The organism is Streptomyces sp. NPDC003456 (genome assembly GCF_042878735.1).
Classification (GTDB): domain Bacteria; phylum Actinomycetota; class Actinomycetes; order Streptomycetales; family Streptomycetaceae; genus Streptomyces.
On record NZ_JBIAOK010000001.1, the window covers coordinates 758,315 to 815,128 of the forward strand.

Here is a 56,814-nt window from a genome sequence, read left to right on the forward strand (position 1 = left end):
GCACGGGGACGGTCGATCCGGAGCGCGCCGGACTCTCCTGGGACATCGAGGAGACCGTCGACCGGGCCTCCCGCAGCGGCACCGACCCGGTCAGCGTGTTCCGGGGACTCTTCCGCTCGGGCGGCGACATCGAACCGGCCGTGCGCGTCGACGAGAGCCGGACCCGGGCCGCCCTCGGACAGCTGGCCGAGGGGCTCGACCAGAAGGTCCGTGAGGGTGCCGTCGGCTTCGACGGCGGCCGGGTCGCGCAGGTCGCACCGCGCACCGGGTACGCCCTCGACGTGGACGCCGCGGTCGGCGCCCTGCGCGCCTCCTTCCTGCGGGGCGACACCCGTACGCCCACCGCCCTGCCCGCCCGGGAGACCCGGCCCGAGGTCGGGGCGGACGAGGTACGCCGTGCGGTGCGCGCCTTCGCTGAGCCCGCCATGTCGGCGCCCGTCACACTCACCGCGGCCGGCGAGCGGTTCACGGTCCCCCAGAAGGTCCTGGGCGAGCACCTGGCCATGCGGCCGGACGACAGCGGCCGGCTCCAGCCCCGGCTCGACACGAAGGGCCTGCGCGAGGACCCCTCGGTGGCGCGCCCGCTGGACCGGATCACCACGACCGCCGCCGATGCCGAACTGCGCCCCGACGGCGACAAGGCGGTGATCGCCAAGGACGCCACGCTCGGTCGTGAGGTCACGGACAAGGCACTGGGCAAGGCGGTGCTGCCGCTGCTCACCGCGTCGGGCGAGGGCCGCGCGGGCACGGTGGAGGTCCGCACCTCCCGGCCCGAGCTGACCCGGGAGAACGCCGCGGAGCTGGGACTGACGCAGACGATGTCCTCCTTCACCGTCCACTTCGAGCCGGCCGAGTACCGCACGAAGAACATCGGCCGGGCCGTGGAACTGATCAACGGCTCGCTCGTCCGGCCCGGCGAGACCTGGAGCTTCAACCGGACGGTGGGGGAACGCACCGAGGCCAACGGTTTCGTCGACGGGGTCATCATCCTGAACGACAAGTACACCAAGGCGGCCGGCGGCGGTGTCTCGTCCGTGGCGACCACGGTCTACAACGCGCTGTTCTTCGCCGGCGTGAAGCCGGTGGAGCACGGCGCGCACTCGTTCTACATCGAGCGCTACCCGGAGGGCCGCGAGGCGACGGTGGCCTGGGGCAGCCTGGACCTGCGGTTCACCAACGACTCGGGCAAGGCCCTCTACATCCGGGCCGAGTCGACGGACACGTCCGTGACCGTCAGCTTCCTCGGCACCCGCAAGTACGACGAGGTCACCTCCGTCACGGGTCCGCGCACGGCGGTGAAGAAGCCGGGCAGGCACGTGAGCCACGACAAGGAGTGCGTGCCGCAGACCCCGCTGGAAGGGTTCGACGTCACGGTGGAGCGCGTCTTCCGCGACGACGGCCGGGAAGTGGGCCGCGAGCCGTACCGCACCCACTACGCACCGCGCGACGAGATCGTCTGCGAGTGACCCCCGCCTCCTGCTGAATTTTCCGTCCGGCACAGGGCGTTGACCCGTCTCCCCGCCGCCAGCACAATGGCGGCGACATTTTGAGAGCGCTCTCAAGGGGAGTTCCATGACTGGCAGACAAGGCCCGGCCCTCGGTCGGCGTTCGCTCATCGGCGCCGGACTCGGCCTCGGCGCCGCGGCCCTGACCGCCGCCGGCCAGGGGCAGGCCCTGGCGGCCGGTCCCCCCGGAACACGCAACGCGCCGGCCCCGGTCCGGGGACACGCCTTCCTCGCCGCCGCAATGGACGCCTACCCCGACCACGGCGCCGTGCGCCTCACCCAGAGCTACACCGACCAGGCCGGGCTGTTCAGCACGGCCTTCACCTACGACAACGCCCTGGCGGTCCTGGCCCACCTGGCCACCCGGACCCGGGACGGACTGACCCGCGCCCGGATCCTGGGCGACGCCCTGCTGTACGCCCAGCTGCACGACCCGGGGTACGACGACGGCAGGCTGCGGCAGGCGTACAACACCGGCCCGTACACCTTCTACGACGGCACGCCGCAGCCCGACGGGTTCGTCCGGGCCGACGGCACGGCCAACGTCGGCACCCAGTTCGGCTTCACGGGCACCGCCGTGGGCGACATGGCCTGGGCCGGCATCGCGCTCAGCGCCCTCGCCCGGCGCACCGGGGGCCGCCGCTACCTCACGGCGGCCGTGCGCATCGGCGAGTGGATCGAGCGGACCGGCCGCACCGACGAACCGCTGGGCGGCTACAAGTTCGGGGTGGACGGGGCGAACCAGAAGCTGCCCTTCACCTCCACCGAGCACAACACCGACCTGGTCTGCCTGTTCGGCCGGCTGGCCCGGCTCACCGGCGACCGGGTGTGGCGGGAGCGGCGGGGCCGGGCCGAGGCGTTCGTCCGGCGGATGTGGGAGCCGTCCGGGGGCTTCTTCTACACGGGCACCAACGACGGGGAGACGGTCAACAGGTCCCCGGTCCCGGAGGACACCCAGACCTGGACCCACCTGGCGCTCGGCTCCGGGCGCCACTCGCGCTCCCTGGACTGGGCGGGGGCGGAGCTGGCCGTCCTGGACCACTCCGGACGCACCAACAGCACGGTGCCCGCGGGGCAGTCGTACGAGGGCGTGACCTTCAGTTCGGCGAGCCTGCTGGCGAACGAGGACGCGCCCATCGCGTCCGGGCAGCCCCGGCCCGACCGCAACGGCGTGTGGTTCGAGGGGACCGCCCACCTGGCCCTGGCCCTGCGGGACCGCGGGGCACGCGGTGACGAGACGCGCGCCCGGCGGCTGATCACCTCGACCGAGAAGGCCCAGGACCTGCTGGGCGGGGGCCAGACGGTCGGCGGCAGGGCGCTGCCCGAGCGGTGCGGGGTGGTGTCGGCGAGCAGTCCGCTCGACACCGGATTCGGCTTCGGCTACTACCCGTACCGGCACACGGGCGCGACCGCCTGGTACCTGATGGCGTCGACGCGGTACAACCCGCTCCAGGTGTGACGGAAGCGGCCCGGTCCGCGCCCGGGCAGGGCCGGCCCGGTCCGTCGGCCCGTGGATCGAAGAGGCCCGGGCCGGTCGGGCGAGACCGGTGCGACGGGGGTGCCAGGTCAGGTCGGGTCAGGTCGGGTCAGGCGGTGGACGGCCTGGCTGCTCAGCTCGTAGCGGGCGCCGACGATCGCGAGACGTCCGGCGGCGGCCTCGGCGGCCAGTTCGGGCTCCGCGGCGAGCTGGGAGCGGACCAGCCGGACGTTGGCGTCCACGGTGGCGTCGATCCGCGCGTCCCCCTCCTCGCCGTGGTCGATGGCCGGGCTGATCCGGTCGACCAGGTACTGCATGTGGGCCGGCAGCCGGGTCCCGGACGCGTCGGCCTCGACGGCGGCGCGGACCGCGCCGCACGACTGGTGCCCGAGGACGACGACCAGGGGTATGCCGAGCTCCAGCACGCCGTAGGCGACGCTGCCGAGGACCGCCTCGTCCAGGACCTCGCCGGCGGTGCGCACGGTCATGAGGTCGCCGAGGCCCTGGTCGAAGACCAGCTCCGGGGGGACGCGGGAGTCGATGCAGCCGAGGACGACGGCGAAGGGGTGCTGGCCGGCGGTGAGGGTCCGGCGGGTCGCGGGGTCCTCGTGCGGGTGGCGCTCGCGGTAGGCGCGCCAGCGGCGGTTGCCCGCGGCCAGTTCCCGCCAGGCTTCGGCGGGGGTGGCGGGCCGCGGGCGTGCGCCCCGGCCGGGGGCGGCGACGGCCGGACCGGCGGCGAGGCCGGTGCCGAGGACGGCCGCGCCGGTGAGCGCGGTGCGCAGCAGGGTGCGGCGGCCGGTGCCTTCAGGGGAAGAGGAATGCGTGTTCACATCCCGAACGTATGCCCGGTACCGAACCGGGCTGCGTTCCTTGCCGTTTCATGGTCGGAGCCGGGTGATTTCCTTACCTGGCACGGCAGTTGACGGACACTCAGCCGCAGTTGCCGGACGGCGGAACGCCCCGGGCGACGAGCCCGGGGCGTTCCGTCGGACGGGTGGGATCAGACCAGGTCGAACCGGTCCAGGTTCATGACCTTGACCCAGGCGGCGACGAAGTCCTTGACGAACTTCTCCTTGGCGTCGTCGCTCGCGTAGACCTCGGCGAGCGCGCGCAGCTCGGAGTTGGAGCCGAAGACCAGGTCGGCGCGGGAGCCGGCCCACTTGACCTCGCCGGTGGCGGCGTCGCGCCCCTCGAACGTGGTCTGGTCCTCGGTCGTGGCCTTCCAGGTGATGCCCAGGTCCAGCAGGTTGACGAAGAAGTCGTTCGTCAGCGAACCGGGCGTCCTCGTGAGGGCGCCGAGCTGGGACTGCTGGTAGTTGGCGCCCAGCACGCGCAGGCCGCCGACCAGCACGGTCATCTCGGGGGCGCTCAGCGTGAGCAGGTTGGCGCGGTCCAGCAGCAGGTACTCGGCCGGCAGGCGGTTGCCCTTGCCGAGGTAGTTGCGGAACCCGTCGGCGGTCGGCTCCAGCGCCTGGAACGACTCGGCGTCGGTGTGCTCCTCGGTCGCGTCCACGCGGCCCGCGGCGAAGGGCACCTCCACCTGGAAGCCGGCTTCCTTGGCGGCCTTCTCTACGGCGGCGGAGCCACCGAGGACGATCAGGTCGGCCAGGGAGACCTTCTTCGCGCCGGCGCCGGAGTTGAACTCCTGCTGGATGCCCTCCAGGACGCGCAGGACCTGGGCCAGCTCGTCGGGCTCGTTGACCTCCCAGCCGCGCTGCGGCTCCAGGCGGATCCGGGCGCCGTTGGCACCGCCGCGCTTGTCGCTGCCGCGGAAGGTCGACGCCGACGCCCACGCCGTGGACACCAGCTGGGCGACGGACAGACCCGACTCCAGCAGCTTGGTCTTGAGGACGGCGATGTCATCGGCGTCGATGGTCTCGCCCTCGGCCTCGGGCAGCGGGTCCTGCCACAGCAGGGTCTCCTGCGGCACCTCCGGGCCGAGGTAGAGGGACTTGGGGCCCATGTCGCGGTGGGTCAGCTTGAACCAGGCGCGGGCGAAGGCGTCCGCGAACTCGGCCGGGTTCTCGTGGAACCGGCGGGAGATGGGCTCGTAGATCGGGTCGAAGCGCAGCGCGAGGTCGGTGGTGAGCATCTTCGGGCGGTGCTTCTTCGCGGGGTCGTGCGCGTCGGGCACCGTCTCCGGGGCGTCCTTGGCGACCCACTGGTGGGCGCCGGCCGGGCTCTGCTCCAGCTCGTACTCGAACTCGAAGAGGTTCTTGAAGAACCCGTTGCTCCACTGGGTGGGCGTGCTGGTCCAGGTGACCTCGAGGCCGGAGGTGATGGCGTCGCCGCCCTTGCCCGTGCCGTAGGTGCTGCGCCAGCCCAGGCCCTGCTCCTCCAGGGAGGCGGCCTCGGGGTCGGCGCCGACGTGGTCGGCGGGGCCTGCGCCGTGGGTCTTGCCGAAGGTGTGGCCGCCGGCGATCAGGGCGACGGTCTCCTCGTCGTTCATCGCCATGCGGCGGAACGTCTCACGGATGTCGCGGGCCGCGGCGAGCGGGTCCGGGTTGCCGTTCGGGCCCTCGGGGTTGACGTAGATGAGGCCCATCTGGACCGCGCCGAGCGGGTTCTCCAGGTCGCGTTCGCCCGAGTAGCGCTTGTCGTCGAGCCAGGTGGTCTCGGGGCCCCAGTAGACGTCCTCCTCCGGCTCCCAGACGTCCTCGCGGCCACCGGCGAAGCCGAAGGTCTCGAAGCCCATCTGCTCCAGGGCGACGTTGCCGGTGAGGATCATGAGGTCGGCCCAGGAGATGCTCTGGCCGTACTTCTTCTTCACGGGCCACAGCAGCCGGCGGGCCTTGTCCAGGTTGCCGTTGTCCGGCCAGCTGTTCAGCGGGGCGAAGCGCTGCTGTCCGGCGCCGGCGCCACCGCGGCCGTCGCTGATCCGGTAGGTGCCGGCGCTGTGCCAGGCCATGCGGATCATCAGCGGGCCGTAGTTGCCGAAGTCGGCCGGCCACCAGTCCTGCGAGGTCGTGAGCACCTCGGCGATGTCGCGCTTGACGGCGGCGAGGTCGAGCGCCTGGAAGGCCTGCGCGTAGTCGAAGTCCTCCCCGAGCGGGTTGGCCACCTCGGGGTTCTTGGCGAGGATCTTCAGGTTGAGCCGCTCGGGCCACCACTGGCGGTTGCCGCCGCCCTGCGTCGGGTGCGGGGCGCGGTCGTGCGCCACGGGGCAACCGCCTCCCCCCTCCGCCGACTTCGGGTCGGTGACGATCGCGTCGTGGTTCTCAGTCATGGAAATCCTTCCGGACGGGGTGGATCGCGGTGCTCGGGTGGATCACGGTGTTCGGTGGATCACGTGCTCAGGAACTGCGGGCGGTGGAGCAGGCGGGGCACAGGCCCCAGTAGATGACCTCGGCCTCGTCGACCGCGAAGCCCCGGTCGTCGGAGGCGGTCAGGCAGGGGGCGTGGCCGACCGCGCAGTCGACGTCGGCCACGGTCGCGCACGACCGGCACACCAGGTGGTGGTGGTTGTCGCCGACCCGCCCCTCGTAGAGGGCCGGGCTGTTGGGCGGGTCCAGGCGGCGCACGAGTCCGGCCGCGGTGAGGGCGTGGAGCCCCTCGTAGACGGCTTGGACCGAGATGTGGCCGACGCGGCCGCGCACCTCGGTGGCGATGGCTTCGGCGCCGAGGTGGTCGCCCTCCCGCACGGCCTCGAGCAGCGCGACACGGGCGGCCGTCACCCGCAGGCCGGCGCCACGCAGCTCCTCGGCGGTGGTCGGGGTCCCGGATGCGGTCATGTGCCACAACCTAGCCGCACAAACACGAACGGTTCAAGAAAACGAACGGTTCAATTCTGGTGTCGGGCGGGTGAGGCGGTGGGGGGACTGGGTCGTCGCGGGATGTGAGCCGGGTCACCTGCGCATGATCGCGGCGAGAGGCCCGCGGCACGCCGCGCAGCGCCGCGGACGCCCGCGTGGTTCACGCGTCCGGCGAGGTCAGGCGGGCGAGCCGGGCGGCCGCCGTCGCGGCCGTGCGGTCGGCTTCGCGGAGCCGGCGACCGGCCGTGCGGGCCTCCTCGCGGGCCGTCCGCTCGGCGAAGCGCGCCTGCTGGTGCTCGCTCCTCGCGCGCTCCAGTTCCCCGGTGAGCTCGTCGACGCGCCGCTGGAGCCGGTCGAGGCGCTCCTCGGCCTCCCGCGCGGCCCGGTCGGCGGCCTCCGCCTCCTCGCGCCGGGTCCGCAGCTCCCGCTCGGCGGCCTCGGCCGCCTCACGGGCCTCGGCGCGCTGCTGCCGCCGCCGCTGCTCGGCCTTCGGGTCCCGGCGGGCCGGCGCGGGCGCGGAGGCGGTTCGGGACGGGGGCGGGGCCGCCGGGCGCCGCGGAACGGCTCCCTCGGCGGCCGCGGGAAAGCCCACGGCGGCCGTCAGCGGCTTGTCCAGCAGGCCGGAGGCCCACTTCTCGGCGGCCTCCGGGTCGGCCAGGACGGCGTGCAGGGTGTTCTCGACCTCGCGCAGCACACCCTCGCCGACGGGATGGCCGGCCTCCTTGGCGAGCTGCCTGGCCTGGAGGGTCAGGGCGCGCACGAGGGCGTGCTGCCGGCGGCTCAGTTCGCGCAGCTGCTCCCCGTCGAGGTCCTGGTGGGCCCGGCGCAGCCCCTCGCCCAGCCTCAGCAGGGGCTCGACCTCGCCGGGGCTGCTGCGGACCAGGAGGTTGCTGACCCAGGCGGCGAGGCTGGGCTTGCGCAGGGCGCCGATCCGCCGCGCGAGGTCGCGGTCGCCGGCGGTGCGTGCGGAGGCCACGGCGGAGGCGCGGGCGGCGACGAAGTCCTCCGGCCGCCGGGCGTACAGCTCCTCGGCCACGGTGTCGAAGTCCATGCGCGTCTCCTTCGCGGGGAGGCCCGGTCCGATGGTCTCAGGACGGGTCGCCGAAGGCTCGTGGACATCTGCGAACGGGGGCCCGACGGGCTCCCGGGGCACCCCCTTCATGATCGGGAAATCGACGGTTTAACATATGAGCGCCGCCTAGCTCGAAAGATGGACTCGTGACTGTCAACGACGACTCGTTCACCAACTGGAAGATCCGCGAGGAGATCGCGGAGTCGATGATCCCGATCATCGGGAAGCTGCACCGGGAGCGGGACGTGACGGTCCTGCTGCACAGCCGCTCCCTGGTGAACAAGTCGGTGGTCAGCATCCTCAAGACCCACCGGTTCGCCCGGCAGATCGCGGGTGCGGAGCTCTCGGTCACCGAGACGCTGCCCTTCCTGAAGGCCCTCGCCGAGCTGGACCTCGGGCCCTCCCAGATCGACATCGGCATGCTCGCCGCGACCTACCGCGAGGACGACCGCGGACTGTCGGTCGCCGAGTTCACCGCCGAGGCCGTGGCCGGGGCCACCGGCGACAACAAGATCGAGCGCCGCGAGGGACGCGACGTCGTCCTCTACGGCTTCGGCCGCATCGGCCGGCTCGTGGCCCGGCTGCTGATCGAGAAGGCCGGCTCGGGCAACGGCCTGCGCCTGCGCGCCATCGTGGTGCGCGGCGGCGGGGAGCAGGACATCGTCAAGCGCGCCTCGCTGCTGCGCCGGGACTCGATCCACGGCCAGTTCCAGGGCACGATCACCGTCGACGAGGCGACCAGCACCATCGTCGCCAACGGCAACGCGATCAAGGTGATCTACGCCAACGACCCGTCCGAGGTCGACTACACGGCGTACGGCATCAAGAACGCCATTCTGATCGACAACACCGGCAAGTGGCGCGACCGCGCGGGCCTGTCGCAGCACCTGCGCCCGGGCATCGACAAGGTCGTCCTGACCGCGCCCGGCAAGGGCGACGTGCCGAACATCGTCCACGGCGTCAACCACGACACCATCAAGCCGGACGAGCAGATCCTGTCCTGCGCGTCCTGCACCACGAACGCGATCGTGCCGCCGCTGAAGGCGATGGACGACGAGTTCGGCGTCACGCGCGGCCACGTGGAGACCGTCCACTCGTTCACCAACGACCAGAACCTGCTGGACAATTACCACAAGGCCGACCGCCGCGGCCGGTCCGCGCCGCTCAACATGGTCATCACCGAGACCGGTGCCGCCTCCGCCGTCGCCAAGGCCCTGCCGGACCTCAAGGCGCCGATCACCGGCAGCTCGATCCGGGTGCCGGTCCCGGACGTCTCGATCGCGATCCTCAGCCTGCGGCTCGGCCGGGAGACCACCCGCGAGGAGGTCCTCGACCACCTCCGCGACGTCTCCCTGACCTCGCCGCTCAAGCGCCAGATCGACTTCACCACGGCCCCCGACGCGGTCTCCAGCGACTTCATCGGCTCGCGCCACGCCTCGATCGTCGACGCCGGCGCCACCAAGGTCGACGGGGACAACGCGATCCTCTACCTCTGGTACGATAACGAGTTCGGCTACTCGTGCCAGGTCATCCGCGTCGTGCAGCACGTCTCCGGCGTGGAGTACCCGACCTACCCGGCTCCGGCGGCCTGACCGCTCGTCCCGTCCGGATCCGGACCGCACACGACCGGGTGCCGTGCCCCTCGCGAGGGGCACGGCACCCGGTCGTACTGTCTGGGATCTCGGTGGTGCTCGGCGCTGTGCTGCTCGGTGCAGCTCAGTGCTTGAAGACGTCCTTCGTCTTCTCCTTGGCCTGCCGCGCGTCGCCCTTGGACTGCTCGGCACGCCCCTCGGCCGTCAGCCGCTCGTTGCCCACCGCGCGGCCGATCGTCTCCTTGGCCTTGCCCTTGGCCTGCTCGGCCTTCGCCTTGGCCTTCTGCTCTTCAGCCACGGTTCGTTCACTCCAAGTCGTGTCCGACTGCGGGGTCGCTAGTACGGGTGACCGGGAACGGGCAGCTCAAACGTCCCGCCCTGACCGGACCGCCGGACCGCGGAGGTCAGTGGCAGCATCCCTCGGCGGGTTCCGCGGGCTCCAGGCGGCAGAAGCAGGACGCCCGGACCGGCACGTCGGCCAGTGCCGTCGCCATCCTGAGCTGAGGGGCGACCAGGGCCGCCTCACCGGTCTTCCCGGTGCGCAGCAGGCACTCGTGGAACCCGTGCAACGCCCACACGTTGCCGGGATGTTGCAGGGGCCGGGGCAGGGTGTCGTCCAGGCCGAGATCGGCGCGGTAGACGGCCTCGGCCTCCTCCACGCGCCCCTGCTCCAGCAGCAGTGCCCCGTAGGCGTGGCGCGTGGGCTGCATCCAGCCCCACGGCTCGTCGTAGGGGAGGCTGTCGTCCAGTTCGACGGCGCGCTCCAGGGCGGCGAAGGCGAGGTCGTGGTCGCCCTTGCGGTACTCCAGTTCGCCGTCCAGCATCGCGGAGGCGATGGCGAGGATGTCGTGGCAAGTGTTGTTGAAGAGCATGCGCGTCTCGGGCACCCGGCCCACCGCCGCCCGGAACAGTTCCCGTTCCGCCTCGGCACCGTCCACCTCCCCGGTGGCGGACAGGGCGACGCCGCGCGCGTAGTGGCGCATCGCGGTGGTCACCGCGTAGAGCTCCGGATCGGTGGGGGCCGGCAGGTCGAGGACGTCCTTCCAGCGGCCGAAGCGGATCAGCACGTGGACGCGCATGGCCAGGAAGCCCTCCAGCCAGTCGGCCATGGGCGGACTCTGCACGCGGAGGAGCTCCTCGGGTACGGCGGCCTCCAGCTCGGCGGCCGAGTCCAGGGCGACGCGGGCCTGGCCGAGGAACATGGCACCGTAGATACGGAAGTGGTGGTTGTGCACCCGGTAGAGGGTGTAGAAGTTCATCGCCCCGGCGCGCCGGCGGTACTTCTCGTCGGCGGCGATCGCGTCGCTGTTCGCGGCGACGACCCGGCGGTAGTCGCCGCACAGGACGTCCAGGTGCGAGGGCATGTGCCGCAGGTGCCCCGCGTCGGGCACGAGGTCGCGCAGCCGGTCGGCGACGGTGAGGGCATGCTCCGGCGTCGGGGACATCTCCATCAGGTGGATGTACAGGTGCAGGATCCCGGGGTGGACGGCACCGGCGTCCGTGGCGAGGGCGGCGTCCAGCACCGCCTTGGCCTCCGTGGTCCGCGCTCCCTCGGCCGGCCGGCCGGTCCTGATGTCCCACAGCTGCCAGGGCGTGAGGTTCATCAGCGCGTCGGCGTGGAGGGTGGCGATGTCGAGGTCGCCGGGCGCCCGTTCGTACACCTCGCGCATCGCGTTCGCGTACGGCTCGTTCCACACCGAGCAGTCCTCGGCGGCCTGCGCCTGCGGATAGCGGGCCCGCAGCGCGCCGATCAGGGCCTGTTCGACGGGGGTGGCGCGGGCGGCCTTCGCGTGGGCCCGTTCCACCGCGGCGTGCGTGCGGTCCACGGTGCGCACGAGTTCGTCGTCGTCGAAGGCCTCCCAGGGCTTGTTGTAGTTGGGGCCGAGCGCGTAGGCGATCCCCCAGTACGCCATCGCGCAGTCCGGGTCGGCCTCGGCCGCCTTCTCGAAGCAGGCGACGGCCTCCTCGTGGTGGAAGCCGTACGTCCAGATCAGGCCGCGGTCGAACCAGAGTTGCGCCTCGGGGGACGTGGTGGTGACGGGACGGCTGTGGGTTCCGAGGTCGTAGTAGTCACCCATGGTCATCTCCTGGGCCGGCGGCCGGTCAGGGGGAACGGCGGGGCACGCACACCGGCGGTTCCCGGTCGGTTCCTCGCTCCTCCAGGTTAGCGGCCCGGCTGCCGGCGGGCCGTGGAACCGAGCCGGACCCGCTTCCGCCCGGTGGGTCACCGGGCGGTGGAGCCGGCCCGGGTCGGACGCTGGTCAGGAGCTGCCGGGACAGGGTCCTGATCATGGTGGTGGTCCAGCGGGTCCTCGGGGCCGGCGCCCGCGGTCCACGCGGTCCACGGGCCCCGGCCCCCGTGACACAGAGTGCACGAAATGTGACAAACCAGACGAACGGCCACCCCTGAACTCATCATCTCGTCGTTCGATCATGCGCACTTCCCCAGCGGGCTGGCACGCCCCAACTCCCGCTCCCTAGGATGTACTTCCTGTCCAGCCAGTCCGTTGGCGCGGCACCCTGCAGGGGGAACGACGATGCAATCCGAGAAGCAGCTGTCCACCGAGATCGACGCGAACGTGCCGACGGCAGCACGCATGTACGACCACTACCTGGGCGGCAAGGACAACTACGCGGCCGACCGCGCCGCCTGCGAAGAGCTCGACAAGGTCGTGCCGAGCACGCGCCGCCTGGCCCTGAACAACCGCCGTTTCCTGCAGCGGGTCGTGAAGACGCTCTCCGAGGAGTACGGCATCCGGCAGTACCTGGACCACGGGTCAGGCCTGCCCACCCAGGAGAACGTGCACCAGGTCGCCCAGCGCATCGACCCCAGCACCCACGTGGTCTACGTCGACAACGACCCGATGGTGCTGGTCCACGGCCGGGCCCTGCTGGAGCAGGACGAGCGCACGACCGTGATCCACGCGGACATGCGCGAGACCGACCTGATCTTCGGTCACGCCGACACCAAGCGGCTGATCGACTTCGACGAGCCGGTGTGCGTGCTGTTCAACTCGGTGTTCCACTGCATCCCGGACAGCGACACCGACGGCCCCCTCGCGGTCGCCCGCCGCGTCCGGGAGCGGCTCGCACCCGGCAGCTTCATGGTGATGTGCCAGCTGGTCAGCGAGGACCCGGAGGTCCGCGCGTTCGTCACGGACTTCATGGACAAGGCCACCCAGGGCAACTGGGGCCGGGTGCGCGAACCGAAGGACGTCGAGACGTACTTCGAGGGGCTGGAGATCCTGGAGCCGGGCCTGGTGGAGGTGTCCGGATGGCGCCCGGACACGGAGGTGGCGCCCCGTCAGCTCACGCACGAGTGGATCGAGTTCGGCGGCGTGGGACGCCTGCCGCTGGACGGCTGAGCCGGCCGCCCCTCCCCGCGGGCGGAGGGGCAGGCGAGGCCCTCCGCCGGCCGGAGGGAAGGGACAGGCGAACGCCCCCCGACGGGAGACGCTCTCGCGTCACCCCGCCGGGGGGCGTTTTTGCGTCAGGAGTAGCGCTGCTCCCTCGTCTGCCGCAGCAGATCGAGGGTCTCCCGGGGCTTGAGCGCCTCGTCGGCGAGACGGTCCAGCGCGATCCGGTACTCCTCCGTCTCGTCGCGGTCCTCGAGGAAGTTCGCGCTCTTGATGTGCTCCAGGTAGACCACGTCGGGCAGGTCGAGGCCGCCGAAGCGCAGATACGTGATCGGGATGGCGGGCGCCGAGGCGTTGGTGACGCTCAACGGCACCACCTGCAGCGTCACGTTGGAACGCTCGGCCATCTCGATGAGGTGGGCGAGCTGGTCACGCATCACCTCGGTCGAGCCGAGCACCCGCAGCAGCACGGACTCGTCGATGATCGCCCACAGTTGGGGCGCGTCGTCGCGCAGCAGCAACCGCGCCCGGTCCCGGCGCAGCTGGACCCGACGCTCGACCTCGCCGGCCGGGGCGTTCGGCAGCCCCCGCTCGACGACGGCCCGGGTGTAGGCGGGCGTCTGCAGCAGACCCGGGACGTACTGGATCTCGAAGGTGCGGATCGTGGCGGCGGCCTCCTGCAGCCCGACCAGGCGGTCGAACCACTCCGGCATCAGCCGCTTGTCGTAGCGCTGCCACCAACCGGGCTCGCCGGCCCGCTGCAGCAGCTTGAGCAGCACCGACGCCTCGTAGTCGTCGGTGCCGTACAGCTGCAGCAGCGCACGGACGTCGGTCTCCGTCGGAGGGCGGCGGCCCTTGCCCGACTCGATGCGGGACAGCTTCGCGGCACTGAAGCCGACGGCGCGCGCCGCCTGGTCCTGGGCGTATCCGGCGTCCTCGCGGAAGCCGGCGAGCTGCACACCGACCAGCATCTTGAGCAGAGTCGGCGCCGGCTCGGGCCTGTCCAGGTAAGGTTCCAGACGGGAGATGCGAGGCGACGCGGCGGACATCCTGACTCCCAGCGAGACCGGCACAAGGGCGACTTACACTATCGCACTTCACCGGCCCTTCACGCATCCGTCCGCAACAGCCCCTGAGAACTGGCGGGTTGGGCTCCGCTTCACCGGGCGGAGGCGTGCGCCGAAGAGGCCGCTCACACCAGGTGGTCGAACTCGCCGTCCTTGGCGCCGGCCAGGAAGGCGGCCACCTCCGCCGCCGTGTAGACCAGTGCGGGCCCGTCGGGGTCACGGGAGTTGCGGACCGCGATCCCCCCGCCCATGAGGGGGGCCACCTCGACGCAGTTGCCCTCGGCGTTGCTGTGCCGGCTCTTGATCCAGCAGGCGTCCAACGAGCTTGCCTGCACTCCGTTCTCGACTGGTGGCACCGCAGTCTCCTTGCTGTTCTCGTTCCCCGCCGCGCACGGTGTGCCCGGCCGTCGCACCGAGCCGGGTCTCGTCCCATCGGCCGGATCCGCCTCGGCTTCACGCCTCGGCTTGCGTACCCACCTCGGCTTGAATTTCACGCAATTTCTCGTGCAATTGCACGCGAGCGCCGTCAGCGTGGATAATAGCTGCGGCGTCAACCCCCGTGCTGGCGCCCCGTCCTGACGTCGCATCGGGGAGATGCCGTGTCATCACCTGCGCAGCACGTGCTCCGGCAACCCGGTGAGGCTGTGGCGCGCACCGGCGCACCCGGACCGCGCCCCACCCCGCCGCCGGCCCCGGACGGGACGACTCCGTACGGCGCACCGCCGTCGGTGCCGGGGACGCCGCCCCGGTACGCGGGTGCCCTGGCCGCCTCGGCCGCGCTGCGCGTGGAGTGCAGCCGCGAGGGTTTCGCCCGGGCCCGGTCCTTCACCCGGGACACCCTGCACACCTGGTCGCTCGACCACTGCTGCGACGACACCACGCTGATCGTCACCGAACTCGCCGCCAACGCCGCGACGCACGCGGCACCGGCGCCCTCGCGTGAAGGGGCCGCCGCGGAGATCCGGCTCGGCTTCGTCCTGGAACCGACGCACCTCCTCGTCACGGTCTCGGACTGCGACGACCGCCCGCCGTCGTGCACACCGGCCGGCGTCGCCCTGGAGGAGAGCGGCCGGGGGCTGTGCATCGTCGACGCCCTGTCGGACGCCTGGGGGTGGGCCCCCACTCCCCCGGCGGGCAAGACGGTCTGGGCCAAGCTGCCGACGCGCTCCACCCCGGCCCCGCCTCCCCCTTCCTGTCCGCCCACGACTCGACCGCCCATCTGACCCGACTGCCGCGGAAAGGCCTCTCGCCATGCGCAGCGCTTCGACGGAACACCCGAGCAGCGAGCGCCCCCAGCGCCCCGACGCCCCGACCGGGGTGGCCCGCACCACGCCTCTCACGGCACTGGACCGTGTGCCGTGGGGCGACATCCAGGACTCCACCGGCTCGGCGGCGGCCATTCCCGTCCTGCTCAACGGCATCGCCTGGGGCGACGCCGAGACGGCCCGGTCCGCCTTCGAGGACCTGAGGAAACGGATCTGCCAGTTCGGCTTCGTGGTGGAGCAGGCGACGGCGGTGACGGTCCCGTTCCTGTGGGAGCTGGCGAAGCTGCCCCAGGTGACCGTCCGCGCCCAGATCATCGAGCTCCTCAAGGCCATCGCCGACGCCCGGCAGTGGGAGAGCACCGCGGCCGTCTACCCGAAGCTGCTGAACCACCGGGAGAACCCCGTGGCGTGGGAGCGCGCGGCACGTCAGGCGGTGCGGGCCCGGCGGGACGACCTCGGACGCCTGATGTCCGACGAGGACGGCGACATCGCCCGCGCGACGACGGAGCTGGCCCGGTCGCTGGGAGCCTGAGACCGGCGTACCGTCGCGGGAACGGCCGCGCGGTCGAGAAGTGATGAAACGGTGAGGCCCGCCGCCGGCAGGGGTGGCGCCCCTCGCCTCGCGGAGCCGCGCAGTGTAGACATGGCACATGGTCCGACTCCCGGGTCGATCCGGAACCCGCTCGCCCCAGCGCCCCGGCGCTGCGCCGTCCGCGGGGCAGCGGCCCAAGGCGGGCGCGGCGCGGCGGCAGCCGGTGACGGGGCTGCGATCGGTGCTGGGCGGCCGCAGCGTCGCCGGTCAGGTGTTCCTCCTGGTCGTGGTGATCGTGCTGCTGCTCGTCGTGGCGGCCGTCGTGGCGCTGGTGCTGCAGGTGCGGCACGACACGACGAAGGAGGCCCGCAACCGCTCCCTCGCCGTCGCGGAGACCTTCGCCAACTCGCCCGGCATCGTCGAGGCACTGGAGAGCCCTGACCCCACGGCCGTGCTGCAACCGCGCGCCGAGGCGGCCCGCGAGCGGTCGAGGGTCGACTTTGTCGTCGTGATGAACACCGAGGGGATCCGGTACACGCACCCCAAGCCGGACCGCATCGGCAAGAAGTTCGTCGGGACCCTGGCCCCGGCGCTGGCCGGGAAGACCGTGACCGAGGAGATCGACGGCACGCTCGGACCGCTGGTGCAGGCGGTGGTGCCGGTCACGGACCCGGCCGACGGCAAGGTCGTCGGCCTGGTGTCGGCGGGCATCACGACCGAGAACGTCGGGGGCACGGCCGACCGCCAACTGCCCCTGGTGCTGTCGGCCGCCGCGATCGCGCTCGCCCTCGCCACGGCGGGGGCCGCGCTGGTGAGCCGCCGGCTGCTGCGCCAGACCCACGGGCTCGGGCCGCACGAGATGACCCGGATGTACGAGCACCACGACGCCGTCCTGCACGCGGTGCGCGAGGGCGTGCTCATCGTCGACGACGAGGGCACGCTCCTGCTCGCCAACGACGAGGCCCACCGCCTGCTGTCGCTGCCCGCCGACGCCGAGGGCCGGCACGTCCTCAGCCTGGGCCTCGACCCCGGCACCGCGGACCTGCTCGCCTCGGGACGCGTCGCCACGGACGAGGTGCACCTCGTCGGGGACCGGCTGCTGGCCGTGAACCAGCGCACCACCGACCGGGCGGGCGTCCCGCCCGGCAGCGTCGCCACCGTGCGCGACTCCACGGAGCTGCGGGCCCTGTCCGGACGGGCCGAGACCGCGCGGGAACGGCTCAACATGCTGTACGACGCCGGGGTGGCCATCGGGACGAGCCTGGACGTGACCCGTACGGCCGAGGAGCTGGCGGAGCTGGCCGTACCGAGGTTCGCCGACTTCGTCACCGTGGACCTCTTCGACGCCGTCCTGGGCGGCGGGCAGCCGGACGCGGCGGCCGCCCTCAGCCGCACCGCGCTCAGCGGCATCCGCAAGGACGCCCCCCTCTACCCGGTCGGTGAGCGGATCCGGTTCGTCGGGACCTCCCCGCAGGGCCGCAGCCTCGCGACCGGCAGGCCCGTGCTGGAGCCCCGGCTGGACGAGGCCCCCGGGTGGCAGGCACAGGACCTGGAACGGTCGGCGCAGATCGTGCAGTTCGGCATCCACTCCCTGATCACGGTGCCGCTGCGGGCGGGCGCCGTGGTGCTGGGCGTGGTGAGCTTCTGGCGCTACGACAAGCCGGAGCCCTTCGACGAGGACGAGCTGGCGCTGGCCGAGGAACTGGTGGCGCGGGCCGCCGTGTCCATCGACAACGCCCGCCGCTACACCCGCGAGCACAGCATGGCGGTGACGCTGCAGCGCAGCCTGCTGCCGAGGAGCCTGCCCGAGCAGGGCGCCCTGGAGGTCGCCTACCGCTACCTGCCGGCCCAGGCCGGGGTGGGCGGCGACTGGTTCGACGTCCTGCCGCTGTCCGGGGCCAGGGTCGCGCTCGTGGTCGGGGACGTCGTCGGGCACGGGCTGCACGCGGCGGCCACCATGGGGCGGCTGCGCACCGCCGTGCACAACTTCTCCGCCCTCGATCTGCCGCCCGAGGAACTCATCGCGCTGCTCGACGAGTTGGTGGGGCGGATCGACCAGGACGAGACGGAGGACGAGGGCAGCGCCCCGGTCACCGGCGCGACCTGCCTGTACGCGGTGTACGACCCGGTCTCACGGCGCTGCACCGTGGCCCGGGCCGGCCATCCGCCGCCCGCCCTGATCCACCCGGACGGGCGGGTGGAGTTCCCCGAGGTGCCGGCCGGTCCCCCGCTGGGACTGGGCGGTCTGCCGTTCGAGACGGCGGAGCTGGAGCTGGCCGAGGGCAGCCGGCTCGTCCTCTACACCGACGGGCTGGTCGAGGACCGGGAGCGGGACATCGACGTCGGTCTGGAGATGCTGCGCGAGGCGCTGGGCCGGGCCGGGCAGTCCCCGGAGGACACCTGCCGCACCGTGCTCGACTCGAAGCTCACGGCCCGGTCCAGCGACGACATCGCGCTGATCGTGGCCCGTACCCGGGCACTTGCCGCGGACCAGGTCGCCGAGTGGCCGGTCCCCGCCGATCCGGCGGCCGTGGGCGAGGTGCGCGCCGCGGTGACCCGGCAACTGGCCGCCTGGGGGCTGGACGAGCTGGCGTTCAGCACGGAACTGATCCTCAGCGAACTGGTCACCAACGCGATCCGCTACGGGGGCGGGCCCATCCACGTGCGGATGCTGCGCGACCGGCAGCTGATCTGCGAGGTGTTCGACAGCAGCAGCACCTCGCCGCACCTGCGGTACGCGACCATGACGGACGAGGGCGGCCGGGGTCTGTTCCTCGTGGCACAGCTCGCCGAACGCTGGGGGACGCGGTACCTGCCCGCCGGAAAGGTGATCTGGGCGGAGCAGCCCCTGCCATAAGCACGTCCCGAGGGGTGGCATAAGATCGACTTATGAGCCCATAGACCGGACCCGCATACCGACTTAGGCTTGCCTTAGTTTAGGCTTCCCGGTGAGATCGCTTGTCGCCGCTCGAAGGGAACCTGACCATGCCCCGCCCCCTGCGGGTCGCCATCGTCGGATCCGGCCCCGCCGGGATCTACGCCGCCGACGCCCTGCTCAAGTCCGAGGTGGCCGCCGAACCCGGTGTGTCCATCGACATCTTCGAGCGCATGCCGGCGCCGTTCGGCCTGATCCGGTACGGCGTCGCTCCCGACCACCCGCGGATCAAGGGCATCATCACCGCCCTGCACCAGGTGCTCGACAAGCCGCAGATCCGGCTGTTCGGCAACGTCGACTACGGCACCGACATCGGCCTGGACGACCTGCGGGCCTTCTACGACGGTGTGATCTTCGCCACCGGCGCCATGGCCGACCGGGCGATGTCCGTCCCCGGCATCGACCTCGACGGCTCGTACGGGGCGGCGGACTTCGTTTCCTGGTACGACGGCCACCCGGACGTGCCGCGCACCTGGCCGCTGGAGGCGGAGAAGGTCGCCGTGCTCGGCGTCGGGAACGTCGCGCTCGACGTGGCGCGCGTCCTCGCCAAGACGGCGGACGAGCTGCTGCCGACGGAGATCCCGCAGAACGTGTACGAGGGCCTGAAGGCCAACCGGGCCAAGGAGATCCACGTGTTCGGCCGCCGGGGCCCGGCGCAGGCCAAGTTCAGCCCGATGGAGCTGCGCGAGCTGGACCACTCGCCGAACATCGAGGTCATCGTCGACCCCGAGGACATCGACTACGACGAGGGCTCGATCGCGACCCGGCGCGGCAACAAGCAGGCCGACATGGTCGCCAAGACCCTGGAGAACTGGGCGATCCGCGATGAGGGCGACCGCCCCCACAAGCTCTTCCTGCACTTCTTCGAGTCGCCGGTGGAGATCCTCGGCGAGGACGGCAAGGTCGTCGGGCTGCGCACCGAGCGCACCGAGCTGGACGGCACGGGCAACGTCAGGGGCACGGGCACGTACAAGACGTGGGACGTCGGCGCGGTGTACCGCGCGGTCGGCTACCTCTCCGACAAGCTCCCGAAGCTGCCCTGGGACCTCGACTCGGGCACCGTCCCGGACCGCGGCGGCCGGGTCGTGCAGGAGTCCGGCGAGCACCTGCAGTCGACGTACGTCACCGGCTGGATCCGGCGCGGTCCGGTGGGCCTGATCGGGCACACCAAGGGCGACGCCAACGAGACCGTCGCGAACCTGCTGGACGACTTCGCCAACGACCGGCTGCACACGCCCGCCTCCCCCGCTCCCGAGGCCGTGGACGCCTTCCTCGCCGAGCGGGACATCCGCTTCACCACCTGGGAGGGCTGGTACCGGCTGGACGCCGCGGAGAAGGCGCTGGGCGAGCCCGAGGGGCGCGAGCGCGTGAAGATCGTCGAGCGGGAGGACATGCTCCGCGCCAGCGGCGCCTGACCTCGAACGCACCCGCGGGGCGGGTTCGGTGGCAATGTCACCGGACCCGCCCTTCGGCGTACTTGAAGCGTGTACGATCCGGATGCTTCACCGAATCGACACATCGCCTTCACCTGAAGGCCATGCAGGGGGGACGAACGTCCATGCGCATACGCCTTGTCGTCACCACGGCCGTCGCGGCCGGAGCGCTGACCGCCCTGACGGCGGTCCCGGCCCAGGCCGCCGAGTACACCTCGGCGCTGAAGATCCGCGGGATCCAGTACGACGCTCCCGGGAGCGACTCCAACCGCTGTTCCGGGGGGAACACCAAGGACGAGTACCTGACCATCAAGAACTACTCGCGCTCCACCACGGTCGACCTCAAGGGGTACGTGGTGAAGGACGCGACCGGGAACAGGTTCACCTTCACCGCGAGCCACACCCTCCAGCCGGGTGACTACGTGAAGCTGCGCGGCGGCAACGGCACGGACTCCGACGCCGGCAACGTCGTGTACCGCGACAACTGCAACTTCATGTGGAACAACGACCAGGACACGATCTACGTGTACAAGCCGTCCGGCAGCCGGGCCGACGTGCACTCGTACACCGCGCGCGGCTCCGACCCGGACGGCAACGGGTACATCGCGTACCACGGCTAGGGCCTGTCGTTTGGATTTTGGCGCAGGGCATCGGCAGCACAGATGAACGCCGGTGAGCGGGGTCTGGTGCGTGCAGCTGCAAGGCGGAGGAGGGAGTCGATGCGGAGCATCGGCGAGTGACGACAACGCGGCAGATGCGCGTGCCAGACCCCGCGTCTGCGTCATGATCCGAACGACAGGCCCTAGGGCCTGTCGGGCGCCGGTCCGGATCGACGGTCACGGCGCCCGGCATGCCGGGGCCCTCCGCGCCTGCCGGTGGCGGAGGGCTCCCGTCCTGTGGTGCCGGGTCAGACTTCCAGGTCGGCCTCGATGCGGCGCAGTTGGTGGCGTGCCATCGCGAGGTTGGCGCGGCTGCCGTCCAGGACGAGGTACAGGAACAGTCCGCTGCCGCCGCGTCCCTTGAGCAGGCGGATCAGGTGGTACTGGGTGTTCAGGGTGATGAGGATGTCCTCGATCTCCTCCTTCAGGCCGAGGTGCTCCATGGTGCGCAGCTTGGCCCGTACGACGTCGGTGTTGCCGGCGGCGGCGATCTCCAGGTCGAAGTCCTTGGTGCCGCCGAGGGTGCCGAGGGCCATGCCGCTGGTGTAGTCGACGAGGGCCGCCGCCTTCGCGCCGTCGATGGAGCTCAGGCATTCCTTCAGCGCGGTCTCCGTGTTGGCCATGCGCTCGTTCCTTTCCTTGAGTCTTCTGCTTCGGGTGTGTCGGGTGGTTCGGTGGCTCAGTTGCCGGTCTGCGGACCCGGCTGATGGCTCGGCCGCTGCGGGCTGCGCACCGGCAGGGTGCCGATGGGCCGGGCCGTGGGCGGAGGTGTCAGGTGCTCCCGGAGCACGGAACCGGGTGCGGTTCCGGGTGCCTGGGCGGCGGCCCGGTCGGCGTGGCGGCCGGAGCCCGGGCCGACGCGGACGGTCACCAGGTCGGCGATCCGGGCTCCGCTGCGGCGGCCCTCCAGGTGGAGCCGGCCGACGTTGACGCGGTCCTCGGCGAGCAGCGTGAGGACGGCCGTGGTGCCGGCCGCGTAGGTGGCGACGTAGCCGCGGGCGCCGCGCACCAGCAGTTCGCGGAAGTCCCCGCGGGCGGCCGCGTCGGTCATCCGGTGGGCGACACCGAGGGCGGCGGCGGTGAGCGCGGCGAGGCCTTCGGGTTCGGTCTCCGGCACGTCGTGGGCGAGGACGAGTCCGTCGACGGTGGCCGCGAGGGAGCCGGTCAGCCGGGGGATGCGGGTGCGGAGCCGACGCAGTTCGTCCAGGACGTCGGTCTCGACGGCCATGAGCAGTCTCCTTTCGGCACGCTGACGTCGCGCGCGGATCACAGTGCCTCCAGGGCGTGCAGGAGCCGTCGCAGCAGTGCGGTGTCGGGCTCGTCCGGCACCACGGTGAGGGGGGCGCTGACCGGCGCGGTGGACGCGGGGGCGGGAGTGGGGGCTGTGGGGGGCGGCATGGAAGGGACACGGCCCGCCGCCGCGGGTTCGACGGCCGGCGCGAGGGGGACGGGGGTTGCGGACGCCGGGGTGGCGGCGGGTGCCGCGACGGGGGCCAGGTCTGTGGGTGCGGCGGGTGGCGCGGGCAGGGCCGGCTCGGTGGGTGCGGCGGGCGCGGGGAGCGCCGGGACGACCAGGCCGGCGGCGGCCAGCCGGCGCAGTTCGACCAGGGTGTGGAAGGTGCGGCAGGCGAGGGCCGTGGCGATCTGCGCGGCGGTGCGCACACCGTCGACCTGGGCGAGGATCCGGCTGCGCCGGGGCGGCAGGTCCGGCGAAGTCCCCGGCACCCGGGTCAGCGGGTCGCGGTCGATGGCGGGCTCCGGCCATATGCGCTGCAGCAGTTCGCGCCGGCGGACGGACTCACGCAGGACGGTGTCGACCGGCACGGGCCGGACGGAGCCGAGCCAGTGGGCGACGCCGGGGCGGAAGCGCAGAGCCGGACCGTCGTGGGTGAGGACGAAGTACGCCGCGTCGAAGAGGGCGCCGAGGTGACACAACTCCAGTGCTCCGGCGGCAAGTCGGCCGCTGTCGACGAGTTGCCGGCCGACCCGGCAGCCGCGCCCGGCCCGGTCGATCGCCTCCCACCAGCCGTCCGCGTCGAGGGCTCCGCTGTGGGTGAGCAGATCCCCCAGGTCCGGTGTGACCGCGGACTCGACGTGGACGATGTGCCCGTCCGCCAGGTAGAAGATCCCGGACTCGGTGGACAGGGCGCCGCTCGCGCCCCGCTCGGCGAGGCCGGCGAGCCGGACCGAAGCCGGCTCATCGGTACGGGAGGTCAGCAGCGGCGTGATCATCCGAGCACCAGTCTGTCGGCCATCTCGGCCAGCCGGATGCGGGCCAGGGCCAGGTTCCCGTCCGCCCGGTCGAGCCATAAGTGCACGAAGACGGTGCTCTCGAACGGCGTGGTGACGAATCTGATGAGGTGGTACGAGTCGGTGTTCGTCACGATGAGGTCCTGTACGGGTGGCTCCTTGTCCGTGCCGGCGTCCGGGTCGCCGCCCGCCAGGGCGCCGCTCTCGGTGGCGAGCCGGGCGAGTTCGGCGGTCTCCGCCGCCGTCGCCTCCACGTCACCGCCCGGTGCGTCACCCACCGCGCCCAGCGCAAGCCCACTGATCCAGTCGACCACCGATGCCCCCCGGGCACCGGGCAGCCGCATGGCCTCCAGCAGACTCTCGTCGATACCGGGCACGCCTGATCCCCTCCCCCTGCACGGCCGTTCCCGCGAACGTGAGCACGACACTACGCACGGTGCTCGGGGCCGTGCGAACGCTTTGGCATTTTCCAAGGGAATGTGCAGGGAACCGGACCACAGCGTGCGAACTCGATCCCGAGCGGGCAGAAATGGTCGCTTCTGATCATGAACGGTCGCCTGGGGCCGGTCTGGCCTCCGCGGGACGGGCCAGGCCCCGACGGCCGCACGGTCGCCGCGTGGTGCGCACGGCTCGTCCCGGGCGTCCTTGGGGCTAAGTTCAGGGGGAGAAGGCCAGAAAGGAACGCCCGATGAACCACCACGAGGTGCGCGACCTGATGAGCGAAGCGGTCGTCCGGGTGCAGGGCGGCACTCCGTTCAAGGAGATCGCCCATCTGCTGCAGGAGTACGACATCACGGCGGTGCCCGTGGTGGACGAGCAGAACCGCCCGGTGGGTGTCGTGTCGGAGGCGGACCTGCTGTTCAAGATGTGGGGCGGGCAGGAGGAGCACGACACGGGCGGGGAGGGCGGCTTCCCCCGGGCGGCCAAGGCGCGCGCCACCGATGCCGCGGGACTGATGACGGCACCGGCGCTGTGCGCCCGGGAGGACTGGAGCGTCGTGGACGCGGCCCGGCTGATGGCCCGGCACCGCATCAAGCGGCTCTTCGTCGTCGACGACGACGAACGGCTGGTCGGCGTGGTGAGCAGGAGCGACCTGCTGCGGGTGTTCCTCCGGGCCGACCAGGCCATCCGCGCGGAGATCGTCGAGGAGGTCCTGGTCAAGGAGTTGGGGGAAGCACCGTCCGCCGTGCAGGTCGACGTGTCGCACGGTCATGTCGTGCTCAGCGGCCGGCTCTCCTCGCGGGACGCCGTCCCCCGGCTGGAGGAACTGTGCCGGGACGTCGACGGGGTCGTGACCGTCGAGTTCCGCCCGGGCCCCGGCACAGGCCACGAGGGGTCGTCCGACTGACGGCCGGGCGCCGGGGAAGGGAGCGCACGGCACGGCTCCGTGCTCTGCTTCCTTCGCGGCGTCCCGCGATCAGACCCCGGTGCCGACGCCCGCGGCCGGGGGCCGGCCCCGGGCGTCGGCCCCGATCTGCGCGCGGACACCTCGAAGAGCCGCTCCATGCCGCGGGCGGTCTTCAGTGGCTTCTCCTCGACGAACAGCACGGCCACCGGCGCGAGCGCCGCGAAGGGAGGCCGCCGTGTCCGGCGCGGCCGCGCCGACCGGCAAGAGTGCCCTCCGTGGGACCGCCTCCGGACGCCGGAGAGTCGGGGCTGTTAGGGTGAAAACGACGTTGACCGTGTGTCGAGGAGTCACAGACGTGGTGGGTGAAGACGACATCTCCGGGTGAGATCCGGAGCTGACGGCCACCGGACGCGCTGCTGAGCGCCGCCGGAGTGGCCATTTCGTCGTACCCCCTTTCCCCGCATCTGCCCAGGGCAGAGCTCTGCCTGCCCGCAGCCTTCTCGAGGTCATCTCCATGTCCGACGCCGCCGTCGTCTGCTCGAACGTCTCCTTCGCCTGGCCCGACGACACACCCGTCTTCCACGACCTGTCCTTCACCGTCACCGCCGGCCGTACCGGGCTCGTCGCCCCGAACGGCACGGGCAAGAGCACGTTGCTCAAGCTGATCGCGGGCGAACTCCGGCCCCACACCGGCTCGTTGACCGTCAGCGGCACGGTCGGTCACCTCCCGCAGAACCTGCCCCTCACCGGTGACCTCACCGTCGCCGAGGTGCTCGGCGTCGCCGCGGTGATCCGCGCGCTGGACGCCGTGGAGTCGGGGGACGTCGCCGAGGAGCACTTCGCCACCATCGGCGACGACTGGGACATCGAGGAGCGCACCCGCGCCCAGCTCGACCGCCTCGGTCTGGCCGGCCTCGCCCTCGACCGCCGGCTGCACACCCTCAGCGGCGGGCAGATCGTCTCCCTCGGTCTCGCCGCCCAGTTGCTGAGGCGCCCCGACGTGCTGCTGCTCGACGAGCCGACGAACAACCTCGACTCGGACGCCCGGCACAAGCTCTACGACGTGCTGTCGGACTTCGGCGGCTGTCTGCTCCTGGTGAGCCACGACCGCGCCCTGCTCGACCGCATGGAACGCATCGCCGAACTCGGCAGCGACGAACTACGCCTGTACGGCGGCGACTTCACCTTCTACGAGGAGGCGGTGCGGGCCGAGCAGGAGGTCGCCGAGAAGAACGTCCGCAACGCCGAGCAGGAGCTCAAGCGGGAGAAGCGCGAGATGCAGCAGGCCCGCGAGCGCGCCGAGCGCCGGGCGAGCAACGCCGCGCGCAACCTGAAGAACGCGGGACTGCCCAGGATCTTCGCCGGGAACATGAAGCGCGGCGCGCAGGAGTCGGCGGGCCGGTCCGGACAGACCCACGCGGCCCGGGTCGGTGAGGCCCGGGCCCGGCTGGACGAGGCCGGACGCGCGGTGCGCGACGAGCAGCGCATCACCCTGGACCTGCCCGGCACCCAGGTGCCCGCCGGCCGCACCCTCTTCGTCGGCGAGGGCCTCCAGGTGAGCCTCGGCGGCCGGCAGGTGTTCGCGGACGGGGGTGTCGACCTGAGCGTCCGGGGCCCGGAGCGGATCGCCCTGACGGGACCCAACGGCGCCGGGAAGACCACCCTGATGCGCCTGATCACGGGCGAACTCGCCCCGGACAGCGGGGAGATCCGGCGCAACGAGGGACGGATCGCCTACCTCTCCCAGCGTCTGGACCTGCTGGACCCGGACCGGACGGTGGCGGAGAACTTCGCCGCGTTCGCACCCGAGCGGCCCGAGGCGGAGCGGATGAACCTGCTGGCCCGCTTCCTCTTCCGGGGCGCCCGGGCCCACCTGCCGGCCGGTGTGCTGTCCGGGGGCGAGCGGCTGCGCGCCACCCTGGCCTGCGTGCTGTGTGCCGAACCGGCACCCCAGCTGCTGCTCCTCGACGAGCCGACCAACAACCTCGACCTGGTGAGCGTGGGCCGTCTGGAGAGCGCACTCGACTCCTACCGGGGTGCCTTCCTGGTGGTGAGCCACGACGAGCGGTTCCTCACCGAGATCGGGGTGGACAGGAGGCTGCGGCTGGCCGACGGCACGCTCGCGGAGACCGGGGCCCCCGCGGTGTGAGCCGGCGTGGGCCAGGGGCCCGCGTCCGAGGCCGTACGCCTCGCGGACCGGCCACTCCTGTGTGCCCCTCGGCTCGCTCGGCCTGCTGCCCGAGGCGGCCCTGGCCAAGCGGGTCGACGAGGTGGCGCGGGACATGTGTCAACGTCGCGTGCTGTCGGACCGCTCGTCGGCCAGCCCGTTCGGCGCGGGTGTGAGTACCATGCGCAGCACCATTTTTGTCGAGGAGGGCAGCGATGTGACCAGCCAACCAGCCTCCACGCTCCGGGCACGCTACGTGGAACAGGCCGCGTCGGACCTTGAGGAGAACCGGCGGCTTCAAGGGGAGTTGACCGAGCGGCTCGCCGTCCTCAAGCAGGAGGAGGAACTCCTGGCGGACATCCTCAGGCTCGCCGAGGGTTCCCCGAACACACCGGTACTGCCCGGGCAGGCCAAGGCCGAGCCGAGTCCGCCGAAGGCGAAGGGCCGCCCGAGCCCGCCGAAGTCCCCGGGCTCGGAGCCCGGTTCGCCGAAGCCCGAGGGCGAGCCCGGCCCCTCGCAGGCCGGGGACGAGCCGAGTGGGCCGAAGGCCAAGGGCGAACGCCGCGCGCCGAAGGCCAAGGACCGGCGCCGTCCGCCCAAGGCCAAGGACGAGTCGGGGGCGCGCAAGGTCAAGCGGGCGCGGTCCAAGCCCGCTTCGCAACCGCTGCTCGGTGATCTGCTGACGGATCTCCTCGGCGGGCACGACGAACCGCGCCTGGCGAAGGAACTGCGCGAGGAGCTGATGGAGAAGCACCCCGACCGCACACCCACCCCGCAGGTCGTGCGCAACACGCTGGAGAACCTGGTCGCCAAGGGTCAGGTGCAGCGCCACAAGCAGGGCCGCTCCGTCATGTACACCCTCACCCCGCCGGACCAGCAGCAGGAGCCGCAGCCGCAGGAGGGCTGACGGCCGACCCGGGCGGCCGACCGAGGAGAGGACGGGTGTGTCCCCCTCCCCGGTCCCGCCGCGGTCTCGGACCTGCTCTCAGGCCTCGGCGCGCTTGGGCAGCCGCCAGCCGGGGCGCGGGAAGTGGCAGGTGTAGCCGTCCGGGTAGCGCTGCAGGTAGTCCTGGTGCTCCGGCTCGGCCTCCCAGAACTCGCCGGCCGGGACGACCTCGGTCACCACCGGCCCCGGCCACAGCCCCGACGCCTCGACGTCGGCGATGGTGTCCTGCGCGACGCGGCGCTGCTCCTCGTCGAGGTAGAAGATGGCCGAGCGGTAGCTGACCCCGATGTCGTTGCCCTGCCGGTCCTTGGTGGTGGGGTCGTGGATCTGGAAGAAGTACTCCAGGATCGCGCGGTAGTCGGTGGCCGTCGGGTCGAAGACGATCTCGATCGACTCGGCGTGGCGGCCGTGGTCGCGGTAGGTGGGGTGCGGCTTGTCGTTGTCGCCGCTGTATCCGACCCGGGTGCGCACCACACCGGGGAGCGACCGGATCAGCTCCTGCATACCCCAGAAGCAGCCACCGGCGAGCAGCGCCCTCTCCTCGACGTCACTCATGGCGCATCACCTTTCTGTCGAGCCGTCCGTCGTCACCATTCTGACAGGTGACGTCACACCGAGGCAATCGCACCCCGGGCCGGACCTGTGACGTTCGCGACGCGGCGTCGGCAGGCGGGTGCCCGAAGACCGCCCGAAGGCCGTCGTCAGGCGAGGCGGAGATCGACCCAGGGGATGGTGTCCCCCGGCAGCAGGTACCGCTCGATCTCGACGAACCCACGCCCGTGCGCGAAGCGCAGACCGTCCTCGTTGGACGACAGGACCACCGTCTCGATCACCTCGGCACCCAGCTCCCGGGCCCGGGCGAGCCCGCGCTCGTACAGCTCTGCGCCGAATCCCCGGCGACGGTGGGCGGGCAGAACCCGGGAGATCACCGTGGCCGTCGCCCCGCCGTCGGCCGGAGGGCGCACCGTGCTGCAGCCCACCAGCTCGTCCCCGAGGTACGCGACCTCCAAGTGGTGGCGCCGCGCCCGGTCCCGTACCTGGTCCAGCGACAGCAGATGGGTGGGGATGATCGTGTTGTGGACGTGCTGCCAGTCCCTGAGCACCTTGTCGTCGAGGGGCCGCTCGACACGCAGATCGGTCATCGCAGCAGCAGACCCGACCGCGCTCCCGCCGTCAACCGCGTTTCCGTGCCGTCCGAACCGCGGGGCGGCGGAAGGCCGTTGCCCGTCGGGGAGCGTCGCGACGCGCGAGGTAAGGGAACGGTGAAGATCCCGATCTCGGGCAGACGGTGGAAGTGATCTTCCATCGGACCCATGAGAGGGGGCAGTCGTGACCGCACCCGTGCGTCCCGCACCGCCTGCGCACCGCCGGTACCGGTTCGACCTTCGGTCGACCGCCCTGTTCTTCGTCTTTCTCGCCGTCGTCCTGGTCGTCGTCGGGCTGGCCCTGCGCACGCTGGCCGACGCGGCCGAGCGGCGTCCGGCGTGGATGTTCGTCCTCATATCCCTGGGTGTGGCGGCCCTGCTGAGCCTGCGGCGCCGGCTGCGCCCGGCGAAGGTCGCACGCCGGGCCGCCGCGGCGCTCGACGAGGCGGCGCGTGAGGCGGCCGACGCCCTGGACGCCGCGCCGCCGGTTCCCCGGCAGCGCCCGGCCGGCGACCCGCTCGTCGGCCCCGGCGAGGTCGTCGCCGACCCCGCGGGCGTGGTCCTCGCCGACACCGCGGACACGGTGGTCGTCGAGTCCGCCGACACGGTGGTCGACTACGACGCCCTGACCCCCGAGGGCTTCGAGGAGGCGATCGCCGCCCTGTGCGAACGCGACGGCTGCTCCTCCGTGGAAGTGGTCGGAGGTGCCGGGGATCTGGGGGCCGACGTCCTGGCCGTCACACCGGACGGGCGCCGGACGGTGGTGCAGTGCAAGCAGTACGGCGAGACCAACCGGGTCGGCTCCCAGGACCTGCAGCGCTTCGGCGGCACCTGCTTCACGGTCCACGAGGCCGATCTGGCCGTGCTGGTCACGACCAGCGACTTCACCGCGCCGGCGCTGGAGTACGCCGAGCAGTGCGGGATCCTGTGCGTGAACCGGGAGGCTCTCTTGGCGTGGACCGACGGCACCGGCCCGTCCCCCTGGGAGACGGTCCCGGGCCTGCCGGCGACGGGCGCGGTTCCGGCGGACGCGGACCTGTCGGCGACCCTTCCCCTCGACGGGCCACGGGTCGGCGCACCGCACCTCACGGCCGACGGCACCGGCTGCTGAGCGGCGGTCCCACCGTCCCGGTGCGGCGGCCGCCCCGTCCTGGTGTGGTGGCACGAGCCATCCACACCGGGGAGTGGGTAGGGTGGCCGCACAGGTGGTCGAGCGTGGGCGGTGGCGCATGGAGTGGCGGGAATTCGCCGAGGAGATGGCCCTGCTCGCCCGGACCCTGCTGAAGCAGGACTCCGTGCAGGGGACCCTCGACGAGATCGCGGCAGCGGCGGTACGGCTGGTCGACGGCTGCGACGCGGCCGGGATCCTCGCGGTGCGCAAGGGCCGGGCGATCACGCTGTCCTCCTGCGGGGACATGGTCGAGGAGTCGGACCGGCTCCAGGGCGAGCTGGCCGAGGGGCCGTGTTTCGACCTGGCCCGCCGCGCCGACGAGGACCGGGTCTTCCGCGTCCCGGACATGACCGAGCCGCAGGAGAGCTGGCCCCGCTACGCCGCGGCCGCCCGTGACCTGGGCATCGGCAGCATGACGGGTGTCCTGCTCTACACCCACGACGAGGACTTCGGCGCCCTGAACCTCTACGCCCGCGAGCCGGGCACCTTCACCAAGGACGTGGAGACCGCGGGCTGGCTGCTGGCCTCGCACGCCGCCGTCGCCCTCGCCGACGCCCGCACCATCGACCAGCTCCAGCACGCGCTGGACACCCGGCACGCCATCGGCGAGGCCATGGGCATCCTCATGGAACGCCACGGCATGACCGAGGACGACGCGTTCAACGTGCTGCGCCGCATCTCCCAGCACCACAACGTCAAGCTGCGCGACATCGCCCAGCGCATCCGGGACGAACGGGCCGACGAACGGAGCTGACCCTTCCGCGAGTTGGGCCGCGGGGCGGCGGCCCGGGCACGGGCCGGCCCCGGGCGGCACCTCATGGAGGAATGCGCCCCTCACGGGTCGTCGCTGTGTGACAGTGGGCACGAGCGAGCGCTGTATGCGCTGTCGGCGTGCGGGTAGGCGTACGGCGCAAGCGTCACCCTTGGCAGTGAACAACAACGAAAGAACCCACATGGTCATCCCGCTTATGAAGCAGGCGGATGAGCAGGGACGTGATGAGCGCGCCGCGCTGCACTTCGGTGCCGCGTGGGCGGAAGGCACAGCCTGCGCGGTCGATGCGCGCCGGGCCTTGCGTGCCTTCCTCGCTCATGCCCCGCACATCGGCCGCGTCCCTGTCCCGGGCCCCGTCGTCCTGGACGCCGAGCTGGTCGTCAGCGAGCTCGTCACCAACGCCGTCCGGCACGCGCCCGGTCCGTGCGGCCTGACCCTGTCGTGGTCCGACGAGGAGCTGGTCGTCACCGTGTGGGACAGCTCCGTGGAGGAGCCCGTGGTGCGGGAGCGGGACGCGCGCCGCTTCGGGGGGCACGGCATGCACGTGGTGCACGCCGTCAGCAGTTCGGTCGTCGTCACGGTCGGGGACGACGGCAAGCGGATCGTCGTCCGTATCCCGTTCAAGTCGGCCGGCGACCCGCTCGGGCCGGGTAGGAGAACCGTCCTGCCCACCTCCCTCTCCGGTCACACGCCACAGCCATGACAGCGCGGCGGCCGCCCGGGGCCGTCATACGAGGTCGTAGGTCAGGTGGGTCGACGCCGGGGTCGCCGTCACCGCCCGCGGGGTGAGCAGCCGCCGGGTCCCGCCGGTGAACAGGGGCGTCCCCGCACCCAGCACGACGGGCGCGAGGTGCACGGTCAGCTCATCCACGAGCCCGGCGTCCACGGCGGAGCCCACGGTCGCTCCCCCGCCCATCACGACCACGTCCAGGTCCCGGCCGGCGGCCTCGGACGCCGCCTCGGCCCGCTCGCGGGCGGCGGCGACGGCGTCGGCCAGGCCGGTGGTGACGAAGGTCCAGTCGAGATCACGGAGCCGTACCGCCGCGGGGGGTGTGCGCGTCACCACGACGAAGGCGGGCCTGCCCACCTCGCTGGCGCCGTACCCGGTGGTGTCGTCCCAGCCCTGCGGCCCGTCCACCACGTCGAACAGGCGGCGCCCGAGCACCACGGCCCCCGACCGGGCGGTCGCCTCGCGCAGCACGCGGCGGTCGTCCGGGTCGTCGGAGAACGCCCAGGTGTGCAGGGCCTCTCCGCCCGTGCCCAGACCGTTGTCCGGGCCGGGGTCGGGACCCGTGACGTATCCGTCGAGGGAGACCGAGATGTCGGCCACGATGCGTGTCATACCAGGGCAGACCCCGTGCGCCGCCGGAACTCATCGCTCCCGCCGCCGGACACCCGCTCCCCCGCGCGGGTCCGCGCACGGGCGGCGCGTCGCCACCGCCCGTCCGTCGCGTTTGCGCCGCGGCGGAAACGGTCAACGATCTCGCGAGCGCACGGCGAGCGACCGCACCGGGAGGCGGACCGATGACGACCGTCACCACACCGTCGACGGCAGACGTCCTGCCGCCCACCCCCGACGCCGGGGTGTGAGCCGGCACGCCCTGGGCCGGGCCGGGCAGGCGCTGCGGGGCGGATGGCACCGGCTCGGCGCGCACACCCTCGTCCGGCAGGGCCACGACCTGGAGCTGCTGCACCGGGCCATGGGCTTCGCCACGCTGGCCCTGGTCACCCTGGCACCGCTGCTGATCGTGGTCGCCGCGGCCGACCCGCTGGCCGGCGGCGGCTTCGCCACGTGGCTCGCCGACGGCATGGGCCTGTCGGGGCGGTCGGCCCGCCTGCTGACCGACATCATCAGCCCGCCCCGGAAGGTCATCGGCACCACCAGCGTGCTCGGCGGAGTCACCCTCGCCCTCTTCGGGATCGCACTCGGCGGAAGCGTCCAGAACGGCTACGAGCGGATCTGGGAGCTGCCGCCCGGCCGCTGGCACCGCGTCTGGCGCCAGGCGGTGTGGATGATCGCCATGACCGCCTACCTGTACCAGGAGGCGCAGAGCCGCAGCATCACCTCCGGAACGGGACGCATCGCGCTGAGCACGGCGACCGGAGTGCTGTTCTTCTGGTGGGGCCAGCGGTTCCTGCTCGGCGGGGTGGTCCGCTGGAGCGACCTGCTGCCCGGGGCGATCGCCACCATGGCGGGCCTGGTCGGCCTGCGCCTGTTCTCCTACTTCGTCTTCGCACCGCTCATCGTCACCAACGCGATCAGCTACGGCGCGGTCGGCGTGGTCCTGGTCGTCGAGTCCTGGCTCATCGGCGTCGGCTACGTCGTCTACGGCGGGGCCCTGCTGGGGCACTGGCTCGTCGAGCACCACGGGTGGCGGCGGGACGGCGGGGAGTGACGCCGAAGCCGGGGTACCCGGGCCGCTTCCGGGGAGTGGAGGGCGGATGACGGTCGATCTCGTGGGCTTTCTCGGCGTGGTGCTGGTGGCGTACGTGGTTCCCGGGCCGGACTTCCTGGTGGTGGTCAGGTCGGCGGCCGAGGATCCGTCGAAGGGCAGGGCGGCGGCGCTGGGCGCGCAGACCGGGCTGTGCGTGCACATGCTGGCGGCGGCCGCCGGCCTCTCGGTGGTCGCCACGCGCTCGCCCCTGGTCTACGACGGCGTCAAGCTGCTGGGCGCGGCCTACCTCGTGTACCTCGGGGTGCGGGCGGTGCTCGCCGCCCGCCGGGCGGTCCGGGAGCGGCGGCAGGAACGGCCGGCGTACGGGGAGGCCGTCGGCGCCGACCGTGCGTCGGGCGACTCGCGCGGGCGGTGGCGGGCCGCGTTCGCACAGGGGTTCCTGACCAATGTGCTGAACCCGAAGGCGGCGCTGTTCTTCCTCAGCGTCCTCCCGCAGTTCGTCGACGGGGGCGGCTCCGTGGCCCGGCAGATCTTCTTCCTGGGCTTCCTCGACGTCCTGATCGGCGTCGCCTACTGGTTCGCCCTCGTGGTCGTCGCCGCCCGGCTGCGGGAGCTGCTGGCCCGGCCGGCGGTCCGCCACCGCTGGGAGCTGACCACGGGCTGGCTGTTCATCGCCATGGGCGTCTCGGTCGCGGCCACGGCCTGAACCGGGCGGCCCTGCGCCCCCGCCGCCGGACCGGGACGGCGCGTCAGGTCCTCGGCACGCGCAGGGCGAGGAGCGCCACGTCGTCGTCGTTGCCGACCGGGCGGACCCGCCGCAGCAGGTGGTCGGTGAACGAGGCGAGGGGACGGTGGGCGAGGGCGGCGGCGTGCTGGCGCAGCCGGTTCAGGCCCTCGTCCAGGGTCTGGCGGGGTTCCTCGATGAGGCCGTCGGTGTAGAGGACCAGGGTGGAGCCGGGGGGCAGCAGGGTGTCGGCGTCCGGGCGCGAGATGTTGCTCTGGGTGCCCAGGAGGATGCCGTGGCCGTCGGTGAGGTAACTCGTCAGGCCGTCCTTGCTGACCAGCAGGGGCGGCGGGTGCCCGGCGTTCGTCCAGGACAGCAGCCAGTGGCCGTTCTCGGCCGGTTCGATCCGGGCGAAGATCATGGTGGCCATGGCGACGTCGGTGATGTGCTGGATCGCCCCGTCGAGGCGTTCCACGATCCGGCTCGGGGGTTCCTTCTGGGACCAGGCGTAGGCCCGCAGCATGTTGCGGACCTGCGCCATGCCGGCCGCGGCCTCCAGGTCGTGGCCGACGACGTCGCCGATGGCCAGGGCGGTGGACTCGTCCGACAGCGGGAAGGCGTCGTACCAGTCGCCGCCCACCTGGGAGGACTCGGGCGCCGGAACGTAGCGGACGGTCATCTCCAGGCCGGGGACGCCGGGCATCTGGGGCAGGAGGTGGTTCTGCATGGTCTCGGCGACCTTGCGCTGCCGCTGGTACAGGCGGGCGTTGTCCAGGGCGAGCCCGGCCCGGCGCGCGATGTCCTCGATCAGCGGCAGGTCTTCGGGCGTGAAGTCCGCGGGATTGTCGCCGCGCCCCACGGTCAGCGCACCCAGGACTGCGCGGGTGCTGCGGATGGGCGCGATGGCCGCCGAGTGTATGCCGGTGGCTTCGAACAGGTGCCGCTGCTCGACGGCGATGCCCGAGTCCGGGGCCCTTCGGTAGGTCTGCGGGCCGGCGAGCGTGGCGGAGACGCCGCGCAGGGCTCTGGAGAGGGGCATCTGGGATTCCTCGGGGACCGGCGGCATCGGCCCCTGGAGCTCCTCGCGCTGGACGAGCTTGTCGTTCTCGGCGTGGACCACGAGGGTGCGCCACACCTCGTCGCGCTCGGTGATCAGGTCGACGACCGCCCAGTCGGCCAGCCGGGGGACGATCAGGGCCACCAGCCGGTGCAGGGCCTCGTCGACGTCGAGGGTGGAGGTCAGGCGGGTGGTGGTCTCGGCGAGCAGGGCCAGCCGCTGCAGTTCCGTCAGCCGCCGGGACGCGGGGGGCCGCGGGCGCGGAGCGGGGTCGTCGGGGTGGTCGGCGGGGTGGAAGACGACGAGGGTGCCGGCCGACCCGTCGCCGACGGCGAAGGGGGTGATCAGCCAGGAGATGCGCAGGACCTCGCCGCTGGAGTGGGCGAACCAGTCCTCCTCGTGCTGGGCGGTGCGTCCGGCGTGGAAGGCCTGGCGCATGGCGCACTGCGTGCGGGGCAGGGGCTGGCCCTCGGGGCCGCGGTGCAGCAGGTCGTGGGCGTCGTGACCGAGGAGTTCCGCGGCGCTGCGGCCCAGGAGGTGCTCGGCGCGGGTGTTGACGGCCACGATGAAGCCCTGTTCGTCCACTACGTAGGCGCCTGCGCCCATGGCCTCCAGCGTCTCGGCCAGCGCCGCGGGGGCGGCGGTCGTGAGTGGTCCGCCGGCGGTCGCCGTGTCCTCGGGCCCCACCATCGCGGCCTCCTCGTTCTGCGCACCGGCCGTCCTCGCGGGCCGGCGGCTGGTCAGGTTCACTTGCCTACCCCGTATTCCCATGCGCGCGGCGTTTCCACGTGTTCCGCGGACGGACTTCCGCGGTCCGGGTTCTACGCCGCGGGGTCCGCGAGGCGTTCGGGCCTGGTCGGCGGAGGTGCGGGCGGGCACGCCTCGCGGGCACCGGGTCCGAGGCCGGACCGGCTTCGGGGCAGCGCGCGTCACACGCGCGCCACGGGGGCGGGCAGCGAACGAGCCGCCCGGGCGGCACCCCTCAGCCCACCCGGATGCCCACGATGCACGTGTCGTCGTCGGTGTCGGACTTGCTGTAGGTCAGCAGGCGGTCCAGCTGCTGGTCGAGCGTGGTGGGGGCCGACCGGGCCGTGGTCAGCAGCTGGGTCAGGGACTCCTCCACCGGCCGGTCCCGGCGCTCGATGAGGCCGTCCGTGTACATCAGCAGGGTGTCCTCGGGCGCCAGCTGGATCTCCGTCTCCTCGTACGTCGCCTCGGGGACGGCACCGAGCAGCAGGCCCTTGACCAGGGGCAGCGGCTGCGCGTCGGTGTCCCGGACGAGGACGGGCGGCAGGTGCCCGGCCCGGGCCCAGCGCAGGGTCCGGTGGACCGGGTCGTACAGCCCGCACACCGCTGTCGCCGTGACGGCGCCGGTCAGGTGGTGGGCGACGATGTTGAGCCAGGACAGCAGCTGGGCTGGTCCGGCACCGGTCACGGCCAGGCCGCGCAGCGCGTTGCGCAGGACGACCATGCTGGTGGCCGCCTCGATGCCGTGCCCGGCGACGTCCCCGACGCACAGCAGCACCTGCCGGGTCGGCAGGACGACGGTGTCATACCAGTCGCCGCCGACCAGTTGCTCGGTCTCCGCGGGCCGGTAGCGTACGGCGACCTGGAGTCCGGACACCTGCAGCGGGGCCTGGGTCGGGGGCATGATGGCGTGCTGCAGCTGGAGGGTCAGCCGGTTGCGTTCGGTGGCCTGCTGCTCGGTGTGGGCGAGCTGGTCCCGGGTGGCGGCGAGCGCGACCTCGGTCCAGTGCTGCGAGGAGATGTCCTGGCAGGCGCCGCGGATCAGCAGCAGCCGGTCGTCGGTGTCGAGCACGGGCTCGGCGACGATGCGGATGTGGCGGGTCACCCCGTCCGGGCGCTGCAGCCGGAAGGCGGCGGCCGCGGGCCGCCGGTGGTGCAGCACGGTGCGCAGGAAGCGGCGGATGGAGACGCCGTCGTCCGGGTGCGCGTGGACGGGCAGCTCCTCCAGCGGCACGGGCGTGCTGGTGTGGGGCCGTCCGTAGAGGTCGAACAGCTGCCCGTTCCAGGTGATCTCGCCGGTCAGCACGTTCTCCTCGAAGCCGCCGATGCGGCCGAGGCGCTGGGCGTTCTGCAGCAGGCTCGCCAGCCGCGCGGTCTCGTCCTCGATGCGCCAGATGAGCAGCACCGAGGAGCCGTGCCGGCTGATGCTGATGTCGGCGACGGCCGACAGGGGCACCTGGTCGACGAGGGCGGTGAGGTTCATCCGGCGGGCCCGGAAGGGCTCACCGGTGGCGTACACGCGCTCGACGCGCTGGAACAGCTCGCTCTCGCCGACGGCCATGGGGTACGCCTCGAGCAGCAGCGCGCCGCTGACGACGGCCCGGGGGCGGCCGGCCGGGTCGAGGAAGCGGTTGTTGACGTGCTGGATGCGGAAGTCCACCAGGTGGCCGTCGGCGTCCAGGTGCGGCACGAGCACGAGGGCGGGGTCGTGCAGGCCGTCGGCCAGGTCCATCAGCTCGGCGGCGTCCGGCAGGACCCGCGGTTCCGTCGCGCCCGCGGGCAGCGGCGTGTACATCTCCAGCGTGTGGGCGCACAGTTCGGCCAGCGCCTCGACCTGGCGGACGATCTGCGGGGGCTGCGGCTCCAGCGGATCGGGCCAGGCGATCTCCAGCACGCCGTGGATGCGTCCTCCGGTGCCGGCGGGCAGGGCGGCCCGGCCGCCGTCCGGGTGGTGGTGCAGACCGATGCTGGGCAGGCCGGTGCGGCCGAGGCTGGTGATCCACTGGCCCTCGCGCTCCATGAGGCCGCGCCGCGCCACGGTGACCACGTCCGGCGGGACGTAGCGCCAGCGCGTGGCCTCGGCCGGCGAGAAGCCGGCGCTGCCCGCCAGGGTCAGCGAGCCGTCGGGGCCCGCGGCCCATATGGCCACGGCCGCCGCGCCGAGGGGGCGCAGCGCCTGCTCCAGCAGGGCGTCGGCGACGGCCTGGGCGTCGTCCGCGGCCAGCACACCGCTCTCGGCGGCGCGCAGCCGTACGGCGGCCGACTCGGCCTCGGCCTCGTCGGCGGCCTTGGTGGCGGCGAGGAACGCGTCCGTCACCTCCGACATCCGGTCCCGGGCGGCCTGGTTGATGACGTCGACGGCCAGTTCCAGAGGGCTGAGCTGGGTCTGCTCGGCCAGCTCGGCGAGCTGCCGTGCGGCCTGGGCCGGGCCGCAGCCGAGCCGTTCGATCAGGACGCCCTTGGCCAGCTCGATCAGGGCGCGGCCCTCGGCCTCCGCCTGGGCGGCGCGGACCTCGCGGCTGAGCCGCTCCACGGTGGCGGCCAGCCGGCCCACGGGCGAGGCCGGTGAGACGCCCGTGAGGTCGGCGGGCGGCCCGTCGGGCAGGAGGAGGTCGGCGTCGGCGAGGAGTCCGGACACGTCGGAGTCCGCCGCGTCCCCGGCCGGGGTGCCGGGCTGTCGCTGCGGGGTCTCCGGCTCGGCGTCGGCGCCCTCGGCGGTGGGTGACGACGGCCCGTCGGGTGCGGACGGCGGGAGCGAGGGCGTCGGGCTCCCGGCGGCGTCGCGCTGCGCCCCGGCTTCCCCGTCGGGTTCACGCGGCTGCTCGGACATGCTCACGGTCTCGATGCTCCTCGGCTTCAGCGCCCCAGCGGCGCGGAACGGCTGGCCCTGCGGGGCGCCCGGCCCGCGGGTGTGCGGGTCGGGCGCCGGCGTGCTCACACGGGCAGCCAGCGGCGCACGCAGGCGATGAGGTCGCGTGTGTCGACGGGCTTGGTGACGTAGTCGCTGGCGCCCGAGGCGATGCTCTTGTCCCGGTCGCCGGGCATCGCCTTCGCCGTGACGGCGATGATCGGCAGGTCGGCGTACTGCGGCATCTTGCGGATCTCCGCGGTGGCCGTGTACCCGTCCATCTCCGGCATCATCACGTCCATCAGAACGATGGCGACGTCCGGGTTGTTCACCAGCGTCTCGATGCCCCGGCGCCCGTTCTCCGCGTGCAGCACCCGGAAGCCGTGCAGCTCCAGGATGCCGCTGAGGGCGAAGAGGTTGCGCGCGTCGTCGTCGACGACGAGGACCGTGCGGCCCGCCGAGGCGTCGTCGACCACCGGCGGCGTCAGCGGCTGCGCCTCCTCGGGCCGCACCAGCGACAGTACGTCGCCGGGTTCCTCGGCCGACAGGTGCAGGGCGATCCGCTCGCGCAGCTCGTCGAGGCTGGACAGCAGCTCCAGCGCCCCGGCGGCCGAGCGGGCGCGCAGGGTCTCGTCCAGCGCGACGTCGGCGGGGTGGCTGCTGTGCACGAGCACCGGCACGCTGGTCAGGGCGGAGTCGCCTTCGAGGGCCTGGAGGAACCGGGACGCCTCGCCGTCGCCCATGCCGAGTTCCAGGACCACGCAGTGGCACGGGTCGGCCGCGAGCGCCCCGGCCGCCTCCTGCGCGCCGACGGCGGTGATGACGTCGACCGCGGGCCGCTGCCCGCTGTCGGCGCGGCCGTGCGCCAGGTCGGCGACGACGCTCTCGGCGACGAGGGTGAGCAGGCCGCGCGGCCGCTCCTCCACGACGAGCAGTCGCCGGGGCCGCGGTCCGGGCCCGATCTGGGGCACGGGCGCCGGCTGGGACGAGCCCTGCGGCAGCGGCTCGGCGGAGGACCGCTCCGGGGCCCGGCCGTGGTTGAGCAGTTCCTCGAAGTCGGGCCGCGCCACCGGCAGGTACAGCGTGAAGGTGCTGCCCTGGCCGGGTGTGCTGTCCACGGTCACGGCGCCGCCGAGGAGCTGGGCGATCTCCCGCGTGATGGACAGGCCCAGGCCGGTGCCGCCGTACTTGCGGCTCGTGGTGCCGTCCGCCTGCTGGAACGCCCCGAAGATCGTCTCCAGGTTCTGCTCCGGGATGCCGATGCCGGTGTCCTTCACGCGGAAGGCCACCACGGCGCCGCCCCGGACCACGCCCTCGGGCACCTCGTCGTCCGCTGCCGGTTCGATGCGCAGCTCCACGGAGCCCTGCTCGGTGAACTTCACGGCGTTGGAGAGCAGGTTGCGCAGCACCTGCCGCAGCCGGGAGTCGTCGGTGAGGAGGTCGGCGGGCGAGCCGGCGGCCGTCGACACCGTGAAGTCCAGGCTCTTCTGCGTCGTCATCGGCCGGAAGGTGACCTCGACGTACTCGATGAGCTGGCGCAGCGCCACCCGCTCCGGGCTGACGTCCATCTTGCCGGCCTCGACCTTCGACAGGTCGAGGATGTCGTTGATCAGCTGGAGCAGGTCGGAGCCGGCGGAGTGGATGATCTGGGCGTACTCGACCTGCTTGGGCGTGAGGTTGCGCGAGGGGTTCTGCGCGAGCAGCTGGGCCAGGATCAGCAGGCTGTTGAGCGGGGTGCGCAGCTCGTGGCTCATGTTGGCCAGGAACTCCGACTTGTACTTGGAGGCCAGCGACAACTGCTGGGCGCGGGTCTCCAGTTCCTGCCGGGCCTGCTCGATCTGCAGGTTCTTCGCCTCGATGTCGCGGTTCTGCGCCACGAGCAGCGAGGCCTTCTCCTCCAGTTCGGCGTTGGAGCGCTGGAGTTCCTCCTGCTGCACCTGCAGCTCGGTGGAGCGGGCCTGGAGTTCGACCGTGAGGCGCTGCGACTCGACGAGCAGCTCGTCGGTGCGGGCGTTGGCCACGATCGTGTTGAGGTTGACGCCGAGAGTCTCCATCAGCTGGGTGAGGAAGTCCCGGTGGATCTGCGTGAAGGGGGTGACGGACGCCAGCTCGATGACGCCGAGGACCTGGCCCTCGACCACGATGGGCAGCAGCACCAGCGCGGTCGGCACGACCTGGCCGAGCCCCGAGGAGATGGTGACGTAGTCCGGCGGCAGCTCGTCGACGGCGATGGTGCGCCGGCTGCGCGCGGCCTGGCCGACCAGGGTGCGGCCGAAGGCGATCCGGGTGGGCCGGGTGGTGTCCTCCGGGTAGCCGTAGGAGCCGACGAGCCGCAGCTCGGGACCGTCCTCGCCGTCCTCGGCGAGGTAGAAGGCGCCGTACTGGGCCGACACCAGCGGCACCAGCTCGTCCATGATCAGCTCGGCGACGACGGGCAGGTCGCGGTGGCCCTGCATCAGCCCGGAGATGCGGGCCAGGTTGGTCTTGAGCCAGTCCTGCTCCTGGTTGGCCCGGGTGGTCTCGCGCAGGGACTCCACCATCGAGTTGATGTTGTCCTTGAGCTCGGCGACCTCGCCGGAGGCCTCCACGTTGATCGACCGGGTCAGGTCGCCCTCGGCGACCGCGCTGGTCACCTCGGCGATGGCCCGCACCTGCCGGGTGAGGTTGCCCGCGAGTTCGTTGACGTTCTCCGTGAGGCGCTTCCAGGTGCCGGAGACGCCCTCGACCTCGGCCTGGCCGCCGAGGCGGCCCTCGGTGCCGACCTCGCGGGCCACGCGGGTGACCTCGTCGGCGAACGCGGACAGCTGGTCGACCATCGTGTTGATCGTCGTCTTGAGTTCGAGGATCTCGCCGCGGGCGTCGACGTCGATCTTCTTCGACAGGTCGCCCTTGGCCACGGCGGTCGTCACCAGCGCGATGTTGCGCACCTGGCCGGTGAGGTTGTTGGCCATCGAGTTGACGTTGTCGGTGAGGTCCTTCCAGGTGCCGGCGACATTCGGCACGTGCGCCTGGCCGCCGAGCCGGCCCTCGGTGCCCACCTCGCGGGCCACGCGGGTCACCTCGTCGGCGAACGCCGAGAGCGTGTCGACCATCGTGTTGATGACCTCGGCGAGCGCGGCCACCTCGCCCTTGGCCTCGACGGTGATCCGCTGCGACAGGTCGCCGCGCGCCACGGCGGTGGCGACCTGGGCGATGGAGCGGACCTGGCCGGTGAGGTTGGAGGCCATCACGTTGACGTTGTCGGTGAGGTCCTTCCAGGTCCCGGACACGCCGCGCACCTGGGCCTGGCCGCCGAGGCGGCCCTCGGTGCCCACTTCGCGGGCCACCCGCGTGACCTCGTCCGCGAACGCGGACAGCTGGTCGACCATCGTGTTGATGGTGCTCTTCAGCTCCAGGATCTCCCCGCGCGCGTCCACGGTGATCTTCTGGGACAGGTCGCCCTTGGCGACGGCGGTCGCGACGAGCGCGATGTTGCGGACCTGGCCGGTGAGGTTGCCGGCCATGAAGTTCACCGAGTCGGTGAGATCGCGCCAGGTGCCCTTGACGCCCTTGACGTCCGCCTGGCCGCCGAGGCGGCCCTCGGTGCCCACTTCGCGGGCCACCCGCGTGACCTCGTCCGCGAACGCGGACAGCTGGTCGACCATCGTGTTGATGGTGCTCTTCAGCTCCAGGATCTCCCCGCGCGCGTCCACGGTGATCTTCTGGGAGAGGTCGCCCTCGGCCACCGCCGTGGTGACCTGGGCGATGGAGCGGACCTGGCTGGTGAGGTTGCCCGCCATGTGGTTCACGGAGTCGGTGAGATCGCGCCAGACACCGGCGACGCCGGGCACCTGCGCCTGGCCGCCGAGGCGTCCCTCGCTGCCGACCTCGCGAGCCACCCGCGTGACCTCGTCCGCGAACGCCGACAGCTGGTCGACCATCGTGTTGACGGTCTCCTTCAGCTGGAGGATCTCGCCGCGGGCGGGCACGTCGATCTTCTGGGAGAGGTCGCCCTTGGCCACGGCCGTGGCCACCTGGGCGATGTCACGCACCTGGGTGGTGAGGTTGCCCGCCATGGCGTTGACCGAGTCGGTCAGGTCGGCCCAGGTGCCCGAGACGCCCGGGACCTCGGCCTGCCCGCCGAGCGTCCCTTCGGTGCCGACCTCGCGGGCGACCCGGGTCACCTCGGAGGTGAAGACGGAGAGCTGGTCCACCATGCCGTTGAAGACCTTGGCGATGTCGCCCATGAGGCCGTCGGCGTCGTCCGGCAGGCGGGTACCGAAGTCACCGTCCCGCACGGCGGTCAGGCCGGCCAGGAGCCGTCGCAGCTCCTGGTCGCCCGGCACCGCGTCGACGGCCCCAGTGCTGTCGCTGGTCATGCGCACCCTCGTTCCGCTCCCCAGGAGTCCTCATAGCCGAGGACTCGCAACAACCCCGGGCCGAACCGACGGCCCGGCTGCCGTGCTCCATCCCACGGTCACGTACATGTGTGTGATGTGGAAATACGCCGCAGGTTAACCCACGTTTCGGGGCCTGAACAAAGCGTGGGGCGCGAGCACGGGCGGCCGCGCCGCGCGGGGGCAGGCGCTCTTGTTTACGGTTCGGCTGCGGTGGAACTATGCGCGGCACCGGCATCGACCCACCCGGAGGACCGTCGTGACCGATCAGCAGGGGCGCCCGCGGCCCGGGGCCGTCTTCGACGCGCTGGGCACCGCCTACGAGAAGGCGTTCGCCGGGGCACCGGCGCACCGGCGCTCGCTGGAGTGGCTGCTGGGACGGCTCGCGCCGGGCAGCCGGGTGCTGGACGTGGGCAGCGGCACGGGAAGGCCCACCGCGCAGACCCTGGCCTCGGCCGGACACGAGGTGCTCGGGATCGACGTCTCCCCCGTCATGGTCGAGCTGGCCGCCCGCCAGGTGCCGGCCGCGTCCTTCCGGTGCGCGGACATCCGTGACGTGCCGCTGGCGGACGGTTCGTTCGACGCGGTCTGTGTGTACTTCTCACTGCTGCAGTTGTCCCGGGCGGAGCAGGCGGACGTGGTGCGGCGGCTGGTGCGGGCGCTGACCCCGTCGGGCCATGCGGTCCTGGCCACGGTGCCCATCGACCTGGAGGACGTCGAGGGCGTCTTCATGGGGCATCCGGTGCGGGTGAGCAGCTTCGGCGCCGAGGACTTCGCCGCCGTGGCGGAGGAGGCCGGTCTGGAGGTGCTGGACCGGGACGAGGTCCTGTTCACTCCCGACCATCCGGACGCGCAGCCGGAGCCGCATCTGTTCCTGCACTGCCGCAGGCTGCCGGCCGCTGCCGGGGCGGGGTGACGCCGGTGGGGCCGGAGCGCCCCGCCCCGCGGCTCACGGCGTGCGGAACCCGCGGAACGTCACCTGCCTGCGCGTGGTGAAGCCGAGCCGTTCGTAGAGGGCGATCGCGCCGGTGTTGGCCTCGGCCACGTGGAGGAAGGGGCGTTCGCCGCGGGCCAGGATCCGCGTGACGAGCGCGCGGATCAGGCGTACGGCGTGGCCGCGTCCCCGCGCCTCGGGCGCCGTGCAGACCGCGCTGATCTCGGTCCAGCCGGGGGGCCGCAGCCGTTCGCCCGCCATCGCCACCAGGGCGTCCCCGTCCTGCACGCCCAGGTAGATGCCGAGTTCACGGGTGCGGGGGCGGAAGGGTCCCGGCCGGGTCCGCTCGACGAGGGCGAGCATGCCGGGCACGTGCTCCGCGCCCAGCTCGGCGATGCCCGCGTCGGGAGCGGCATCGAGGGCGCCGGGGTCGTCGTCGCCCGTCCAGACCATCTGCCGGCCTTCGAGGACGAAGACCTCGGGCCAGTCCGGCGGGGGCAGGACCGGGCAGCTGAACAGGTCGGCGAACGCACCGCCGCCGAGCAGTCCGGCGAGGTCGGCCCAGGCGGCGGCGTCCGGCCCGGCGGCCACCGCGGAGAAGGTCGCGACGTCCGGTAGGTAGGTGACGGCTCCGCCCAGCCGGCGGGCGAGGTGGGCGTGGTGGCCGTGGAGCGAGGCGGCCACGGGGTCGTCGAGTACGGCCGTGTCCCCGGGAACCGTCATCGCGCTGCGCCTCTCCTGCCCTGCTCGTGAACGGGCCGACCGGTGGGCCGGCACGGTGTCGGCCGATGCCGGGGATTCATCGTAGTCAGCGGCCCCGAAGGCCGGTACGGTCGGTCCTGGGGGCGTTGGGCGCGGGGTGACCGCCTGTGCGGGCGTGCGGTCGCGCGTCCCGGCCGGCCCTGCGCGGTTCACGGGCGCAGACGTGCGGACAGGCCCTCGAAGTAGCCGCGGTGCAGGGCCACCAGGTCGACCCGCTCCGGGTCGAGCAGCCACAGCAGGTGGGCGCCTTCGAGGAAGGCGGCCGTCTCCGCCGCGAGGACCTCCGGATCGAGGCCCGCCCGGGCCGAGCCGTCGGCCACGGCACGGGTGAACAGGGTGGCGAGATGGCCGCGCAGGGCCCGGCCGCGGTCCCGGAACCAGGTGTGCAGCGCGGAGCCCGGTTCCAGGTTCTCGGCGGTGAGCGTCACGTGCAGCGCCGCCAGCCGGCCGTCGGTGGCGGCGGTGTGCTCGGCGTCCCGCACGAACCAGTCGAAGGCCTGGTCGAGAGTGGGTTCGGCGTCCCGGGGAACGGACAGCCGTTCCAGGGCGCGCCGGTCGGCCTCCTCCAGGACGGCGCGCACGAGCCCGTCCTTGCTGCCGAAGTGGTGGATGAGGGCCGAGGGCGTGGCGCCCGCGCGCTCGGCGATCGCGGCCACTCCGGTGCCGCGCACGCCCTGACGTGCGAAGAGCTCGATCGCGGCATCCACCATGGCGCGCCGGCGCGCCACACCGCGCTGCTGCACCTGCCCCTTGACTCCTGCCATGCGATCAGGTTGCCCGGCGGACCCCTGCCTCGTCCAACGCGTTGCCATCGCCGCCCCGCGCCGGAAAAACCCGGTGCGCCGCCCGCCCACCGCCATTATCTTGAACGACCATGCAGGAAAATAGAAACGAACACGAATACCTCACGGGCCGTGAGCGGTACGTGCGCGCGGGCGAGATCGAGCTGTGGGCGGAGGAGTTCGGGCACCCGGACCGTCCGCCGGTGCTGCTGGTGATGGGAGCGCAGGCCCAGGGGATCCAGTGGAACGACGGGATCGTCCGCCGGCTGGTCGACGGAGGACTGCGGGTCGTCCGCTACGACCACCGCGACACCGGGCGCTCCTCCGTGGTGGACTTCGCCGCCCATCCGTACACGGTCGCGGACATGGCGTCCGACGCCCTCGCCGTACTGGACGCGTTCGGCGCCCGGCGAGCCCATCTGGTGGGTGCGTCCCTCGGCGGGATCATCGCTCAGCGTCTGGCCGTCTCCCGTCCGGACCGCGTGCTGACGCTGACGAGCCTGTCGTCCCAGCCGCTCGGCACGGACACGGCGGGCGCGGTACGCCGGGCGCTGGAGGGGGCTCCCGCCCTACCCGGCGAACTCCCGCCCCCGTCTCCGGAGTTGCTGGCCGCGCTCGTCTCGAAGCTGCCCGACCCCGAGGCCGGGCCGGAGCAGTATCTGGCCGCCCGGCTGCCGTTGTGGCGGGTGCTGCACGGACCGGTGCTGCCGTTCCACGAGGACGAGTACCGCGCGACGGAGCGACGGGTGTACGAGCGGGCGCGCGATCTGCGGGCCGGCCTCCACCACACGCTCGCCGGAGCCGCGGGGTCCGGGGCCACGGCGGAGCTGGCGTCCGTGACCGCACCCACCCTGGTGCTGCACGGCACCGAGGACCCGATGTTCCCGCCCGCGCACGCCGAGGCGACGGCCGCCGCCGTTCCCGGAGCCCGGCTGGTCATGGTCGAGGGCATGGGCCACACCCTGCCCAGGGCACTGGACGCCCGCCTGGCCGACGAGATCCTGCGGCATACGCGGGGCCCGGAGCAGGGGCCGGGCGTCCGGCACCGGGCCGCCTGAGCCGCGCGGGGAATCGTCCGGCGGGCGCAACCCCGGCCGCAGGCCGGACGTCCTTCCTGCAGAGCGGGACGGACCGACCGCCCGCCGGACACACGACGGGGACCAGGATGAGCGAGAAGGGCCGCGCACTGTTCGAGGCGCTGGATCTCGACCAGGACGGGATGCTCACCCGGGAAGAGGTGATCGTCGCGCTGCGCACGAAGGGACCCTCCCTCGCCGCGTCGGGCGTGCTGCCGGTGTGGGGCGTGCAGGACGCCGAAGCGTCCTCGGCGCTGTTCGACACGGCCGACCAGAACGGCGACTCGCTCCTGACCGTCGAGGAGTTCACGGCGGTCGTCGACCGCCGCTTCGGCTGGAGCTGACACCGGCGACGCGGCCCGGCCGCCCGGCGGCCGGGCCGCGTCGCGCGCCCTTCGTGCGCGACCGTGCTCAGGCCGGGGCCGGGGCGGGGCCGACCAGTTCGGTCAGGACGTCCTCCATCGTGACGAAGCCGATCACCTTTCCGCTCTGGCCGAGGACGGCCGCCAGGTGGCTGCCCTCGGCGCGCAGCGCGGTGAGCGTGTCGTCCAGCGGCGTGTCGATGCGGACGCGGGTGACCTTGTGCAGCGCGGAGCGCGGGAAGGGCCGGTCCCGGTCGGTGACGCCCAGGGTGTCCTTGATGTGCAGGTAGCCCAGCAGGGCGCCTCCGAGGCCGGTGACGGGGAAGCGGGAGTACCCGGCCTCGGCGGCGGTCCGCTCCAGCCCGGCGGGGGTGATCGTGTGGTCCACCGTGCGCATCCGCTGCGCGGGGACCAGGATCTCGCCGACCGGGCGGGTGCCGAGCTCCAGCGCGTCGCGCAGCCGCTCGCCGTCGGCCGGGCCGAGCAGCCCGGCCTCGCTGGAGTCCACGACCATGCGGGCGAGCTGGTCGTCGGTGAACACCGACTCGACCTCGTCCTTGGGCTCGACGCGCAGCAGTCCGAGCAGCCCGTTCGCGACGGCGTTGATGCCGAGGACGAACGGGCGCAGGGCGCGGGTCAAAGCCACCAGCGGCGGGGCCAGGAGCAGGGCGGTGGGCACCGGCGCCGCGAGCGCGATGTTCTTCGGGACCATCTCGCCGATCAGCATGTGCAGATACGTGGCGAGGGCGAGCGCGATGACGAACGCGATCGGGTGGACCAGGCCGTCCGGGACCCGGGCGGCCTCGAAGGCGGGCTCCAGCAGGTGCGCGATGGCCGGCTCGGCGACGGCGCCCAGGACCAGCGAGGACACGGTGATGCCGAGCTGGGCCGTGGCCATCATCGAGGAGAGGTGCTCCAGCGCCCACAGCGTCCTGCGCGCGCGTGTGTCGCCGGTCGCGGCGCGCGGCTCGACCCGGCTGCGGCGCACGGACACCAGGGCGAACTCCGCGCCGACGAAGAACGCGTTGGTGAGCAGGGTCAAGGCACCCAGGGCAAGTTGCAGGACGGTCACCGGGACTCCCCCGTGGGCTGGGCGGGCAGGGCGGCCGCGGACCGGGAGGGCGGGGCGGCCGAGGGCGGCGCGGTGAGGCGGATCCGGTCGGCGCGGTGGTGCTCGACCTCCAGCACCTCCAGCGCCCAGCCGTCGAGTTCCAGCACATCGCCCTCGGCGGGGATGCGCCCGAGCCGCGTGGCGACCAGACCGGCGACGGTCTCGTAGGGCCCGTCGGGGACGGTGAGCCCGACGGTGGCGAGCCGGTCGATGCGGACACCGCCGCCCGCCTCCCACACGGCGCGGCCGTCACCGGTCGCCGAGCCGGGCACCAGGTCGGGTGCCTCGACCGGGTCGTGCTCGTCGCGCACCTCGCCCACGACCTCCTCGACGATGTCCTCGACCGTGGCCACCCCGGCCGTGCCGCCGTACTCGTCGACCACGACCGCCATGGTGCGCCCGGCGCGCATGCGTTCCAGCAGGCGATCGGCCGGCAGGCTGTCGGGCACCAGCAGCGGGGGCGTGGTCAGTTCGGTGACCGGGGTGACCGCCCGCCGCTGCGGATCCAGCGCGAGCACGTCGCGGATGTGGACGGTGCCGACCACCTGGTCGAGGCCGTCGCGGTGGACCGGGAAGCGGGACAGTCCGGTGGCGTGGCTGAGATTGGCCGCGTCGGCGGCCGTGGCGTGCACCTCCAGCGCCTTCACGTCGACCCGCGGGGTCATCACGTTCTGCGCGGTCAGCTCGCTCAAGTGCAGGGTCCGCACGAAGAGTTCGGCGGAGTCCGCCTCCAGGGCCCCCTCGGCCGCGGAGTGCCGGGCCAGCGCGGCCAGTTCCTCGGGGGTGCGGGCGGAGTCCAGTTCGTCCGCCGGTTCCAGGCCGACACGGCGGACGAAGCGGTTGGCGGTGCCGTTCAGATGCCCGATGAAGGGACCGAAGGCGGCGGTGAACAGGCGCTGCGGCCCCGCGACGACCTTCGCGACGGCCAGCGGCCGCGAGATCGCCCAGTTCTTCGGCACGAGTTCGCCGACCACCATCAGCACCACGGTGGACAGCACCACGCCCAGCACGGTCGCCGCCGACGGGGCGGCGCCGCCCAGGCCGGCCGCGGCCAGCGGACCGCGCAGCAGCACGGCGAGGGACGGCTCGGCGAGCATGCCGATGACCAACGAGGTGACCGTGATGCCGAGTTGGGCTCCGGACAGCTGCAGGGTCAGATGCCGTACGGCCTTCAGCGCGCCGTCGGCGCCCCGCTCGCCGGCCTCCGCCGCGCGCTCCAGCTCACCGCGCTCGACCGTGGTCAGGGAGAACTCGGCGGCGACGAACACCGCGCAGGCCAGGGTCAGCAGGAGGGCCGCCAGCAGCAGCAGGATCTCGGTCACCGTGCCACCCCCCTCCCCTGCGGGGCCGCGGATCGCGGACGGCGGGCACCGGCACGTTCGCCACTGGGGGGATCACCCATCGGGAGATCGTCGCTCCTTCTAGAAACGCCTGGGAACACAGGGGTGGCAGCAGACTGCCTGCTTCTACACCCACTGTAAAGGAGCGGCAAAGCACCGCACGGGGGCAGGTCGCGCACCGACGGCCGGCGGGCAGGACCCGCCCCGATGCGGATGGTGGGCGGGCCCTGCCCGTGCGGACCATTCTGGGGATCACCCGGACGGACGACCACGGGTGAGATCGTCCGGCGTGCGCGCGCCGCGCACACCACGAGCTCGTGGCCCGCGCCCCGGGCGCAGGGCACACACCCCGCGCGCACGGCGCCCGTTCCTTTGCGCCCCGGCCCGCCCCGGTGCCTGCTCCCCCTGCTTCCCGGGCCGCCGAGGGCGGCCCGGGAAGCAGGCATCGCGCCGCCCCTGCCCCACATGGCACAGCTCAGCACGGGTACGCGGTCCGGCATGACCCAGGAAAACACTCCAGAACGCAACGACCGGATCCGTGAGGTGGAGCAGGCGGAGGAGGAGCGCGCCGCCGCCCGCCCCTTCAGCTACCCCCACCCGGAGCGGCGCGCGGGCGTGCGCGCCACCCGCCACATCAGCCGCGAGGAGGCCGACGCGGACAGCGTCCCCGGTGTGCCGGGCGGCTACGGCACCACCGGCGGCGGCCAGGCGGGCGGCCGCGGCACGCCGCGCCCGGGCGGCGAGGACACCGCCGAGGAGTCCGGCGTCACCGACATCGTCCCGGGACGCGAGCCGCGCCCGGACCGGGAAGGTGAAGGCTCGTAGACACGTACGTCAACGGGGTGCGCGGGCCGGTTGGACCCCGGGTGGCATCCGCCGGAACGCGGCGACGATACTGGCAGCCGCACGTGCCCCCGTTCCCAGATGGACTCATGCCGACCTCCTCCCCCGCCCGTATCCCGACCCCCGCCACGGTGTGGCCGGCACGCGGCCGGCACACCCCGGGCGACGCGCCGGCCGTGCTCCGCCGCTCGCTCCGGCAGCACAAGGACAGCGGGGCGATCGACGACTTCCTGGAGCTGCCCGAGGACCCGGCGGCACCGGCCGAGCGGGTCTTCCAGGCCCGCTGGCGCGTCGGCGACGACGTGACCGTGCGCGCCCGCATGAGCGTGCGGACGGCTCCGGGCGACGGCCCGGAGCAGGAGTGGATGCTCATCGCCGAGGCCGAGCGGCCGTGGGACCACGCGTGGCCCTCACCGACGAGCCTTTTCTGGCCGCAGGAGCCGGACACCGCCTGGGACCGGGACGCCGCCGTGCGCCTGTCCCCGGGGAAGATCAACCCGCTGCCCGAGGACGACAAGGAGACCCGCCGGCTGCTGCGCGACGCGGTGCGCGGCGGCTGGCACATCCACGTGGTCGTGCACGAGGCGATGACGACCGGCGAGCACGGCCGGGTGCCGCTGGCCCGGTGGCTGCCGCCGGGCCTGCGCCACCGCGTGGTGGAGCACCACGCCGCGCCCCAGCAGCACCGGGGCCTGAACTGGGCCCTGCGCGACCTCGGTGTCCAGGTGCCGCGCGGCGGCGCCGTCGTACTGCCCGGCAGCCCCGCCCCGGAGGGCTACGAGGCCGGGGAGTTCTCCGTGCGCGCCGTGTACCTCGACGGTTCGGAACCGGCCGACCTGGTCGACGCGGTGAGGCGGTTCGCCGCGCTGCCGGCGCCCCTCCCGGACGACGCCGAGCCGGCCCTCACCGCACTGCGCGAGGACTGGCACCTGCTGACGGTCCACGAGGAACTGGAGCGCCAGCGCGGCCTGGTGGCCATGTACGCCGAGGCCCTGGAAGCCATGACCCAGTCGCGTGACCTGTACCGGGAGGCGGCCGAGCGCGCCCACGAGGCGCTGGCGGCCTACCAGGAGGCCGGCGAGGCCCCCGCTCCGCGCGGGGAGCCGTCGCAGGCGCCGGTGGCGTCCCCGTTGCAGCAGCTCACGCGGACGCTGGAGCGCTTCCGGCCCAGGCGCCCGGCCACCGCACCCCAGGACGGCGGGGAAGCGCAGCCGGAACGGGCGGCTTCCCGCTCCTGACGCGTGAGGGCACTTCCCCGGAGCGCGTGAGGTCCTTCCCCGGGTGCGCGTGTCAGGTGCGTCCTGGTGGATACGCGGTGCGTACGGCAGTACGGCCCGCCCCCCGGAAGGTCCTCCACGACATGGGCAATCAGCGGCACCACTCGCAGACCGCGCTCCGCGTCAACGGCAAACCCCACACCCTCACCGTCGACCACCGGCGGGTGCTGCTGGACCTCCTGCGGGAGGACCTCGGCCTCACCGGTGCGAAGAAGGGCTGCGACCACGGCCAGTGCGGCGCCTGCACGGTCCTGGTCGACGGGCGGCGCGTCAACAGCTGCCTGCTGTTCGCGGTCGCCCTGGACGGCTGCGAGGTCACCACCGTCGAAGGGCTCCACGCCGACGGCGAGGAACCGCACCCGTTGCAGCGGGCCTTCGTGGAGCGCGACGCCTTCCAGTGCGGCTACTGCACCCCGGGGCAGCTCTGCTCCGCGGCCGGGATGCTCGCCGAGGCGGCGGCCGGGCACCCCTCGCACGTCACCGACCCGGCGGCTCCGTCCGGCGAGCCGGTGCCGCTGGACCGGGAGGAGATCCGGGAGCGGCTGAGCGGCAACCTGTGCCGGTGCGGCGCGTACCCGCGGATCGCCGAGGCCGTCGAGGACGTGATCCCGTGAAGGAGTTCGCCTACGTCCGCGCCGGGAGCGTCGAGGAGGCCACCGCCGCGTACGCCGCCCACAGCGGCGCCCGCTACCTGGGTGGCGGCACCAACCTCGTCGACTTGATGAAGCTCGGCGTCGAGACGCCCGCCGCGCTCGTCGACGTCACCCGGCTGCCCCTGGACACGGTGGAGGAACTGCCGGACGGTGCGCTGCGGATCGGGGCCACGGTCCGCAACAGCGACCTCGCGGCCCACCCCCTGGTGCGCGACCGGTACCCGGCGCTGTCGCAGGCGGTGCTCGCGGGCGCCTCCGGCCAGTTGCGCAACGCCGCGACGACCGGCGGCAACCTCCTGCAGCGCACCCGCTGCCCGTACTTCCAGGACCTGTCCGAGCCGTGCAACAAACGCGAGCCCGGCAGCGGCTGCGGCGCGCGGGACGGCGTCCACCGCGATCACGCCGTGCTGGGGCACTCCGAGCACTGCATCGCCACCCACCCGTCGGACCTGGCGGTGGCCCTCGCCGCCCTGGACGGGCGCGTCGACCTGCACGGCCCCGAGGGAGCCCGGAGCGTCGCGGCGGCGGACTTCCACCGGCTGCCCGGGGACCGGCCCGAGCAGGACACCGAGATCCGTCCGGGGGAGCTGATCACCGCTGTGGTGCTGCCCGCCGCCACCGCCGGCCCCGCCTCGGCCTACCGCAAGGCCCGCGACCGCGCCTCCTACGCCTTCGCCCTCGCCTCCGTCGCGGCCGTGCTGCGCGTGGAGGACGGGGTGGTGGCCCGGGCCGGCCTCGCCTTCGGCGCGCTGGCGCACCGGCCCTGGCGGGCGCGCAGGGCGGAGGAGGCACTCGTCGGGGCCGCTCCCACGGCGGCCGCGTTCGCACACGCCGTCGACCGGGAACTGTCCGCCGCGCAGCCGCTGCGCGACAACGCCTACAAGGTGCCGCTGGCCCGGAACCTCGCCGTGGACGTGCTGTCCCGGGTGGCGGACGCGGCGCTCGCGAGGAGGACCTCATGACCGGCACCCTGGGCGCTCCCGCCGAACGCCGGGAAGGGTACGAGAAGGTCGGCGGCACCGCCCGCTACGCCGCCGAGTTCCCCCTTCCGGGCCGTGCGCAGGCCTGGCCGGTGCCGGCTGCCGTCGCACGCGGCCGGGTCACGGGCGTCGGCACGGAGGCCGCCCTGGCCGTGCCGGGGGTGCTCGCGGTCCTCAGCCACGAGAACGCGCCGCGGATCGCGGAACCCGACGACCCCACGCTCGCCGTGCTGCAGAGCCCGCGGGTGCCGCACCGCGGCTGGTTCGTGGCGCTGGTGGTGGCCGAGACCCTGGAGGCGGCCCGGGCCGGCGCCGCCGCCGTCCGCGTCGACTACGCCGCCGAGGCGCACGACGTCGTCCTCAGCGAGACGCATCCGGGTGTGTACGTGCCGGAGAAGGCCAACGGCGGCCACCCCGCCGTGCGCGAACAGGGCGACCCGGACACGGCGTTCGCCTCCGCGCCCGTCACGGTCGACGTCGCCTACCGGGTGCCGCCGCTGCACAACCACCCCATGGAGCCGCACGCCAGCACCGCCCGCTGGGAGGACGGACGGCTCACCGTGCACACCTCCAGCCAGGGCACCGACGCCGTGCGGGCCGCGCTCGCCCAGTTGTTCGGCCTTCCCCAGGAGCGGATCACCGTCACCGCCGAGCACGTCGGCGGCGGCTTCGGGTCGAAGGGGACACCGCGGCCGGACGTGGTGCTCGCGGCGATGGCGGCCCGGCACACCGGACGTCCGGTGACCCTGGCCCTGCCGCGCCGGTACCTGCCGGCCGTCGTCGGGCACCGCGCCCCCACCCTGCACCGGCTGCGGCTCGGTGCCGGCGAGGACGGGCGGCTGGCGTCCCTCAGCCACGAGGTGACGACCCACACCTCCCGCATCAAGGAGTTCGTCGAGCAGGCGGCGGTCCCCGCACGGGTGATGTACGCCGCGCCCAACCTGCGCACGCTGCACCGGGTCGCGGCGCTGGACGTGCCGTCCCCGTCGTGGATGCGGGCGCCGGGCGAGGCGCCGGGCATGTACGCGCTGGAGTCCGCCATGGACGAACTCGCCTGCGCCCTCGGCATGGACCCGGTCGAACTGCGCGTGCGCAACGAGCCGGACGCCGAACCCGACAGCGGCAGGCCGTTCAGCAGCCGCCACCTGGTCGAGTGCCTGCGCGAGGGCGCGCGGCGCTTCGGCTGGGCCGGGCGCGATCCCCGCCCGGGTGCCCGCCGGGACGGAGCGCTGCTGCTGGGGACGGGCGTCGCGGCGGCGACCTACCCGGTCATGGCGGCACCCTCCACCGCGGCCGTACGGGCCCTGCCCGACGGGACGTTCGAGGTGCGGATCAACGCCACCGACATCGGCACGGGCGCCCGGACCGTCCTCGCCCAGGTGGGCGAGGACGCCCTCGGGGTGCCGCTGGAACGGGTGCGCGTCGACATCGGCTCCACGGACCTGCCGTCGGCCCCGCTGGCCGGCGGGTCGTCCGGCACCGCCTCCTGGGGCTGGGCGGTCCACGAGGCCTGCGCCGGTCTGGCGCGGCGGCTCGCGGAGCACACCGGGCCGCTGCCCGAGCGGGGGCTGGACGTCCGGGCGGACACCCGGGGGGTGGCGGACGCCGAGTGCGACCGGGCGCGGCACGCCTTCGGGGCCCATTTCGCGGAGGTCGCCGTGGACACCGTCACCGGGGAGGTCAGGACCCGCCGGCTGCTCGGGGTGTACGCGGCCGGGCGCATCCTCAACGCCCGTACCGCGCGCTCCCAGTTCGTCGGCGGCATGACGATGGGCCTGGGCATGGCGCTGACCGAGGGCAGCACGCTGGACGCGGCGTCCGGTGGCTTCGCCGAGTCGGACCTGGCGTCGTACCACGTGCCCGTGCACGCCGACGTGGCCTCGGTCGAGGCGCACTGGCTCGACGAGGAGGACTCCCGCCTCAACCCCATGGGCAGCAAGGGGATCGGTGAGATCGGCATCGTCGGGACGGCGGCGGCGATCGGCAACGCGGTGCACCACGCCACCGGTGTCCGCTTCCGTGAACTCCCCCTGACACCGGACCGGGTGCTGGCCGGTCTGCTCGGTGCGCGTACGCCGGACGCGGGCGGGACCGGGTCCGCGGTGAGCGGATCCGGTCCCGTGCGGAGGCCGTAGGGCTTACTCCGCTGCGGCGCCCGCCTCGGCCGGAGCGGGCGTCCACTGCCGGGCGGCGATGGGCGCCAGCACGCGGAAGACCAGGGCGACCAGCGACAGCAGCGCGGCGCAGACGGCGACCGCGGCGGCGAGCCACGGCGGGGCGAGGGCGAGGTCCACGGCCCGGGACAGCGAGGCGGACGGGAAGGAACTCCCGTACGCCTGGGCCCCGGCCAGCACCGTGGGCACCAGCACCGCCCCGGCCAGCACCAGCGCCACCGGACGCAGGGCCAGCAGCAGCGCGAGCACCGTGCACAGCACGGACAGGCCGAGCGCGAACGCGTGCATCCGCAGCGACGCGTCCCCGCGGGTCAGCGGGAAGTGGACGACGGCGCATGCGGCCAGGGCCAGGGCGGCGAGCCAGCCGGACCAGGACACGTACCGGTCGAGCCGGTCCGCCCCATGGCCTGCACGCGGCCGCTCGGGCGTCCGGGGGGTCGCCCGGGACGCCTGGGCGCGCGCCGCGCGGCGGCCGGCCTTCGCGGGCCCGGCCGGGACCGGTTCGCCGCCGGTGCGGGCCGGTTCGGCCGGCCTGCGCCCCTCGCGGTCCAGCCGTTCCAGGCCCAACCGGTCGATCAGCTCGACCAGTTCGCCGACGGACCTGCCGGTGGCGGCGGCGCGCAGGGCCTCCTCGCGGACGTGGGACTCCTGCGGCTCCTTGTGCAGCAGGGTGACCAGCCGGGTGACCTCCTCCACCGGGCGGTGGGCGGCGGCGGCCCGGATGGCCTCGTCCGCGCAGTCGGCGTCGCGCGGGGGCTTGGTCAGCAGGGCGATGAGCCGGGAGACGTCCTCCACGGGCCGGGTCACACCGGCCGTGCGCAGCGCGTCGACCTTGGCCTGCGTGTGGTCGGGCGACTCCTCCAGCGAGGTGATGAGGTCGACGACCTCCTCCAGCGGCCGGTCGGCGACGGCGGCGTGCACGAGGTCGCTGACCGCGTCGCCGTAGGGCGTGCCGCCGGCCGGGCCGGTGCCGGGCCTGAGTTCGACCGGGTTGTCGTCGAGGGAGCGGATGACGAACGGCCGGGGGCGCGGCTCGTCCGCGTCCTCGGCGCCGGGTGCCGGGTGCTGCGCGCCCTGCCGCGGATCGGCGGCGGGCGGGCCGGGCTCGGTGGGGGGCCGGTCCGGCACGGCCGGGGACCGGTGCTCCGGGTCCGGGCCGCCCGGCCCGTCGGGGGCGGCGGGCCGGGCGGGCGCGTGGCCGGCGCGGTCCCGTGCGGGCGGGGCCGGGGGTGCCTCCGCCGGGTCGAACCAGTCCTGGCCGGGGGGCGCGGGAGGCTCGGGCGGCGGATCCGGCAGGTCGGTCCGGTCCGCGCCCGGCGGGGCGACACCCGGGGGGACCTGGGCGGCGTGCGCGGGGTGCGCGGGCGCGGCCGGGTGGAAACCCGGTGCCACGGCGGGCGGGGCCGGGTAGCCGGCCGGTGGCGGGCCGTAGGACCCGTGCGGGCCGGGGGCGGGCTGCACGCTCGTCTGCTGAACCCGGTACGCGCCGGTGGCGGCAGTGGTCTCGGCGGACGGCTGGGCGGCCCCGTTCGGCTCGCTGGGTATGGCAGGTTCGTTCGAGCGGGGTGATGAAGAGCAGGTGGTCATACTCGCCTCCGTGGGAAGAGTGCGGCCGCTCCTGCGCCCCCCGTCGTGTGACGAGCGACGTTACGTGGACCATTACTAGGTGCGGGTGTCACGGGGTGCCACTCGGGTGGGCCACCGGGATGACCCGCCCGCGCGGAGAAGTCCGCCGACGGGCCGACATGTCGGGTCCGGTCGCAATACAGGCGCCGGAAACGGGAATCCAGGAAGGGACACCCCGTGTCGCGGCATGCCATGAGGAGGGCGACCTGTGGATACGACCACCCTGGTGATCACTCTGGCCGTGGTGCTCGCGGCCGTCGTGCTGGCCTTCGCCGTCGGCATCCTCGTGCGGCTGGTGCGGA

The 56,814-nt window shown here is 73.2% G+C and carries 49 protein-coding genes (2 of these 49 only partly in view); 26 read left to right on the forward strand and 23 right to left on the reverse strand.

The window, feature by feature from the left end; all coding sequences use genetic code 11:
• Together ACFYWG_RS02945 and ACFYWG_RS02950 are read left to right on the forward strand one after the other, a co-directional pair.
• On the forward strand, positions 1–1,466 hold the 3' portion of the coding sequence (locus tag ACFYWG_RS02945; protein ID WP_389198885.1) for a VanW family protein. The gene continues 235 nt to the left of window position 1, outside the view; the window shows 1,466 of its 1,701 coding nt (coding positions 236–1,701); its start codon lies beyond the left edge, outside the window; the stop codon is at positions 1,464–1,466.
• Positions 1,467–1,572: 106 nt separating this feature from the next.
• Positions 1,573–2,964: a Tat pathway signal sequence domain protein gene (locus ACFYWG_RS02950; RefSeq protein ID WP_389198887.1), complete on the forward strand. Its 1,392-nt coding sequence runs from the start codon at positions 1,573–1,575 to the stop codon at positions 2,962–2,964.
• Positions 2,965–3,071: 107 nt separating this feature from the next.
• Here ACFYWG_RS02950 and ACFYWG_RS02955 read toward each other — a convergent pair whose 3' ends face one another.
• The 4 genes from ACFYWG_RS02955 to ACFYWG_RS02970 all read right to left on the reverse strand — a co-directional run bounded on the left by ACFYWG_RS02955 (position 3,072) and on the right by ACFYWG_RS02970 (position 7,785).
• A complete protein-coding gene (locus ACFYWG_RS02955; RefSeq protein ID WP_389198889.1) occupies positions 3,072–3,812 on the reverse strand; it encodes a carbonic anhydrase in 741 nt (246 codons plus the stop codon).
• 170 nt (positions 3,813–3,982) lie between these two features.
• Positions 3,983–6,208 (reverse strand): catalase/peroxidase HPI, encoded by a 2,226-nt coding sequence (katG, locus tag ACFYWG_RS02960; protein ID WP_389198891.1) that lies wholly within the window; start codon positions 6,206–6,208, stop codon positions 3,983–3,985.
• A gap of 67 nt (positions 6,209–6,275) precedes the next feature.
• Complete coding sequence (locus ACFYWG_RS02965) at positions 6,276–6,713, reverse strand: Fur family transcriptional regulator (protein WP_376331127.1); 438 nt, start codon at positions 6,711–6,713, stop codon at positions 6,276–6,278.
• Positions 6,714–6,894: 181 nt separating this feature from the next.
• Positions 6,895–7,785 carry a hypothetical protein gene (locus ACFYWG_RS02970; RefSeq protein WP_389198894.1) on the reverse strand — a complete coding sequence of 297 codons (891 nt, stop codon included), beginning with the start codon at positions 7,783–7,785 and terminating at the stop codon, positions 6,895–6,897.
• A gap of 167 nt (positions 7,786–7,952) precedes the next feature.
• Here ACFYWG_RS02970 and ACFYWG_RS02975 point away from each other — a divergent pair, with 167 nt between their 5' ends.
• The gene (locus tag ACFYWG_RS02975) at positions 7,953–9,398 is read left to right on the forward strand and encodes a glyceraldehyde-3-phosphate dehydrogenase (RefSeq protein WP_383511738.1); all 1,446 of its coding nucleotides are present in this window, start codon (positions 7,953–7,955) and stop codon (positions 9,396–9,398) included.
• A 124-nt stretch (positions 9,399–9,522) separates the two neighbouring features.
• On the opposite strand, the gene ACFYWG_RS02980 is transcribed toward ACFYWG_RS02975, so the two are convergent.
• Both ACFYWG_RS02980 and ACFYWG_RS02985 read right to left on the reverse strand, forming a co-directional pair.
• Positions 9,523–9,696, reverse strand: coding sequence for a CsbD family protein (locus ACFYWG_RS02980; protein ID WP_376331133.1), 174 nt, complete (start codon positions 9,694–9,696; stop codon positions 9,523–9,525).
• 106 nt (positions 9,697–9,802) lie between these two features.
• A complete protein-coding gene (locus ACFYWG_RS02985) occupies positions 9,803–11,476 on the reverse strand; it encodes a hypothetical protein (RefSeq protein ID WP_389198896.1) in 1,674 nt (557 codons plus the stop codon).
• A gap of 459 nt (positions 11,477–11,935) precedes the next feature.
• Here ACFYWG_RS02985 and ACFYWG_RS02990 point away from each other — a divergent pair, with 459 nt between their 5' ends.
• Positions 11,936–12,763: an SAM-dependent methyltransferase gene (locus tag ACFYWG_RS02990; RefSeq protein WP_376331137.1), complete on the forward strand. Its 828-nt coding sequence runs from the start codon at positions 11,936–11,938 to the stop codon at positions 12,761–12,763.
• Positions 12,764–12,888: 125 nt separating this feature from the next.
• Here ACFYWG_RS02990 and ACFYWG_RS02995 read toward each other — a convergent pair whose 3' ends face one another.
• On the reverse strand, positions 12,889–13,803 hold the full coding sequence (locus ACFYWG_RS02995; RefSeq protein ID WP_383506581.1) for a helix-turn-helix domain-containing protein: 915 nt from the start codon (positions 13,801–13,803) through the stop codon (positions 12,889–12,891).
• A 143-nt stretch (positions 13,804–13,946) separates the two neighbouring features.
• Entirely contained in the window at positions 13,947–14,177 is a 231-nt protein-coding gene (locus ACFYWG_RS03000; protein ID WP_383506584.1) for a DUF397 domain-containing protein, read from the reverse strand.
• Between the two features lie 288 nt (positions 14,178–14,465).
• Between ACFYWG_RS03000 and ACFYWG_RS03005 the strand changes: the two genes are divergently transcribed.
• The 5 genes from ACFYWG_RS03005 (at position 14,466) to ACFYWG_RS03025 (ending at position 20,606) form a co-directional block, all read left to right on the forward strand.
• Complete coding sequence (locus ACFYWG_RS03005; protein WP_389198900.1) at positions 14,466–15,044, forward strand: ATP-binding protein; 579 nt, start codon at positions 14,466–14,468, stop codon at positions 15,042–15,044.
• Positions 15,045–15,072: 28 nt separating this feature from the next.
• Positions 15,073–15,618 (forward strand): hypothetical protein, encoded by a 546-nt coding sequence (locus ACFYWG_RS03010; protein WP_389198902.1) that lies wholly within the window; start codon positions 15,073–15,075, stop codon positions 15,616–15,618.
• 118 nt (positions 15,619–15,736) lie between these two features.
• Positions 15,737–18,475, forward strand: a complete 2,739-nt coding sequence (locus ACFYWG_RS03015; RefSeq protein ID WP_389198904.1) for a SpoIIE family protein phosphatase — start codon at positions 15,737–15,739, stop codon at positions 18,473–18,475.
• A 128-nt stretch (positions 18,476–18,603) separates the two neighbouring features.
• Positions 18,604–19,968 carry an FAD-dependent oxidoreductase gene (locus ACFYWG_RS03020; RefSeq protein WP_376331147.1) on the forward strand — a complete coding sequence of 455 codons (1,365 nt, stop codon included), beginning with the start codon at positions 18,604–18,606 and terminating at the stop codon, positions 19,966–19,968.
• Between the two features lie 143 nt (positions 19,969–20,111).
• Positions 20,112–20,606, forward strand: a complete 495-nt coding sequence (locus ACFYWG_RS03025; protein WP_376331149.1) for a lamin tail domain-containing protein — start codon at positions 20,112–20,114, stop codon at positions 20,604–20,606.
• Positions 20,607–20,893: 287 nt separating this feature from the next.
• Here ACFYWG_RS03025 and ACFYWG_RS03030 read toward each other — a convergent pair whose 3' ends face one another.
• The 4 genes from ACFYWG_RS03030 to ACFYWG_RS03045 are packed head-to-tail and all read right to left on the reverse strand — an operon-like array spanning position 20,894 to position 23,272.
• The gene (locus ACFYWG_RS03030) at positions 20,894–21,268 is read right to left on the reverse strand and encodes a hypothetical protein (protein WP_376331151.1); all 375 of its coding nucleotides are present in this window, start codon (positions 21,266–21,268) and stop codon (positions 20,894–20,896) included.
• A 56-nt stretch (positions 21,269–21,324) separates the two neighbouring features.
• Positions 21,325–21,873: a roadblock/LC7 domain-containing protein gene (locus ACFYWG_RS03035; protein ID WP_376331152.1), complete on the reverse strand. Its 549-nt coding sequence runs from the start codon at positions 21,871–21,873 to the stop codon at positions 21,325–21,327.
• Between the two features lie 38 nt (positions 21,874–21,911).
• A complete protein-coding gene (locus ACFYWG_RS03040; protein WP_385414041.1) occupies positions 21,912–22,877 on the reverse strand; it encodes a hypothetical protein in 966 nt (321 codons plus the stop codon).
• Positions 22,874–23,272, reverse strand: coding sequence for a hypothetical protein (locus tag ACFYWG_RS03045; protein ID WP_383506600.1), 399 nt, complete (start codon positions 23,270–23,272; stop codon positions 22,874–22,876). Before ACFYWG_RS03045 ends, ACFYWG_RS03040 begins: the two co-directional genes overlap by 4 nt.
• A 311-nt stretch (positions 23,273–23,583) precedes the next feature.
• Here ACFYWG_RS03045 and ACFYWG_RS03050 point away from each other — a divergent pair, with 311 nt between their 5' ends.
• The 3 genes from ACFYWG_RS03050 to ACFYWG_RS03060 all read left to right on the forward strand — a co-directional run bounded on the left by ACFYWG_RS03050 (position 23,584) and on the right by ACFYWG_RS03060 (position 27,317).
• Positions 23,584–24,243 (forward strand): CBS domain-containing protein, encoded by a 660-nt coding sequence (locus ACFYWG_RS03050; protein ID WP_376331156.1) that lies wholly within the window; start codon positions 23,584–23,586, stop codon positions 24,241–24,243.
• A gap of 514 nt (positions 24,244–24,757) precedes the next feature.
• Entirely contained in the window at positions 24,758–26,392 is a 1,635-nt protein-coding gene (locus ACFYWG_RS03055; protein WP_389198909.1) for an ABC-F family ATP-binding cassette domain-containing protein, read from the forward strand.
• 235 nt (positions 26,393–26,627) lie between these two features.
• Positions 26,628–27,317 carry a hypothetical protein gene (locus ACFYWG_RS03060; RefSeq protein WP_383506609.1) on the forward strand — a complete coding sequence of 230 codons (690 nt, stop codon included), beginning with the start codon at positions 26,628–26,630 and terminating at the stop codon, positions 27,315–27,317.
• A 78-nt stretch (positions 27,318–27,395) separates the two neighbouring features.
• On the opposite strand, the gene msrA is transcribed toward ACFYWG_RS03060, so the two are convergent.
• Positions 27,396–27,911, reverse strand: coding sequence for a peptide-methionine (S)-S-oxide reductase MsrA (gene msrA, locus ACFYWG_RS03065; RefSeq protein WP_383506612.1), 516 nt, complete (start codon positions 27,909–27,911; stop codon positions 27,396–27,398).
• 146 nt (positions 27,912–28,057) lie between these two features.
• The gene (locus ACFYWG_RS03070) at positions 28,058–28,498 is read right to left on the reverse strand and encodes a GNAT family N-acetyltransferase (protein WP_383506615.1); all 441 of its coding nucleotides are present in this window, start codon (positions 28,496–28,498) and stop codon (positions 28,058–28,060) included.
• 187 nt (positions 28,499–28,685) lie between these two features.
• On the opposite strand from ACFYWG_RS03070, the gene ACFYWG_RS03075 reads away from it, so the two are divergent.
• The 3 genes from ACFYWG_RS03075 to ACFYWG_RS03085 all read left to right on the forward strand — a co-directional run bounded on the left by ACFYWG_RS03075 (position 28,686) and on the right by ACFYWG_RS03085 (position 31,147).
• The gene (locus tag ACFYWG_RS03075) at positions 28,686–29,612 is read left to right on the forward strand and encodes a restriction endonuclease (protein WP_385414051.1); all 927 of its coding nucleotides are present in this window, start codon (positions 28,686–28,688) and stop codon (positions 29,610–29,612) included.
• A 118-nt stretch (positions 29,613–29,730) separates the two neighbouring features.
• A complete protein-coding gene (locus ACFYWG_RS03080; protein WP_376331198.1) occupies positions 29,731–30,426 on the forward strand; it encodes a GAF and ANTAR domain-containing protein in 696 nt (231 codons plus the stop codon).
• Between the two features lie 199 nt (positions 30,427–30,625).
• Positions 30,626–31,147: an ATP-binding protein gene (locus ACFYWG_RS03085; protein WP_383506622.1), complete on the forward strand. Its 522-nt coding sequence runs from the start codon at positions 30,626–30,628 to the stop codon at positions 31,145–31,147.
• Between the two features lie 24 nt (positions 31,148–31,171).
• On the opposite strand, the gene ACFYWG_RS03090 is transcribed toward ACFYWG_RS03085, so the two are convergent.
• Positions 31,172–31,786 (reverse strand): dihydrofolate reductase family protein, encoded by a 615-nt coding sequence (locus ACFYWG_RS03090; RefSeq protein WP_389198913.1) that lies wholly within the window; start codon positions 31,784–31,786, stop codon positions 31,172–31,174.
• Positions 31,787–32,045: 259 nt separating this feature from the next.
• On the opposite strand from ACFYWG_RS03090, the gene ACFYWG_RS03095 reads away from it, so the two are divergent.
• Together ACFYWG_RS03095 and ACFYWG_RS03100 are read left to right on the forward strand one after the other, a co-directional pair.
• Positions 32,046–32,840 carry a ribonuclease BN gene (locus ACFYWG_RS03095; RefSeq protein WP_376331199.1) on the forward strand — a complete coding sequence of 265 codons (795 nt, stop codon included), beginning with the start codon at positions 32,046–32,048 and terminating at the stop codon, positions 32,838–32,840.
• A gap of 46 nt (positions 32,841–32,886) precedes the next feature.
• Positions 32,887–33,546: a LysE family translocator gene (locus tag ACFYWG_RS03100; protein WP_389198915.1), complete on the forward strand. Its 660-nt coding sequence runs from the start codon at positions 32,887–32,889 to the stop codon at positions 33,544–33,546.
• Between the two features lie 43 nt (positions 33,547–33,589).
• On the opposite strand, the gene ACFYWG_RS03105 is transcribed toward ACFYWG_RS03100, so the two are convergent.
• The 3 genes from ACFYWG_RS03105 to ACFYWG_RS03115 all read right to left on the reverse strand — a co-directional run bounded on the left by ACFYWG_RS03105 (position 33,590) and on the right by ACFYWG_RS03115 (position 42,574).
• Positions 33,590–35,311, reverse strand: a complete 1,722-nt coding sequence (locus ACFYWG_RS03105) for a SpoIIE family protein phosphatase (RefSeq protein ID WP_389199453.1) — start codon at positions 35,309–35,311, stop codon at positions 33,590–33,592.
• 292 nt (positions 35,312–35,603) lie between these two features.
• Positions 35,604–38,198, reverse strand: coding sequence for a SpoIIE family protein phosphatase (locus ACFYWG_RS03110; RefSeq protein WP_383506655.1), 2,595 nt, complete (start codon positions 38,196–38,198; stop codon positions 35,604–35,606).
• 104 nt (positions 38,199–38,302) lie between these two features.
• A complete protein-coding gene (locus ACFYWG_RS03115) occupies positions 38,303–42,574 on the reverse strand; it encodes a HAMP domain-containing protein (protein ID WP_383506631.1) in 4,272 nt (1,423 codons plus the stop codon).
• Between the two features lie 277 nt (positions 42,575–42,851).
• Between ACFYWG_RS03115 and ACFYWG_RS03120 the strand changes: the two genes are divergently transcribed.
• Complete coding sequence (locus tag ACFYWG_RS03120) at positions 42,852–43,508, forward strand: class I SAM-dependent methyltransferase (RefSeq protein WP_383506634.1); 657 nt, start codon at positions 42,852–42,854, stop codon at positions 43,506–43,508.
• A 33-nt stretch (positions 43,509–43,541) separates the two neighbouring features.
• Here ACFYWG_RS03120 and ACFYWG_RS03125 read toward each other — a convergent pair whose 3' ends face one another.
• Both ACFYWG_RS03125 and ACFYWG_RS03130 read right to left on the reverse strand, forming a co-directional pair.
• Positions 43,542–44,249 carry a GNAT family N-acetyltransferase gene (locus ACFYWG_RS03125; protein WP_389198918.1) on the reverse strand — a complete coding sequence of 236 codons (708 nt, stop codon included), beginning with the start codon at positions 44,247–44,249 and terminating at the stop codon, positions 43,542–43,544.
• Between the two features lie 188 nt (positions 44,250–44,437).
• Positions 44,438–45,052 (reverse strand): TetR/AcrR family transcriptional regulator, encoded by a 615-nt coding sequence (locus tag ACFYWG_RS03130; protein WP_383506640.1) that lies wholly within the window; start codon positions 45,050–45,052, stop codon positions 44,438–44,440.
• 110 nt (positions 45,053–45,162) lie between these two features.
• Here ACFYWG_RS03130 and ACFYWG_RS03135 point away from each other — a divergent pair, with 110 nt between their 5' ends.
• The gene (locus ACFYWG_RS03135) at positions 45,163–46,128 is read left to right on the forward strand and encodes an alpha/beta fold hydrolase (RefSeq protein ID WP_389198920.1); all 966 of its coding nucleotides are present in this window, start codon (positions 45,163–45,165) and stop codon (positions 46,126–46,128) included.
• A gap of 107 nt (positions 46,129–46,235) precedes the next feature.
• Positions 46,236–46,490 (forward strand): EF-hand domain-containing protein, encoded by a 255-nt coding sequence (locus ACFYWG_RS03140; protein ID WP_389198922.1) that lies wholly within the window; start codon positions 46,236–46,238, stop codon positions 46,488–46,490.
• A 67-nt stretch (positions 46,491–46,557) separates the two neighbouring features.
• Here the strand turns inward: ACFYWG_RS03140 and ACFYWG_RS03145 are convergent, their stop codons facing one another.
• Positions 46,558–47,580, reverse strand: coding sequence for a hemolysin family protein (locus ACFYWG_RS03145; RefSeq protein WP_389198924.1), 1,023 nt, complete (start codon positions 47,578–47,580; stop codon positions 46,558–46,560).
• A complete protein-coding gene (locus ACFYWG_RS03150; protein WP_389198926.1) occupies positions 47,577–48,941 on the reverse strand; it encodes a hemolysin family protein in 1,365 nt (454 codons plus the stop codon). The genes ACFYWG_RS03145 and ACFYWG_RS03150 overlap by 4 nt, the downstream gene beginning before the upstream one ends.
• A gap of 516 nt (positions 48,942–49,457) precedes the next feature.
• On the opposite strand from ACFYWG_RS03150, the gene ACFYWG_RS03155 reads away from it, so the two are divergent.
• From ACFYWG_RS03155 to ACFYWG_RS03175, 5 genes are all read left to right on the forward strand, one after another.
• Positions 49,458–49,784 (forward strand): hypothetical protein, encoded by a 327-nt coding sequence (locus tag ACFYWG_RS03155; RefSeq protein WP_376331184.1) that lies wholly within the window; start codon positions 49,458–49,460, stop codon positions 49,782–49,784.
• Between the two features lie 107 nt (positions 49,785–49,891).
• Complete coding sequence (locus tag ACFYWG_RS03160) at positions 49,892–51,040, forward strand: hypothetical protein (protein ID WP_385414078.1); 1,149 nt, start codon at positions 49,892–49,894, stop codon at positions 51,038–51,040.
• Positions 51,041–51,162: 122 nt separating this feature from the next.
• Positions 51,163–51,693 (forward strand): (2Fe-2S)-binding protein, encoded by a 531-nt coding sequence (locus tag ACFYWG_RS03165; protein WP_383510652.1) that lies wholly within the window; start codon positions 51,163–51,165, stop codon positions 51,691–51,693.
• Entirely contained in the window at positions 51,690–52,694 is a 1,005-nt protein-coding gene (locus ACFYWG_RS03170) for an FAD binding domain-containing protein (RefSeq protein ID WP_389198929.1), read from the forward strand. The genes ACFYWG_RS03165 and ACFYWG_RS03170 overlap by 4 nt, the downstream gene beginning before the upstream one ends.
• On the forward strand, positions 52,691–54,847 hold the full coding sequence (locus ACFYWG_RS03175) for a xanthine dehydrogenase family protein molybdopterin-binding subunit (protein WP_389198931.1): 2,157 nt from the start codon (positions 52,691–52,693) through the stop codon (positions 54,845–54,847). Before ACFYWG_RS03170 ends, ACFYWG_RS03175 begins: the two co-directional genes overlap by 4 nt.
• A 3-nt stretch (positions 54,848–54,850) precedes the next feature.
• On the opposite strand, the gene ACFYWG_RS03180 is transcribed toward ACFYWG_RS03175, so the two are convergent.
• Positions 54,851–56,473: a hypothetical protein gene (locus ACFYWG_RS03180; protein WP_389198933.1), complete on the reverse strand. Its 1,623-nt coding sequence runs from the start codon at positions 56,471–56,473 to the stop codon at positions 54,851–54,853.
• Between the two features lie 247 nt (positions 56,474–56,720).
• On the opposite strand from ACFYWG_RS03180, the gene ACFYWG_RS03185 reads away from it, so the two are divergent.
• On the forward strand, positions 56,721–56,814 hold the start of the coding sequence (locus ACFYWG_RS03185; protein WP_376334981.1) for a YkvA family protein. The gene runs 218 nt beyond the window's last position; the window shows 94 of its 312 coding nt (coding positions 1–94); its start codon is at positions 56,721–56,723; its stop codon lies off the right edge, out of view.

Coding starts and splice junctions, on each gene's coding strand:
- ACFYWG_RS02950 (WP_389198887.1), top strand. CDS start 1,573: ATGACTGGCAGACAAGGCCCGGCCCTCGGTCGGCGTTCGCTCATCGGC.
- katG (WP_389198891.1), bottom strand. CDS start 6,208: ATGACTGAGAACCACGACGCGATCGTCACCGACCCGAAGTCGGCGGAG.
- ACFYWG_RS02965 (WP_376331127.1), bottom strand. CDS start 6,713: ATGACCGCATCCGGGACCCCGACCACCGCCGAGGAGCTGCGTGGCGCC.
- ACFYWG_RS02970 (WP_389198894.1), bottom strand. CDS start 7,785: ATGGACTTCGACACCGTGGCCGAGGAGCTGTACGCCCGGCGGCCGGAG.
- ACFYWG_RS02985 (WP_389198896.1), bottom strand. CDS start 11,476: ATGGGTGACTACTACGACCTCGGAACCCACAGCCGTCCCGTCACCACC.
- ACFYWG_RS02990 (WP_376331137.1), top strand. CDS start 11,936: ATGCAATCCGAGAAGCAGCTGTCCACCGAGATCGACGCGAACGTGCCG.
- ACFYWG_RS02995 (WP_383506581.1), bottom strand. CDS start 13,803: ATGTCCGCCGCGTCGCCTCGCATCTCCCGTCTGGAACCTTACCTGGAC.
- ACFYWG_RS03010 (WP_389198902.1), top strand. CDS start 15,073: ATGCGCAGCGCTTCGACGGAACACCCGAGCAGCGAGCGCCCCCAGCGC.
- ACFYWG_RS03015 (WP_389198904.1), top strand. CDS start 15,737: ATGGTCCGACTCCCGGGTCGATCCGGAACCCGCTCGCCCCAGCGCCCC.
- ACFYWG_RS03020 (WP_376331147.1), top strand. CDS start 18,604: ATGCCCCGCCCCCTGCGGGTCGCCATCGTCGGATCCGGCCCCGCCGGG.
- ACFYWG_RS03025 (WP_376331149.1), top strand. CDS start 20,112: ATGCGCATACGCCTTGTCGTCACCACGGCCGTCGCGGCCGGAGCGCTG.
- ACFYWG_RS03030 (WP_376331151.1), bottom strand. CDS start 21,268: ATGGCCAACACGGAGACCGCGCTGAAGGAATGCCTGAGCTCCATCGAC.
- ACFYWG_RS03035 (WP_376331152.1), bottom strand. CDS start 21,873: ATGGCCGTCGAGACCGACGTCCTGGACGAACTGCGTCGGCTCCGCACC.
- ACFYWG_RS03040 (WP_385414041.1), bottom strand. CDS start 22,877: ATGATCACGCCGCTGCTGACCTCCCGTACCGATGAGCCGGCTTCGGTC.
- ACFYWG_RS03050 (WP_376331156.1), top strand. CDS start 23,584: ATGAACCACCACGAGGTGCGCGACCTGATGAGCGAAGCGGTCGTCCGG.
- ACFYWG_RS03055 (WP_389198909.1), top strand. CDS start 24,758: ATGTCCGACGCCGCCGTCGTCTGCTCGAACGTCTCCTTCGCCTGGCCC.
- msrA (WP_383506612.1), bottom strand. CDS start 27,911: ATGAGTGACGTCGAGGAGAGGGCGCTGCTCGCCGGTGGCTGCTTCTGG.
- ACFYWG_RS03070 (WP_383506615.1), bottom strand. CDS start 28,498: ATGACCGATCTGCGTGTCGAGCGGCCCCTCGACGACAAGGTGCTCAGG.
- ACFYWG_RS03080 (WP_376331198.1), top strand. CDS start 29,731: ATGGAGTGGCGGGAATTCGCCGAGGAGATGGCCCTGCTCGCCCGGACC.
- ACFYWG_RS03085 (WP_383506622.1), top strand. CDS start 30,626: ATGGTCATCCCGCTTATGAAGCAGGCGGATGAGCAGGGACGTGATGAG.
- ACFYWG_RS03090 (WP_389198913.1), bottom strand. CDS start 31,786: ATGACACGCATCGTGGCCGACATCTCGGTCTCCCTCGACGGATACGTC.
- ACFYWG_RS03100 (WP_389198915.1), top strand. CDS start 32,887: ATGACGGTCGATCTCGTGGGCTTTCTCGGCGTGGTGCTGGTGGCGTAC.
- ACFYWG_RS03105 (WP_389199453.1), bottom strand. CDS start 35,311: ATGGTGGGGCCCGAGGACACGGCGACCGCCGGCGGACCACTCACGACC.
- ACFYWG_RS03110 (WP_383506655.1), bottom strand. CDS start 38,198: ATGTCCGAGCAGCCGCGTGAACCCGACGGGGAAGCCGGGGCGCAGCGC.
- ACFYWG_RS03115 (WP_383506631.1), bottom strand. CDS start 42,574: ATGACCAGCGACAGCACTGGGGCCGTCGACGCGGTGCCGGGCGACCAG.
- ACFYWG_RS03125 (WP_389198918.1), bottom strand. CDS start 44,249: ATGACGGTTCCCGGGGACACGGCCGTACTCGACGACCCCGTGGCCGCC.
- ACFYWG_RS03130 (WP_383506640.1), bottom strand. CDS start 45,052: ATGGCAGGAGTCAAGGGGCAGGTGCAGCAGCGCGGTGTGGCGCGCCGG.
- ACFYWG_RS03135 (WP_389198920.1), top strand. CDS start 45,163: ATGCAGGAAAATAGAAACGAACACGAATACCTCACGGGCCGTGAGCGG.
- ACFYWG_RS03140 (WP_389198922.1), top strand. CDS start 46,236: ATGAGCGAGAAGGGCCGCGCACTGTTCGAGGCGCTGGATCTCGACCAG.
- ACFYWG_RS03155 (WP_376331184.1), top strand. CDS start 49,458: ATGACCCAGGAAAACACTCCAGAACGCAACGACCGGATCCGTGAGGTG.
- ACFYWG_RS03160 (WP_385414078.1), top strand. CDS start 49,892: ATGCCGACCTCCTCCCCCGCCCGTATCCCGACCCCCGCCACGGTGTGG.
- ACFYWG_RS03165 (WP_383510652.1), top strand. CDS start 51,163: ATGGGCAATCAGCGGCACCACTCGCAGACCGCGCTCCGCGTCAACGGC.
- ACFYWG_RS03175 (WP_389198931.1), top strand. CDS start 52,691: ATGACCGGCACCCTGGGCGCTCCCGCCGAACGCCGGGAAGGGTACGAG.
- ACFYWG_RS03180 (WP_389198933.1), bottom strand. CDS start 56,473: ATGACCACCTGCTCTTCATCACCCCGCTCGAACGAACCTGCCATACCC.